Consider the following 56,179-nt stretch of genomic DNA (forward strand, 5'->3'; position numbering starts at 1 on the left):
CCTGCCGGATCGGCCAGCACAAATTCGGTATGTGGAGAATGTTCGGCAAACCACGTCTGTAAACCGCCGAGCGTGCCGCCGGAACCCACGCCGACCACGATGGCATCAATGCGCCCGTCGAGCTGCGCGTACAGCTCTGGCGCGGTGGTGGTACTGTGCGCCAACGGATTGGCGTGGTTATTGAACTGGTCAATATAAAACGCGCCGGGGATCTCCTTCGACAGTCGTTGCGCGTAGTCCTGATAATACGCCGGATGCCCTTTGCCCACGTCGGAGCGGGTAAGCACCACCTGAACGCCCAGCGCGCGGAGGTGGAAAATCTTCTCGCGGCTCATTTTGTCCGGCACCACGAGGATCAACCGGTAACCTTTTTGCGCGGCAATCAGCGCCAGCCCCAGCCCGGTATTGCCCGCCGTGGCTTCAATGATGGTTCCGCCAGGCTGCAGCAGCCCCTGTTTTTCCGCTTCCTGAATCATCGACAGCGCCACGCGATCTTTAATCGACCCGCCGGGGTTCTGATTTTCCAGCTTAAGGAACAGATCGCAGACGCCGGATCCCAGTTTGTGGAGCTGTAAAACCGGCGTATGACCGATAAGGTCAGTCACGGAATGATAAATCGCCATGCCATTTCACCCTGAGTGAAGAAAGATGGGCAGAGTGTAGAACTGCAAAAATGGGCTGCTAAAGAACGTTTCTCTGCTCTTTAGCATGAAAGGGAATATGACCTGCTGTTTCGGCGGTGTGGAAGGCAGGCCGTGTAGTGGTGCAGATGTATCGACGTCTGAATGAGGGCAGATTTGCGCTTTTTTTCGCCATAAATTGCCTGTATTGACGCAGACTTTGCCAGTTTACGGATAATCATTGCTGAACTTCATCTAAGGGGTTTTCCCCGCATCTCCTCTATTGTTATTGCTTCTGGTTATAAGAAAGACCGATTTGTTTGTTGAAACATCTTCATCATTCGCTATATCGTCTGGACGTCCATACTGCTAAACCGCCATTTGCGGAAAGCACAGTAAAATCGATAACACGAAGCAGCGGATAAGCAGCCATATGATTGTTCTCAGGAATATTTCGAAAATTTTTGACCACGGGAAGGCACCGATTACTGCCGTCGATAACGTGAATCTGTCGGTCGAACAGGGGCAGATTTACGGCATCATCGGTTACAGCGGTGCGGGGAAAAGCACCCTGATCCGTCTGCTCAATGGGCTGGAAAAACCCACTGCGGGCAGCGTGACCATCAACGGCCACGACATTTCCGCCGCGAAGGGCGAAGCGTTGCGCCAGGCGCGCCTCAAAATCAGCATGGTGTTCCAGCACTTCAATTTGCTGTGGTCACGCACCGTCAGCGAAAACATCGCTTTTTCGATGCAAATCGCCGGTACGCCGAAAGCGGAGATCCGCACCCGCGTGGCGGAACTGATTGAACTGGTGGGGCTGACCGGGCGCGAGAACGCCTATCCGTCACAGCTTTCCGGCGGGCAGAAACAGCGTGTGGGCATTGCCCGTGCGCTGGCGAACAGCCCTGACGTACTGCTGTGCGATGAAGCCACTTCGGCGCTCGACCCGCAGACCACTGATCAGATCCTCGACTTGCTGCTGGATATCAACCGCCGCTTTTCGCTGACCATCGTCCTCATCACCCATGAAATGCATGTGGTGCGCAAAATCTGCGACCGCGTGGCGGTGATGGAGAACGGGCGCGTGGTGGAAGAGGGCGATGTGCTGAGCGTGTTTACTCATCCACAGCAGCCGATCACCCGCCAGTTTGTGCGTCAGGTGAGCCAGTACGCCGAAGAAGAGGCGTTCAATCAGGAACTGGCGAGTGACCTGACCGGATACGTCATCAGGCTGACCTTTACCGGGCACAGCACGCATAAGCCGGTGGTGGGCGAACTGACGCTGCGCTACGGCCTGCCGTTCAACATTCTGCACGGCAAGATGAATCAGACGGCGCACGGCGTTTTCGGACAGCTGTGGGTCCATGTGAATGCAACCCAGGATCAACTCAGCAATATCCTTGCGGATCTGCAGCAAAGCGGCATTGAGAGCGAGGTGATCAAACATGGATGAGTCATTTTTCCCGCACCTGAAATGGGAACAACTGTGGGCAGCCACGCAGGAAACGCTATACATGACCGCACTCTCCGGCGTTGCCACTTTTGTATTAGGCATCGTGCTCGGGCTGGCGCTGTTTCTGACGGCGAAGGGCGGCCTGTTCCACAACCGCACCGTTTACAGCGTGATTTCGGTGATAGTGAACGTCTTCCGTTCCATTCCGTTCATCATCCTGATTGTACTGTTGATCCCGTTTACCAAGGCGCTCATCGGCACCATTCTCGGTGCTAATGCCGCCTTACCGGCACTGATTGTCGGCGCCGCGCCGTTCTACGCGCGACTGGTCGAAATCGCCCTGCGTGAAGTGGATAAGGGCGTTATCGAAGCCACGCGCTCGATGGGCGCGCGTCTCTCCACGCTGATCTTCCGCGTGCTGTTACCGGAGTCTTCCCCCGCGCTGGTGTCTGGCATCACCGTGACGCTGATTGCTTTAGTGAGCTACAGCGCCATGGCGGGCGTCATTGGCGCGGGTGGTCTTGGAAATCTGGCTTATCTGGAAGGATTCCAGCGCAACCACAACGACGTCACACTGGTGGCGACGGTGACCATTTTGATCATCGTGTTCATCATCCAGTTCTGCGGCGACGTGATTACCTCTCTGTTAGATAAACGCTAATTACACACAGGAACCATCATCATGAAAAAGACACTGACACTGATTGCCGCCGCGACCCTGAGCGCCCTGAGCTTTGCGTCCTGGGCCGATACGCTGACCGTGGGCGCGTCCAACACGCCGCATGCGGAAATCCTTGAGCAGGCGAAACCGATTCTGGCGAAGCAGGGGATCGATCTGGAAATCAGACCGTTCCAGGACTACATCCTGCCGAATACCGCACTGGCCAGCCGCGACATCGACGCGAACTACTTCCAGCACATTCCTTACCTGAACAGTGTGCTGAAAGATCATGCGGGCGAAAAAGATTACGATTTCGTCAGTGCCGGGGCGATCCACATCGAGCCGATCGGCATTTACTCGAAAAAATTCAAATCGCTGAAAGATCTGCCGCAAGGCGGCAAAATCATCATGCGTGATGCGGTTTCCGAAGAAGGCCGTATTCTCTCCATCTTTGAGAAAGAGGGGGTGATCAAGCTGAAACCGGGCGTGGATAAAGTGAACGCGCGCATTAGCGACATCGTCGATAACCCGAAAAAACTCCAGTTCCTGCCGAACGTCGAAGCGTCTCTGCTGCCGCAGATGTACAACAACGACGAAGGCGCGGCGGTGGTGATCAACGCCAACTACGCCATCGACGCCGGCCTCGACCCGGTTCACGATCCGATTGCGGTTGAAAGCGGCGAGAACAACCCGTACGCCAACATCATTACCGTTCACCGTGGCGATGAGAAGAAAAAAGACATCGTCGCGCTGGTGGATGTACTGCACTCAAAAGCGATTCAGGACTGGATCCGGACGAAATATAAAGGCGCAGTGATCCCGGTTAATAATTGATTCCGTCTGAGCTCGCTTTACACGGTTACATGCCAGTCTGGAAGCATGCTCGCAAAAGCAAACTATGCCGCCGAAATGCACTTTTCGGCGGCATATTGCTGATATAGAGTGTGCGCGTTGCGGCAAAATCCGTAACCGGGCGTAGGAACCTGAATAGCTCAACGAAGACACAGAGATAACTTTTTGTGTCTGGTCGGCGTACATCGTAAGATTAGGTGGCGCTGGCGGGGCAGCCGAAAGGCTGGCCGATGTCGTTGAGGTCGGTATTCCTACCCCCGCCAGTGTCACCACCTACAGAGCGTAGGAACTCTGGTGGTGACGGCATCACTCAACGGAGGTTTTCTTATGGCTTCACGTCCTGTTAATTATTGCACTCGCTATACCGATAACATCATTGAACGCCTGTTATCCACGCCGATTCCCGCCACGGCGGATCTGTTTGACGTCGCAGAAATCTGTTCCGCTTTCGTCAATGAGCTGATCGAATGCCATGACACCACGCAGTCTCAGGCGTTGTGTGGCCGCCTGTCTCACGCACTGGTTTTGCTGCATCGCTTATGCAATGCCGATCTGCCCCCGCACCGTGTCGAACAACTGATGGCGAGTGAAGCCTCTCCCTCAGTGTTTCCCGACTACTGGGGCGACACCGACACGCTGGTGTCTTATGCCCATGGCGTGACGCAGGTATTGTTGAGCGGCACGCTGGCGAAATCGCTGACCGTCACAATGACCGGGTTGTTGCACGATCTGGTGCATGCGATCGAGGGGTATATTAAGGAGCCGAGAGGGGTGATGGAGCAGGTGCGTTAGCAACTCAACCATCAATGATGACATTGTGAGTGGTCTGAATATGGTTTATATTAAGACCACGTTATCCACGATGGTGGGGGAGTTCAATGAAAGTCGAAACGATTAGTTATGTAAAAAAGAATGCAGCCTCTCTCGATTTGTCTGAACCGATACTGGTTACTCAGAATGGTGTCCCTGCTTATGTGATTGAATCTTATGATCAACAGCAGGAACGTGAGAACACCATTGCGCTGCTGAAACTCCTTACGTTGTCAGAAAAGGATAGCGCTGACGGCAAGATGTTTTCAAAAGAGCAATTACTGGACGACATTTGATGAGGGTGCTGGCAGAAGGATCCTGAAATGAAAAAAACCAGCATCACCATTGAATACACCCTGACGGTTAAAACCTGTATTGAGCTCATTGCCAGCTTTTTGCACAATGCGGATGTGGAGCCAAAGCCGATCATTAGGGACATCCTTCAGCATTTTGAAGCGAAGGTGGGAGAATATCCGCTTAGCTGTCAGATTTGCCCCGAATTGCTGAAGATTGGTGTCGCAAAGTATCGCGAATGTAATACGCCAGGAGGCTACCGGGTGCTGTATTCGTTTGATAAATCGAAAATAACCGTACATGCAATCCTTTCACATAGGCAGGACATCAAACAGTTGCTTTTCAAGCGTCTGGTTCAGATGTGATCTTGTAATATGGTTTTGGATGTTTGTAGAGTAATCTGAGAGGATTCTTTGGTACTTAAACGATAGGTATAGGGATATGAAAAAAATCGTTTTTTTGGCTTTAAGTTCTATAGTTTCATTCAATGTGTTTGCTTCTGGCGTTGTTTCAGTTCCAACTGACTCGAAAGCTAGCTACGTTGTTTTAGAAAAATCACGTAATGGCGATATGGTCACGATCACAACGAAGAGAGAAGGGCCCTCTGGTACGTCATATTCTAAGCGGTTATACAATTGTAAAGCATGGACCGTTAAGTATCTTGGAAATGGTGATACCCTTGAGCAAATGAACAGTTCTGCGCCAGATCCACATATGGCTCCCATCGTTGATAAGTCGATTGCTTATTACATTGGCCAGCAAGGTTGTCGATAATTACGCCTTCAATCTTACCAGTCATGCGAACTCAAACAACCCGTATAATGCGGGTTGTTTGCCTAAGTCAAATGCCACCCTGCACGATGATTTTAAGGACTGGATACCGGCATGCATATAATCGTTAACAAATTAGGAGCGGAATAATACTTAGTGACATATTTTAAAGTTTATAGTGCAACAATTTCTGGAGGTCGTTGTGGAGCGACTAATTGAGATCAAAAATAGACTTGAGGTGATCGAGAAGTCTTTTAACGAACAGTATCCACGATTCAGAAATGCCCCGGAATTAACAGAACAGATAACTGATCTTAAGGATCATGTTGAGGCCGAACGTAAGAAGATTCAAAAGCAAAAGAGAAAGAGAGTGCTTTCCGATTTTGAATGTTCTTGTATTGAGCCAGCGATCAATGATGTATACCTGTCTTCACTCGATAGAATCAGGTGTGGTTTGAGACCCGATAATAGCGTAAGTGGCTATATCTACGAGACTTCTTCGACGCTAACCTATTGGTTACATCAAATAGACAATCATATTAAATCTCATTTAATTTAATCCGAAATAGAATGGTAGGTATGTAACTACCCATCATATTTAACTTATATTCATGAAAAAATTCCAGCTAACGCTAGCATGCGCGTAGTTTCTTTCAAATTAACCTTGACGTCTTCATGCATTTTCTTCAAAACTTCAGCATAATTTATTAATGAGCTACGATAGGCTTCAGCCTGAATTTTGTGAACTTCCATTTGTGTTTCAGCAAAAACTAAACTCCAGTGTTCCCACTTGTGAATAATATCATTATTCATTTTATAAGAGTCTAATAGCCCTTTTGCTAAACTATAGGTTTTTATTATAGCTTTTCTGAGATCATGATCTTTAACGCGACCTATTAAAAAAGTATTGCCGTGATAAACAGAAAAGAAATCGCTTGCCAGAGGATAATAAAAAGCTAAAGGTTGATTTTTTTCTAAAGCTTCTATTCGATTACCCATAGTTTCTTGATATTGATCAAATACAGTTTCAAGCTCATCATGGATAGCTTGCAAAAGGCTTTTTACTATTCTAGCTTCAGTTTCATCTGCTATATTTTTCTGATTTTCATGTGCTTTTTGGGTTGCTTTAAGGGCATAACGTCCACCAATTGAGCCACCAATCCAGCCACCAATAATTGCGAAAATTCCAGAGAGACATACGGAAAACCAAGTTAGTAAATCGTCCATCCTAAGGCCCTCAATATATTCATGTTTTATAACATTTTGAATTTCTTGGTCACATCTAGGGAATGTAACGCTCAAAAAGGAAATTCATAAATCTGATTTTATGATAAAAAACAATTTGCTTACCACTTGACGGTATCGCTGTCTATAACCTTCTGAATAAACATCAGCAACACTTTCTGCGGACATTGAGGGTTTGGCCGCTTCTATGGCATCATTTATCTCAATGGCTGGTGCCGCATCGTTATGCAGGAGACCTTACTTATGATGATTCACAAGCCGTAGGGAATACCAGGGGGTAACGCCAACGACTTGCGCGATGAAATGGCCCTGGAGGTTGCAGGATCAGAAAGTGAAACGTGCTGGCAAAGATATTAGGAATAGGGGGCAGTTAGCTAGAAAAGGTCATCAGAACAACAAAATCAGGGGAGTTTCTTCCCCCGATTCTGGGGTAAAAACTACAGAGTGATCTCACAAGCTTTTATAAAGCCATTAACGGCTGAGGTTGAGCCAGAAACATTGGCAGAAAATGAGTTTTGACCTTCTCCATTTTTGAGTTGCACACCAACCAGAACTTTGGATTTTGCCCCCTGAAGTTGCTTAAGTAATACTTTCAGTTGGTCTGAGTCATCAGATTGAATCTGAAGGAATTGCACGTTTCTTCTTGAAAGGGCGGCATCAAGTTTTACGGGACTATTACCGTCAACCTTCATTATTAGATCCATCGGGATTTCTGAAATTGATTCGGTCGTTTTATCCATCTCAATGTATGCAGCTGTAAGTTCGCTTTTTGTGCAATCGAAAACAATTGCGCTATTTTCAGATGAAACTGAGCCAATCATCATGGCTTTCTTCCCACCAGAAAAAAGGTCATCTTCAACATTCGTAACCCATTGAGCATGAGCCAAGGGTGAGAACAGCGCCGCAATTATGGAAAGCTTAATAATATTGTTTTTAACCATGACATCCTCCTTGCATCAACTGTGACATAATAATTTGGATTTCAGAAATAGGCCATTGATAAACTATGGTTTTTATGACGCTTTGAAAAACGAGGAGACTTTCACGTGCAAAAGTCCGCTATTTACACGATTTCTTGAGGAAAAGCGGATTCATTCCGTTCTTGCGAACGTGAGGCATTAGTGCATTTTTTGTTGCATCGCTCAGTGTGCTGACAAGGAAATCCGCACACTCGCAGCGCTAATAACCGATACCGGAATTCTGGTAACGACCAAACGACTTAGTACTCTGTCTTGCTTGCTGATAGCACCGCCGATAAAAACAAAAGGGCCAGCGATTTCTCGCCAGCCCTTGCTGTGTCTGGTGGCCCCTGCTGGACTTGAACCAGCGACCAAGCGATTATGAGTCGCCTGCTCTAACCACTGAGCTAAGGGGCCGTGGCGGTGGATTATAAAGTAACTCCCGCAGGCGATCCAGCGTAAAACTTTTGCATGGTGCTTTTATAAACAACGCCTTTTCAATCCTTTATACTGAGATCTCATTCTTTCGGTTTGGGGTAAGTATGATTCACGACATTCTGGCGCCAGGATTGCGGGTGGTGTTCTGCGGTATCAACCCCGGCAAGTCGTCGGCGCACAAAGGGTTTCATTTTGCGCATCCGGGTAATCGCTTCTGGAAAGTGATCCACCTGGCCGGGTTTACGGACCGGTTGTTGAAGCCGGAAGAGGAGCAGCTACTGCTTGATATGCGTTGCGGGATCACCATGCTGGTGGAGCGCCCGACAGTGCAGGCGAGCGAAGTCGGGTTGCAGGAATTGCGCAGCGGTGGTCGTGAACTGGTGAGGAAGATTGAGGACTATCAGCCCGCGGCGCTGGCGATACTCGGCAAGCAGGCGTATGAAAAAACCTTCAGCGTGCGTGGTGTGCAGTGGGGGAAGCAGCAAAACAGTATCGGCGCGACGCAGATATGGGTGCTGCCGAACCCGAGTGGCCTGAACCGGGCGACGCTCGATAAGCTGGTCGAGGCCTATCGCGAGCTGGACGAGGCGCTGGCGTTGCGCGGGCTCTGAATTCAGTGCAAAAAAAAGCTCCCGGGCGGGAGCTTTTTGTTTTTCCGGAACCGATTAATCGTCCAGGAAGCTACGCAGCACTTCAGAACGGCTCGGGTGACGCAGTTTACGCAGCGCCTTCGCTTCGATCTGACGGATACGTTCGCGGGTAACGTCGAACTGTTTACCCACTTCTTCCAGCGTGTGGTCGGTATTCATATCGATACCGAAACGCATACGCAGGACTTTCGCTTCACGGGCGGTGAGGCCAGCCAGCACGTCGTGCGTGGCGGCACGCAGGCTCTCAGTGGTCGCAGAATCCAGCGGCAGCTCGAGGGTGGTATCCTCGATGAAATCACCCAGATGCGAATCTTCATCGTCGCCGATCGGCGTTTCCATGGAGATAGGCTCTTTGGCGATCTTCAGCACTTTACGGATCTTGTCTTCCGGCATCAGCATACGTTCGGCCAGCTCTTCCGGCGTCGGCTCGCGGCCCATTTCCTGCAACATCTGGCGGGAGATACGGTTGAGCTTGTTAATGGTCTCAATCATATGCACCGGAATACGGATGGTGCGCGCCTGATCGGCGATGGAACGGGTGATCGCCTGACGGATCCACCAGGTGGCGTAGGTGGAGAACTTGTAACCACGGCGGTATTCGAACTTATCAACCGCTTTCATCAGGCCGATGTTGCCTTCCTGAATCAGGTCGAGGAACTGCAGACCGCGGTTGGTGTATTTCTTGGCGATAGAAATAACCAGACGCAGGTTCGCTTCCACCATCTCTTTCTTCGCACGGCGGGCTTTCGCTTCACCGATGGACATACGACGGTTGATGTCTTTTACCTGCTCGATGGTCAGGCCGGTCTCTTCTTCAATCTGATGCAGTTTCTGTAAACCGCGCTGAACGTCTTCCGCGACGTCGTGCAGTTTTTCAGACCACGGTTTGTTCATCGCGATGGCGGCGTTGAACCAGGTTTCGCTGGTTTCATTGCCGGTGAACAGGGTGATGAAGTTTTTCTTCGGCATTTTGCACTGTTCAACGCACAGCTTCATGATGATGCGTTCCTGAGTGCGAACGCGGTCCATCATGACGCGCATGCTGTTGACCAGATAGTCGAACTGCTTCGGTACCAGACGGAACTGTTTGAACACTTCAGACAGCTTCAGTATCTCTTCCTGAGCCGCCGCGTGGCTGCGGCCTTTGGCTTTGATGGTGTCGCGCGTTACTTCGTACTGCGTGCGCAGTTCGGCGAATTTCTCACGCGCTAGTTCCGGGTCAATGCTGTTGTCGTCGTCGCTGGAATCGCTGTCGTCGTCTTCCTCTTCTTCGTCGTCATCGTCGTCCATCTCTTCCTGAGAGAGTTCGGAGCCGACGTGCGTCGCGGTAGGCGCCATGTCTTCTTCGGCGTTTGGATCGACAAAACCGGTGATCAGATCAGACAGGCGAGCTTCGGCAGCTTCAACGCGATCATACTGCTCAAGCAGATAGGTGATCGCTTCCGGGTATTCTGCAACGGAGCACTGAACCTGGTTAATGCCGTCTTCGATGCGTTTCGCGATGTCGATTTCGCCTTCGCGGGTCAGCAGTTCAACGGTACCCATTTCACGCATGTACATGCGCACCGGATCGGTCGTCCGGCCAATTTCAGATTCCACGCTGGAAAGCACCTGCGCGGCGGCTTCGGCTGCATCTTCGTCCGCGGTGTTTTCAGCCAGCATCAGATCATCGGCATCCGGTGCTTCTTCCATCACCTGGATGCCCATATCGTTGATCATTTGGATGATGTCTTCGATCTGATCGGAGTCGACGATATCTTCCGGCAGATGGTCATTGACCTCAGCATAGGTCAGATAGCCTTGCTCCTTACCACGGGTGACAAGCAGCTTCAGCTGTGACTGCGGGTTTTGCTCCATAAGACGGTATCCACACTTATTTCATTGGGTTGGTGTCGGTCGGCGAAAATCAAAAACCGCCAACTTTTAAAGCGAGGGCCACTTATATTATTGCCGCTGCGCCTCAGCGCGGCTGTCGGGGTCAACCCGATCGATAATCGGCACTTAAGCCGTGCAATTCATTTTTTCGCCAGTTCCTGGCTTATCGTCCAGAGTTCCCGGCGTTCTTCGCTGCTTAAACCGTGTGTGCGATCGCGAGCTATCAACTCTTCCTGTCGCAGCTCAAGCAACGAATCCAGCATGTGGTTGAGCGAGTCGGTGAACGTTTTTTCTGCAATGTCCTTATCAGCTATATCGTCCCACATCGACAATTTTTCAAGGGTAGCGGCCTCTTTTGTGCCGCGATACTGCTCCAGCAGCTGTCCGGTGGTCAGGCCAGGCTGCGACAGACAAGTGTTGACCAGTTCTGCAAATAAGCCAAGTCCGGGCAGTTTTTCCTGATTCAACCCCGCCAGTGGCGGAACCTGCGGCGCCAGATCCGGATTTTGCACCAGCAACCCTATTAGTATACGCATGGTCGTGCGTTTTAGCTGTGGTGCAGGGCGGGCGGTGCCATTTTCCGCCTGTTTCGGCATTAAACGTTCAAGCTGCGCGTCATCAAGAATGCCCAGTTTGTTACCCAACTCCTGACGCAAGTAGATGCGCAGCGTTTCACCAGGCACCTGGCTGATTAACGGTAGCGCCAGCGTACTCAACTGAGCGCGGCCGTCCGGTGTGCTCAAATCGACCTGCGGCAGCAGACTGTTAAACAAAAACGTAGAGAGCGGCTGGGCCTGCTCCATCCGCGCTTCGAACGCCGCTTTACCCTCTTTACGCACCAGCGTGTCCGGGTCTTCACCGTCAGGCAGAAACATAAAACGCAACTGACGGCCGTCTGACATATACGGCAGCGCGGTTTCCAGCGCACGCCAGGCGGCATCGCGGCCTGCGCGGTCGCCGTCATAACAGCAGATGACGTTATTGGTCACCCGGAACAGCAATTGAATGTGGTCGGCGGTGGTCGAGGTACCCAGCGACGCGACGGCATAGTTGATGCCATACTGCGCCAGCGCGACCACGTCCATATACCCTTCGACGACCAGAAGACGCTGAGGTTCCGCTTCCGTTTGCTGCGCTTCATAGAGGCCGTACAACTGGCGGCCCTTATGGAAAATATCGGTTTCCGGCGAGTTCAGGTATTTGGGCGTATCGTTGCCGAGCACGCGCCCGCCAAAGCCAATCACCCGCCCGCGCTTATCGCGGATCGGGAACATCACCCGGTCGCGGAAACGGTCATAACTGCGCCCCTGATCGTTAGTGACTAACATGCCCGCATCAATCAATGATTGACGGTTTTCGCCATGCGCACCGAAACGTTTTAAGACGTTATCCCAGCCGGGCGGCGCGTAACCGATAGCAAAACGGTTAATCACATCGCTGCTCAGACCGCGCTTTTCCAGATACTGGCGCGCCGTGACTGCGGCAGGGTTTGTCAGGGACTGTTGGTAAAACGTATTCAGACCGTCCATCAGTTGATAGAGATTTTGCCGTTGATGGCGCTCTATCTGGCTTGGCCCGTTTCCCGCTTCATAAGGCACTTCGAGGTTGTGCATGGCTGCCAGTTCTTCGACGGTTTCCACGAACTCGAGCTTGTCGTAGTTCATCAGAAAGTCGATAGCGTTGCCGTGCGCACCACAGCCAAAGCAGTGGTAAAACTGTTTCTCACCGTTGACGGTGAATGAGGGGGTTTTTTCATTATGGAACGGGCAACACGCGTGAAAATTCTTGCCCTGCTTTTTCAGCTTTACCCGCGCGTCGATGAGATCGACGATGTCGGTTCGCGCCAGCAGGTCATTGATAAAAACACGTGGGATGCGTCCGGCCATATGCCCCTTCAATTAATACCATTCAGGATCCGCAACAGACGCGAATTATAAAGGGTATAAACGAAAATAAGCCGCGCTTTCCTTCCGGAAGCACGGCCTTGCAACTACAACTCGTTCTGAATTGAGAGCGTTTGCCCTCAACAGATTAGTACAGACGAGTACGGCGTGCGTTTTCGCGAGCCAGTTTCTTCGCGTGACGTTTCACAGCAGAAGCTTTAGCGCGTTTGCGTTCTGTAGTCGGTTTTTCATAGAACTCACGACGACGGACTTCCGCCAGAACACCTGCTTTCTCGCAGGAACGCTTGAAGCGACGCAGTGCTACGTCGAACGGCTCGTTTTCACGTACTTTAATTACCGGCATGTAACTCTCACCTTTAATAAATTCGGTTTGCCGCTGGCATCAACGCCAGCTTATTTCAAAATGGTGCGGAATTTTACTGCAACTGCCGCTGCTTTGTAAAGCACCAATGCCGTTTTTGAACGGGACCTTTGTAAGGGGGGAGAGTATACACGAACTCACGCCCCAGGGTATACATTGACCCGCATTCGCCCTACACTGCGCGGTACAGAAATGAGGTAAAAACAAGTCATGCGTGTACTGGGAATTGAAACATCCTGCGATGAAACTGGCATCGCCATTTACGACGATGTTAACGGGCTGTTAGCCAACCAATTGTATAGTCAGGTGAAATTGCACGCCGATTACGGCGGCGTGGTGCCTGAACTGGCGTCGCGCGATCACGTGCGGAAAACCGTGCCGCTGATTCAGGCCGCGCTGAAAGAAGCGAATCTGACAGCGAAAGATATTGACGCGGTCGCTTATACCGCAGGTCCGGGTCTGGTCGGCGCGCTGCTGGTTGGCGCGACCGTCGGGCGTTCGCTGGCGTTTGCCTGGAACGTACCGGCCATTCCGGTACACCATATGGAAGGGCACCTGCTGGCGCCGATGCTGGAAGAAAATCCTCCGGCATACCCGTTTGTCGCACTGCTGGTGTCCGGTGGTCATACGCAACTGATTAGCGTTACCGGGATTGGCGAGTACACACTGCTTGGCGAATCCATTGACGATGCCGCTGGTGAAGCGTTTGATAAAACCGCCAAACTGCTGGGGCTCGATTACCCTGGCGGTCCGATGCTGTCAAAACTGGCATCGCAGGGCACGGAAGGGCGTTTTGTTTTCCCGCGTCCGATGACCGACCGCCCGGGGCTGGATTTCAGCTTCTCCGGCCTTAAAACCTTCGCCGCGAATACCATTCGTGACAACGATAACGACGATCAAACCCGCGCAGATATCGCCCGTGCTTTTGAGGATGCGGTTGTCGATACGCTGATGATTAAGTGCCGCCGCGCGCTGGATCAAACCGGCTTCAAACGGCTGGTGATGGCGGGGGGCGTCAGCGCCAACCGCACGCTGCGGGCGAAACTGGCGGAGATGATGCAAAAGCGTCACGGCGAGGTGTTTTACGCGCGTCCGGAATTTTGCACCGATAATGGCGCGATGATCGCCTACGCCGGCATGGTGCGTCTGAAAGCCGGCACGCGTGCCGATCTCGGTGTGACCGTGCGTCCGCGCTGGCCGCTGGCGGAGCTGCCCGCTGCGTAATATGTTGCCGGGGGCGCTACGCTTTCCCGGCCTACTGTTCTTTGTCTTCTTCTTTCTCTTTGCGCTTCAGCTTTGACCAGATTTTGGTTTCCTGACGTCGCCACAGACGCTGAATGTTGTCGTGATGACGCAGCAAAATCAGGCAGGAGAGCATCGAAACGGGAAAAGTGAACTGCGGCTTAAACCACCAGACGTAGAACGGCGCGATTAACGCGCTGACGATGGCGCCGAGTGACGAATAGCCGCTGAGCAACACGGTGAGCAGCCAGGTGCCCGCCATCACGCCGGTGAGATCCCAGCCGATCGGCGCAATGGCGCCGAAGGCGGTGGCAACACCTTTTCCGCCGCGGAAACCAAAGAACACCGGCCAGATATGGCCGAGGCAGGCGGCGATCGCAATCATGCCGAGCCAGAACGGCGTGACGCCCAGCATGTACGCGCCCCAGACCGGCAACATCCCTTTCAGGACATCGAAAATCAGAACTGCTACGGCTGCTCCTTTGCCGCCCATACGTAAAACGTTGGTTGCTCCGGGATTACCCGACCCACTCATGCGGGGATCCGGCAATCCAGCGATACGGCAAACCAGGATGGCGCTGGAGATTGAGCCGCAAAGGTAGGCGAGGATAACCATTCCAGGCGCGATTGCACTCATAACGCTGTTCCGTATAGAAAGTATCGTTTTAATCTCTGCATCTGTGGATAATACGCATAATTCGCCGGAAGTGGTATCCGGTTTGGGCAAAAAGCAGGCGGGTCGTGATGGATATTGTATTTATAGAGCAACTTTCGGTAATCACCACCATTGGCGTTTACGACTGGGAACAGACCATCGAACAGCAACTGGTGTTCGATATCGAAATGGCGTGGGACAACCGCAAAGCCGCCGCGAGCGATGACGTTCAGGACTGCCTCAGTTACGCGGACATCAGCGACGCGGTGGTCGGCCATGTGGAAGGCAACCGGTTCGCGCTGGTGGAACGCGTGGCGGAAGAAGTGGCGTCGCTGTTGCTGAGCCGCTTTAACTCGCCGTGGGTGCGCATCAAAGTCAGCAAACCCGGTGCAGTGGCGCGGGCGAAGAACGTGGGCGTGGTCATTGAGCGTAGCCAAAATCTGAAAGAAAACATATAAATTCAATATTGCTAAACCATAATCAATTTTGCAGGTCTTAAGACTGGGAATTTTTTGGCGGCTGCGGTGAGTCATGCGCCGTTTTTTTATGTCTTTTAAAAGGGTTTATTGAATGAGCGATATGCACTCGCTGCTGGTGGCGGCAATACTGGGTGTGGTCGAAGGATTGACAGAATTTTTGCCCGTTTCCAGTACCGGCCATATGATCATTGTGGGTCATCTGCTGGGGTTTGAGGGGGATACGGCAAAAACGTTTGAAGTGGTGATCCAGTTAGGCTCCATTCTTGCCGTGGTGGTGATGTTCTGGCGTCGTCTGTTTGGTCTGATCGGCATTCACTTCGGTCAACGCCCGCACGAAGGTTTCGGTAAAGGGCGTTTGTCGCTGATTCATATCCTGCTCGGGATGATCCCGGCGGTGGTGCTCGGTCTGGTGTTTCACGACACCATCAAGTCGTTGTTCAACCCGGTTAACGTGATGTACGCACTGGTGGTCGGGGGCTTACTGCTGATTGCCGCAGAGTGCCTGAAGCCAAAGGAGCCGCGTGCGCAGGGGCTGGATGACATGACCTATCGCCAGGCGTTTATGATTGGCTGCTTCCAGTGTCTGGCGCTGTGGCCGGGTTTCTCTCGCTCTGGCGCGACCATCTCCGGTGGTATGCTGATGGGCGTCAGCCGCTATGCCGCATCTGAATTCTCTTTCCTGCTGGCGGTGCCGATGATGATGGGGGCCACCGCGCTCGATCTTTACAAAAGCATTGGTTTTCTGACCACCGGCGATATTCCGATGTTTGCGGTCGGTTTCGTGACGGCGTTTATCGTGGCGCTGATCGCGATTAAAACCTTCCTGCAGTTGATCAAGCGGATCTCGTTTATCCCGTTCGCCATCTATCGTTTCATTGTGGCGGCAGCGGTGTACGCGGTCTTCATGTAAATCACGCTTTAGGTTGCGGACAACGCGCCTCTTTCCATAACGCGACGGCCTGAATGCGGCGTCGCGTTAACTCTTCCCGAATCTCCGGTCCTTTGAATCCCGCGTCAATCACCTCTTTGTTGGCGACGCTTTTCGCTACTTCCCAGGCTTCGCGCAGCAGTCGCCCTTGCGGGTAATCGCAGGCTTCAAACCCGGTGCGGCCACGGACGTCCGCTTCGCTGGTCAGAGCGAGCTGCTCCACGCGCTGCGGCTTGCGCCAGGCGTCGAGGGAGTCGAACAGCTTTACAATGGTCGCCGGTTTCAGAATCGGGAAGGTATGGATAAGATCGTGAAATTCAGCGACCACTTTTGCCAGATCGCGCATCTCATTCGGCACGCGCAGCCGGGCGCAAAGCTGTTCAACCAACTTAACGCCTGCCGGACCATGCCCGTGATGGCGCGGCCACAACGCTTTCGGCGTGAGTCCTTTGCCGAGATCGTGGCACAGCGTGGCAAAACGAATATCAATCTCAGGAGAAAGCATCGCCGCCATGGTGAGCGTCATCATGGTGTGGATGCCGGTGTCGATTTCCGGGTGCCATTTCGCCGGTGCTGGTACGCCGTACAGCGCATCCAGCTCCGGGAACAACACTTTCAGCGCGCCACAGTCGCGCAGCGTTTGGAAAAAGACCTGCGGATTACGGGTACCGAGCGCACCTTCGGTTTCTTTCCAGACGCGTTCCGGCGTCAGGTGCGCCAGTTCGCCTGCCTCGGTCATGTCGCGCATCAGCGCCATGGTTTCATCGGCAATACGAAAACTGAGGTGGGCATAACGGGCAGCAAAACGCGCCACGCGCAATACGCGCAGCGGATCTTCACTGAAGGCGGGGGAGACGTGACGCAGGAGACGCTGGCGTAAATCCGCCTGACCATGGTAAGGGTCAACGATGTTGCCTTCGGCGTCCTGGGCCAGCGCGTTGACGGTCAGATCGCGACGCAGCAGATCCTGCTCAAGCGTCACGTCGGGCGCGGCATAACAAGTAAAGCCGGTATAACCGGAACCAGACTTACGCTCGGTACGCGCCAGCGCATACTCTTCGTGCGTTTCAGGGTGCAGGAATACCGGAAAATCACGGCCAACCTGTTGATAGCCCGCGTCCAGCATTTGCTGCGGTGTCGTGCCGACAACAACCCAATCTTTGTCTTTGACCGGTAGCCCTAATAACGCATCACGAACCGCACCACCGACCAGATAACTCTTCACCCGTACTTCTCCCCAACGCTCTCGCAAGTTAACGATAATACGTAAGTGTAGGGGAGAAGACCAATCGGGCTTAGTTCATCCAGCGATCTTTTCGTCTGCGGCTGGGGATCAGGTGCGGCAAAATGAGACCCAATAGCAGACCAACGCCCAGCACGCCGCCACCATACATGAACCATTGCATGATGATGGTGCGCTGCTTGTCATCCAGTTGCAGATTGGCGGCATTCACTTTCTTCTGCGCGACAATCAGCTGGTTTTTCAGCGTCTGGTTTTCTTCTTTCAGGCCGTTGATCACGCTGTCGCTCTGAGAGACTTTTTTCTGCATTTCAGCGGTACGCTGATTCCAGGTCGCGTCAATGTTGCTCAGCTTGTCGGTCAGTGTTTTGACCTGGTTTTCGAGATCGGGTACGCGGGTGCGCAGGCTGGGGTTGTTGCTCAGCTCTTTCAGCGGGATCCACGCGGTGCGGCCGCTGCTGTCACGAACCTGTCCATAATTCGTGTCACTGTTGGTTTGCAGCAACGCCACTTCTTCGCCAGCGTTAATGGTGCCGACGAGGCGATAATTATCACCCGGGCCGCTGCGTACCCAGGTGTTCAGTTCATCAGAGACGTAACGTTTTTCCTCGGCATGAGCCATCACAGAAACGTTAAGCGCGAGTAAAGTTAATCCAATCAGGCGTAATTTTCGCATCAGGTCATCGTTTTTGTCATAAAAGTGGAACGATAGTAGTGGCAACAGTCTGACGACGCAAAGCATTCTGCATCAATCGGAATCATCCAGGTCGCGCCAGCCGCATCGCCAAACTTTTATCCCGGTCAAACTGCGCGTTGCATGGCATTTTGACGCAAAATACTATCTACTGACAAAAAAGAACGCGGGAAGTTCGCCGCAGTGGCACTTCGGACAACGCAACCATAAGAAGTTTAGTCATGGCTCAAGAAATCGAATTAAAGTTTATTGTTTGTAGTGAGGGCGTAGAGACGCTGCGCCAGCACCTTAGCACCCTGACCACGGAGCATCACCCCGCCGGGGAGTTGCTCAATATCTACTACGAAACCGCCGACAACTGGCTGCGCAGTCATGACATGGGCCTGCGTATTCGTGGCGTTCAGGGGCGTTATGAAATGACCATGAAGATCGCCGGCCGGGTGGTGGGCGGGCTGCATCAGCGTCCGGAATACAATATTGAACTCGATAAGCCCGAGCTGGCGCTCGACCGCTTCCCGGCGGAAGTCTGGCCTGACGGTGAACTGCCCGCCGATCTGGCAAGCCGCGTCCAGCCGCTGTTCAGTACCAACTTCGAACGCGAAAAATGGCTGATTAATGAAGGCGACAGCCGTATTGAAGTTGCGCTCGATCGCGGTGAAGTGAAAGCGGGCGAGCATCATGAACCAATTTGCGAGCTGGAGCTGGAACTGCTCTCCGGGCGGACGGAAGATGTCCTGAAACTGTCGCATCAACTGGTGGGGCTGGCGGTGCTGCGTCAGGGAAGCCTGAGCAAAGCGGCGCGCGGTTATCATCTGGCGCAGGGTAATGCAGAACGCGAAGTTAAACCGCTGAGCGTGCTGCCGCTGGTCGCCAAAGCAAATGTTGAGCAGGGGATGAGCGCCGCGCTGGAGAACGCACTGGCGCACTGGCAGTATCACGAAGAATTGTGGATCCGCGGCAACGACAGCGCGCGCCCGGAAATCATGAACGCCATAGCCCGCATTCGTCACGCGCTGATGCTGTTCGGCGGCCTGGTGCCACGCAAAGCCAGCGCGCGCCTGCGCGATCAGCTCACGCTGGCGGAAGCGACGCTGGCTTCTGCGGTGTCGGCGCAGACGGCGGCTTATGACGTGCAAACCGCGCAGGCGAAGCTGACGCTCACTGAATGGCTGGTGATGCGCGGCTGGCAGCCGTTCATCGACGAAAAAACGCAGCCTAAACTGGCCGACTCCTGCAAACGTTTTGCCGACGTACAACTTTCACGCGTGGCGGCAGAACTCAAAAAAGCTTTCGCGCACCCGCTGGGTGATCGTTATGCCGATCAACTGCCGCGTCTCGCCCGGGATCTCGACAGCGTGATGCTGCTGGCAGGCTATTACCCTGATGCCGCTGTACAGGCGTGGCTGGAGCCCTGGCAGGGACTGAGCCAGTCGATCGCCCATCGTCAGCGCAACGACATTGAACTCTTTCGCAATGAAGCGCTAAACGCAGAACCGTTCTGGCTGCACAGCGGAAAACGATAACCAGGCAGGATACCTTTTATGATGCCGCTCTCTTCGCAGTTACAGCAGCACTGGCAGACCGTCGTGGACAGGCTGCCGGAAGATTTCCCCGTCGCCACGCTCAGCCTGCAGGCGCAGGCCGTGCTGGTGTTCAGTGATTTTGTGCAGGACAGTCTGGCGGCGCATCCCGACTGGCTGATGAGCCTGGAAAGCACGCCGCCGCAGGCGGGGGAAGAGGCGCACTATGCCACCTGGCTGCGTGAGGCGCTGGCCGCCGTTCAGGATGAAACTGCGCTGATGCGTGAGCTGCGGCTGTTTCGTCGCCGCATCATGGTGCGTATCGCCTGGATGCAAACCCTGTCGCTGGTGAACGAAGAAAAGACGTTACAACAGCTGAGTACACTCGCCGAAACGCTGATCATCGCGTCGCGCGACTGGCTGTACGACGCCTGTTGTCGCGAATGGGGAACGCCCTGCAATGCTGATGGCGTGCCGCAGCCGTTGCTGATCCTCGGGATGGGCAAACTTGGGGGCGGCGAGCTGAATTTTTCCTCGGATATCGATCTGATTTTTGCCTGGCCCGAGCACGGCTCGACCCGTGGCGGACGGCGTGAACTGGATAACGCGCAGTTTTTCACTCGTCTCGGACAACGGCTGATCAAAGTGCTCGACCAGCCAACGCAGGACGGCTTTGTGTATCGCGTTGATATGCGGCTGCGTCCGTTCGGCGACAGCGGCCCGCTGGTGCTGAGCTTTGCCGCGTTTGAAGATTACTATCAGGAGCAGGGGCGCGACTGGGAGCGTTACGCGATGGTCAAAGCGCGTCCGATGGGTGATGCCGATGACGTGAATGCCAGCGAGTTACGGGCGATGCTGCGGCCGTTTGTCTTCCGCCGCTACATCGATTTCAGCGTGATCCAGTCGCTGCGTAATATGAAAGGGATGATTGCCCGCGAGGTGCGCCGTCGCGGCCTGAAAGACAACATCAAGCTGGGCGCGGGTGGGATCCGCGAAATCGAGTTTGTCGTGCAGGTATTCCAGTTAATCCGCGGCGGCCGCGAACCATCGTTACAGTCGCGTTCGTTACTGGCGACGCTGGAGGCCATCGACGCGCTGCACCTGTTGCCGGAAGGCGATGCGGACCAGTTGCGCGTGGCCTATCTGTTCCTGCGCCGCCTGGAAAACCTGCTGCAAAGCATTAATGACGAACAAACCCAGACCTTACCGGCCGATGATCTGAACCGGGCGCGACTGGCGTGGGGCATGCATTTCCCGGACTGGGCCACGCTGGAAGCGCAACTGACCGCCCATATGACCGCTGTTCGCCGTATCTTCAACGAGCTGATTGGCGATGACGAAACGCCGTCGCAGGAAGAGGCGATCTCGGAACTGTGGCGCGAGTTGTGGCAGGACGCGTTGCAGGAAGAGGATACCACGCCAGTGCTGGCGCATCTGTCTGACAGCGATCGCCATCAGGTGGTGGCATTGATCGCGGATTTCCGTAAAGAACTCGACCGGCGTTCAATTGGCCCGCGTGGACGGCAGGTGCTGGATCAACTGATGCCGCATCTGCTGAGTGAAATATGCAGCCGTGACGACGCGCCGGTACCGCTGGCGCGTATTACGCCGTTGCTGACTGGCATTGTCACGCGTACCACGTATCTTGAGCTACTGAGCGAGTTCCCCGGCGCGCTCAAGCATTTGATTTCGCTCTGCGCTGCCTCGCCGATGGTCGCCAGCCAGCTGGCGCGTTATCCGTTGCTGCTGGATGAACTGCTCGACCCCGGCACGCTGTATCAACCGACTGCCACTGACGCTTATCGCGACGATCTGCGCCAGTATCTGCTGCGGGTGCCGGAAGAGGATGAAGAGCAACAGCTGGAGGCGTTGCGCCAGTTCAAACAGGCGCAATTGCTGCGTGTGGCGGCGGCCGACATCGCCGGGACGCTGCCGGTGATGAAAGTGAGTGATCACTTAACCTGGCTGGCGGAAGCGATGATCGACGCTGTTGTGCATCAGGCCTGGATACAAATGGTGGCGCGTTACGGGCAACCGACGCACCTGCATGACCGCGAAGGCCGCGGTTTTGCCGTGGTGGGTTACGGCAAGCTCGGCGGCTGGGAACTGGGCTACAGCTCAGATCTCGATCTGGTATTTCTGCATGATTGCCCGGCGGACGTAATGACCGATGGCGAGCGGGAAATCGATGGCCGTCAGTTCTATCTGCGACTGGCACAACGCATCATGCATCTTTTCAGCACCCGCACGTCGTCAGGCATTCTGTACGAAGTGGACGCTCGCTTACGTCCGTCCGGCGAGGCAGGCATGCTGGTGACGACCACCGACGCCTTTGCTGATTATCAGAAAAATGAAGCCTGGACCTGGGAACATCAGGCGCTGGTTCGCGCCCGCGTGGTGTACGGCGATCCAGGGTTACACGCGCAGTTTGATGCGATTCGTAAGGCAGTGCTCACGACCGAACGTGACGGCGAAAAGCTGCAAACTGATGTTCGCGAGATGCGCGAGAAAATGCGTGCTCATCTCGGTAATAAACACCGCGATCGCTTTGATATTAAAGCCGATGCCGGTGGCATTACCGACATTGAGTTTATTACACAGTACCTGGTGCTGCGCTATGCTCATCTGAAGCCGAAACTGACGCGCTGGTCCGATAATGTACGCATCCTTGAGCTGCTGGCGCAGAACGACATCATGGATGAAGACGAAGCGATGGCGCTCACGCGGGCCTACACCACGCTGCGCGATGAACTGCATCATCTGGCGCTACAGGAATCCGCAGGTCACGTGGCACAGGATGCCTTTGGCGAGGAACGCGCGCGCGTCAGCGCCAGCTGGCAGAAGTGGCTGGTGGAGTCGTGCGGTTCAAAGTAAGTGGTGGTATCATCGCGCGCAAATTGTGAATCTTTCAGGAGTCAGGAATGAAAGTAACGCTGCCAGAGTTCGAACGTGCAGGCGTCATGGTCGTCGGGGATGTGATGCTGGATCGCTACTGGTATGGGCCGACCAGCCGTATTTCACCAGAAGCGCCGGTCCCGGTCGTGAAAGTCGACACTATCGAAGAGCGCCCGGGTGGTGCTGCGAACGTGGCGATGAACATCGCTTCGCTCGGTGCTGGCGCGCGTCTGGTCGGGCTGACCGGGATTGACGATGCGGCTCGCGCCCTTAGTAAGGCGCTGGCGGACGTCAACGTGAAGTGCGATTTCGTTACTGTTCCGACACATCCTACTATTACCAAACTGCGCGTGCTGTCGCGCAACCAGCAGTTGATCCGTCTCGATTTCGAAGAAGGGTTTGCGGATGTTGACCCGCAGCCGATGCATGAGCGTATCCAGCAGGCGCTGGGCAGTATTGGCGCGCTGGTGCTCTCTGACTATGCCAAAGGGGCGCTGAGCAGCGTCCAGTCGATGATTCAGCTGGCGCGTAAAGCGGGCGTTCCGGTGTTGATCGACCCGAAAGGCGCTGAATTTGAACGTTATCGCGGCGCGACGTTGCTGACGCCGAACCTGTCTGAGTTCGAAGCGGTGGTCGGCAAGTGCAAAGACGAAGCGCAAATCGTTGAGCGCGGCATGAAGCTGATTGCCGATTTTGAACTGTCTGCGTTGCTGGTGACCCGTTCTGAGCAGGGCATGACACTGCTGCAGCCGGGCAAAGAAGCACTGCATATGCCAACGCAGGCGCAGGAAGTGTATGACGTCACCGGCGCAGGCGACACGGTGATTGGCGTGCTGGCGGCGACGCTGGCGGCAGGAAAAACCCTTGAAGAAGCGTGCTACTTTGCCAATGCGGCGGCGGGCGTCGTGGTGGGTAAACTCGGTACCTCGACGGTTTCGCCGATCGAACTGGAAAACGCGGTGCGGGGTCGCGCTGATACCGGTTTTGGCGTAATGACCGAAGACGAACTGAAGCAGGCGGTTATCGCGGCGCGCAAACGCGGCGAGAAAGTGGTGATGACCAACGGCGTCTTTGACATTCTGCATGCCGGTCACGTCTCTTATCTGACGAATGCCCGTAAGCTCGGTGATCGTCTGATTGTGGCGGTGAACAGCGATGCTTCCACTAAACGCCTGAAAGGCGAAAGCCGCCCGGTTAACCCGCTGGAACAGCGGATGATCGTGTTGGGCGCGCTGGAATCGGTCGATTGGGTGGTCTCTTTCGAAGAAGATACGCCGCAGCGCCTGATTGCCGGGATCCTGCCGGATTTGTTGGTAAAAGGCGGCGACTACAAGCCGGAACAGATCGCCGGCAGCGAAGAAGTCTGGGCCAACGGCGGTGAAGTGATGGTACTGAACTTCGAAGACGGCTGCTCCACCACCAATATCATCAAGAAAATTCAGAAAGACAGCGGTAAGTAACGCCGCTGGCAAGGCGGTAAATCGCTAAACACAAGCGCTGGTCATCAACAAACCGTGGTGAATGTGTGGGTTTATGACACAGCGCATAAATTAGCGAATGAATGAGCACGTTTTGCGTACATTTAGCCTAAAGTAAAGATAAATACTGGAAGCAGGAAAAAGCATATAGCCGACTCAGAAACGCATTGACTGAAGGAGTATGCCGATGAACCAAAACGAACTCTACATTTTGAACAATTTCGATTTTATCGCACGTAGCTTTGCCAGAATGCACTCGCTAGGCCAGTCGGTTGATCTCGAAGCAGTCACCGGGAATATGGATGAAGCGCAGCGGGAGTGGTTTTACATTCGCTACGAATTTTACTGCCAGCAGGCGATGAGAGTGAGATCGCCTGAGGTAGAGCATTAAAATAACAACGGGCCGAAAGGCCCGTTATTGTTTTTAGTCCTGTTGTTCCACCGGTGGTGTGACGGCTGCTGGCGCGCTGGTGCGATTTTCCAGCTCGCTGAGGCGTTGTTCCAGCAGCGCCAGTTTTTCACGCGTACGCAGCAGTACCTGCGTTTGCACGTCAAATTCTTCGCGACTCACCAAATCCAGCCGGGTCAACTGCGACTGCAGCACCTGACGGATTTTCTTTTCCACGTCGTCACCAAAGTCACGCAGTCCTTTCGGCATCGATTCGTGTACCTGGCGGGCGATTTGCTCAATTTTCTTCGGGTCAATCATCGTAGTTTCCCTGATCGTCTCTGTTCTGATGTTCATTGTAGTGCCTGAACGGAAGTCGATAAACCAGAAATACAAATGTTTGGTCTCAATGCATTGCCCGGGATAGTCAATCGCGTTATAGTTATCTCGCTTATTCTCAGGGCGGGGCGAAATTCCCCACCGGCGGTAAATCAGCTTACGCTGAAAGCCCGCGAGCGCTCCTGAACCTTCAGGAGGTCAGCAGATCCGGTGTAATTCCGGGGCCGACGGTTAGAGTCCGGATGGGAGAGAGTAACGATCCAGTCGGGTTTGCGCCCGCTCACGTTATTTTTTTGCCGCTTGTACGGTACTCCTAAGACTGCCCTGATTCTGGTAACCACAAATTTAATGAGGTTTTTATTACCATGAATCAGACGCTACTTTCCTCTTTTGGCACGCCATTCGAACGTGTGGAAAACGCACTGGCCGCACTGCGCGAAGGCCGCGGTGTAATGGTGCTGGATGATGAAGATCGTGAAAACGAAGGTGACATGATTTTCGCCGCAGAAACCATGACCGTTGAACAAATGGCGCTGACCATTCGTCACGGCAGTGGCATCGTTTGTCTGTGCCTGACCGAAGATCGTCGCAAACAGCTCGATCTGCCGATGATGGTTGAGAACAACACCAGTGCTTACGGCACCGGTTTTACCGTTACCATCGAAGCTGCTGAAGGCGTTACCACCGGGGTTTCGGCCGCTGATCGCGTGACTACTGTCCGCGCGGCGATTGCTGATGGCGCGAAGCCATCCGACCTCAACCGTCCTGGTCACGTGTTCCCGCTGCGCGCGCAACCGGGTGGCGTGCTGACCCGTGGCGGTCACACCGAAGCCACTATTGATCTGGTGACGCTGGCAGGTTTCAAGCCAGCAGGCGTGCTGTGTGAACTGACCAACGATGACGGCTCAATGGCGCGCGCGCCGGAGTGCATCAAGTTTGCTGGCGAGCACGATATGGCTGTTGTGACTATCGAAGACTTGGTGGCTTACCGCCAAAAGCACGAACGTAAAGCCAGCTGAAATTAACGCTGCTGCATATGCGAGAAGCCGGGAGATGTCCCGGCTTTTTTGCGTCTAGTGTCTAGTGATAGTTGACCTTGATGGTGACCGTTTTACTGAATGGCCCGACGGCAATCTCCTGCGACGGGTTTTTCGTCAGCTCGGCGGTATAGTCATGGGTAAAACGCTCTTCCATTCCCGCCACAAACGTTTCAAACGCCTGGTACTCATTAAAACGGGTATCGATGTGAGTGGTATCGTCCGCGATGCGTAGCAGAAGACCATTTCCCATATCCAGATGCGTGGCGTCATACAGCGCGCCATCGTTGTCGTAAAAGCTGGTTTCGACGTCAAAGGATTGCGTACAGCCTGCGGCCAGATCTTTGGTGGCGGATAAGTGGAATGATTGCGTTGCCGGTGTGGTTTGTAATGATCTTCGCGAAAGGACGCCGAAATCGACAACCTGATTCTGCGGCTCAAGGCTGATGTCCACACTGCAATCGAGAAAAGTGATGTTGTCGAGGCCATCAATGTTAAAACGCAGGTTTTTCGCGCCGTCCATCAGGTTTGCTCCCCCTTCACCGTCAAACTGCACAACGTTTATTTTCCCGAAATCAAACTGTTGATCCTGATCCGCAGGTACCGTTTTAAGCTGAATGAAAAGGCGAAAGCGCGCGTTGAATGTGACATTTTTCTGTGGTGTCACCCCGTTACAATTTGGGGAATAAACGCCACCGTTACTCTTGTCGAGGCAGGCTCCGGTTGGAATGCCGATATCGGATCCCGTGTAATCAACGCCATTGTAGGTGACGCCAAAGGTAAAGTAAGGGTTATCAAGGACATCAACATTGTTCGTCGCACTTAGCATGAGCCAGGCAAAGAGTGATTCAGAGGGTTTTGTGGGAGACCAGCTCTGGGCGTTATCGCAATATACCGTGATGTTGATATCCCGGCTTTCCCAGATCTTACTTCCCAGCGGGGCATCAACGGGCACCATGAAGGGCGGCAACGTGACGGTATAATCAGTAGGGCCGCCGAGTACGCGCTGATAGCAGTCAACAGCCCAGGTGGGGGCGGCGAATAACGTCACCAGCAGCGTGAACAAAAGAGCAAGCGTACGCATGGTTAATCCTTTTGTGCAGGCTGGCTGCTGCATTCGCGCTGAACGGCGTTGCAGCTGATTTTAAATAAATTCAACCCGCCGAAATCACCGATGTAACCGACCTGAAACTGCGACGGTAGATCCTTCACCGGCAAAGTTTGCTCGCTGAAGGGAACGAGCATGAGGCTGGTGGTGCCTTTCAGCAGCGTTTTTCCGTCAATACCGACGTAGCCGATGGTCATATGGTAGGGCGTGCTGTTCATAAAATGCAGCCCGTTTTCGGTCCGTGAGAGTTTGATAGATTTCCAGGGCAGTGGTTGCCCGGAATTGAGGCGAATGGCCTTTGGCCGCCAGAACAGTTTCAGGCGGCTTTGCATCGCAATCTGCACGACGTTCTGCCCTTCGCTGCGCGGTGGGATCTCTCTGACGTTGTAATAAAATAAGGATTCCCGGTCAGATGGCAGCCTGGCAAGCGCGGGCAATCCCATCAGCCTGACCTGTGTCTGTTCGCCCGGCTCAAGCCGCACCAGCGGCGGGACGGTGGAGATATAATCACGATTTTTCACCCCGGTCTGGTCTTCAATCCAGGATTGCGCGAGATAGGGGAGCGTCGGACTTTTATTGCTCAGACGCAGGGAGATACTTTTGTCGCCCTGATTGAGAATCAGCCGGGTGCGATCGGGCAAAATGGCCGCGTGCGTCAGGCTGGTGGCTGACAATAAAAGGACCATCCCTTTCGAGATATCAGTCGGTTTCATGCTTTTCTCTGGTCTGGTGAGTGTATCGACACGGCAGAATGAGTGCGCTGTCGAGATTGCTGTGGTTGGGCGGAATAATCTCGCAGGTGTGTTCGCCCCAGTTCACGCTGAGCACACTGTTTTCCTGGAGTCCGCTGAGGTACACAAAACCGTCGTCCGCAATCAGGCCGACGTCTTTGCGGGTTTTGCTGTCGATGACGGAAACGCCAAGTGGCGGAAACGTACCATTTTCCAGCCTGACCACGCCCATGATCTGATACCCCTGACTGGCGTTAAGCGCTTTATAACCGATGGCGCCTTCTGTCAGCGTGGTACGGAACACCGGGCTGTTGATATCCACGCCTTCCGGTAGTGTATTGCTGTTAACCTGAACGGTGGCGGTCTGGTAATTGCTGAGCGACGGGATCACCGCGATGCCAAAGGCATTAGTGACGCTGCGTCCGCGGCTCAACTCAACGCCAGAAACGCCATTAGCGTCGACCATCATGCGGGCGTTATTCCCGCTGGGGCGATCATGCATTGCCACGCCATAACGAGTGGCGGTGATCGCGCTGTTCCAGCCCAGATTCATTGAAGAATAGTGATTCGGTTGCACGCTGGCGGCGAGGCTCAGACGACCGGGTGTCGCGTAGTGCTGATAGCTTCCCCGTAATGCCGGTTCGCCGTCGCTGAGTTGATCGTTATCGGCAGAAACGGAGAGGTTCCAGGTATTATCGCGGTCGGAGGAATCAAAATACGACAGCGACTGCGTGGTGTTATCACCGTAGCGCTGCTGGTTGTAAGCCAGATTACGTCCCGCACTCAACGGCACGGAGAGAGAGAAATAGTACTGATTTTCGTCAGTATCATCCCAGCGGGTGCGAGTAACAGCCAGTGAGGCGGAGAGCCCTTTCAGCTCGCCAATGGCAAAGCTGTGGTTGAGAGAAAGTGAGTAGCTGGTGTTGCTGGTGGCATTCCAGTAGGTATTGCGGCTGATATTCAGCCAGGCGCTCATGTCCCACGGTGCGATGGCCTGGCTGAACGACAGCACGTAGCTCTCTTTTTCGTTATCGCTGCCGTCATCGCCTTCGCGATAGTCGAGGTACTCATTCATCGACACATAATTTTTGTCAGAGAAACGGTAACCAGCGAAGGTGATCTGGCTGTCGGTAGCGTCAAAACGGCGGGCGTAGTTCATACGGTAGCTATAACCATGCTGGCTGTTATTGCCGGTTTCTTGCGTCAGATTGGCCTGTGACCGCGTGACGTCAAAAGAGACTGCGCCCAGCACGTTGAGGTTAAAGCCAATACCCGAGGTAAAGGCCTGATAGTCATCTGCCGTCAGAATGGCGCCGCCGTACAGTGAGGTGGTGCTCAGCCAGCCCCATGAAAATTCCCCGGTCCAGAACAGCGGGTTATGTACATCGTTATGGCTGTTTGAGGTGGGTTTCCCGGCAGAGGTTTTGTACCGTAACTGACCCTGGCGGGTAAGAAATGGCACGGACGCCGAGCCGACCTGAAAGGTGCTGGTTCGGCCATCTTCTTCTTCGATGGTGACATCCATTTGCCCCTGCAACGTGTCGACCATATCCGAAATAGTAAACGGCCCTGGCGTGACGGTGGTCTGGTAGAGCACGCGGCCATTCTGCGAAACGGTGACTTTGGCGTTGGTCTGCGCGATGCCGGAGATTTGCGGCGCATAGCCTTGTAGGTCCGGCGGCAGCATGCTCTCATCGCTTTCGAGCGTTGTCCCAGTGAAGTGAAAGGTATCGAAAATATCGGAGCTAAGATCGTACTGGCCGAGGGTAAATTTTGACGCCAGCGACGGTAACGGGCGAAAGAGATAGGTGCGTGCCAGGCGACTCTCGGTGTCAGTGCTGTTTCCGCTGATAAAATTCTGGTTGTACTGATAGTCAGAACGCAGACGCCATGCCCCCAGGTTGATGCCTGCCGTGCCATAAGCGCTAAAGCTTTGCGTGCTGTCGCCGTCGTGAGGCGAGTACTGACTGGCATAAATGTTGTAATCGAGAAGCGCGCCATTAACCCCATCGTCCCAGTATTCCGGCGGGGTCCAGTTTTTCGCGTGATATTTCATCCAGGATTGCGGCACGGTTAGCGTCAGGCGCATTGTGGATTTATCGAGTTTTGCGCTGAACTCCGGTTTATCGATGATATCCAGGCATTGTGTCTGACCGCGGTTGTTGAGCTGACGGACAAAAGCGTCGTCAAAACCCCACTGCAACAGCTCGTCAGTGGTGAGGCAAAGTCGCGAGCCGTTTTCCGCAGTGGTTGCCTGCCATTCGACGTTCCAGTCGCCGGGTAAGGTGTTTTTATTCAGCGTGATTTGCACCAGATAGCGTCCGGGCGAGATGTAGTCTTTCTTTTCGAACTGGCTGAGATCGACGTTCTGGCGATCATCGGCATCAAGGGCGTCAGTATTAAACTCCACGGCAAGGGAAACGGCAGGAGTACCCGAAAAAATAAACAGGATAAATAAACTGTTTTTGACAAAAGTCGTTAATCCAGTGATCAACGAAAAAAGGAATCTGCGCATGAGTCCATTCTTTTGAGAGGGTATCCTGAAAGCCGGCAAACAAGTCGCCGGCCATTCCGGTAACGTCAAAATGTATTATTCGTAATTAAGAATATAATTGGCGATGGCATTCACATTGCCCGGCGTTGCATCCCCGGTGGCATCCGGCGTTTTTTCCATGCGGGCTTTGAAGTTTAATTCCTGATAGGAATTAAGATTAGGGAAAGTCACCGCAACGGCTTCGCCAAGCGTGATCTTTTCATTACCTTCATCAAGAATACGAACACCCACGTTTGTTGCGCCGCCTTCGTTATCTTCTGCGCTGTTTTTCATCAGGCTGGAGTCGGTGGCGTTCACATTAGCGGAGGAAAACGTAACGTCAACTTTATTGGTCGTGACAGTTTGCCCGTCGACCTCTTTTGACAGGATGCAGTCCTGAAGATGAATAGTAAAGTCAGTGGCTAACGACATTTTATCGCTGTTGAGCACGCTGGTGGCGACTTCACCGAGATCCACTTGCAGATCTTCATCGCCTGGCTGAATGGAACACGGAGATTCGATAACCCATCCAGAAAACGTCACCTGGCCTGAACCTTGCTCCGGGACATCGGGTGCAGCGAAAGCGGTACCGGAGAGGAGTGCCGACGTTAATGCTACGGCTAATATTTTCCTGAACATTCAGAGTAATCCTTTGTATGTTAATAAGAAAAACAGTAATAACGACGTCGCAAGAAGCGATGCGACAACATTATTCAGGCGAAGAATAGCACTGTTGAAAAGGTTGTCTTTTTAGTTTTTCTAAGCAAGGGATGTAGTAATATTAATATTATATTTGATGTGAATGAGCGAGGTTAACGTCGCGGTAGGAAAATGTGAGTAAGTTATTATTCACTTCTTCTGCTGTGAGCGTTAAATAAAAATGTCAGCAGATATATATGGCAGTATATCGTTAAGGTAATAGGTTGAAGGTATTTATAACGTTAATATTCCTGGTTTGCTATGCTCTCATAATGATAAATAAAGGGCAGTGGTGAAATTAAATTAAACACTTTAATATTAAATGACATGCAAAAGGCGCTGCGGAAAGGCTCGCAGCGCCATGACGTTTAGCCAATACCCATTGCCTGGAGCGCCACAAGGCTCATTCCCATCACCGACATACCGCATAACACACCGTAGCTCGGGTTGTTGTGAGGATCGATCTCTTTCGCCAGCGGCATCAGTTCATCAACAGACAGCGCTACCATAATACCTGCCACAGCGGCCATGATGGCGGCCATCACCACCGGCGAAACCAGACTTCCGAGGATGAGCCACGCCAGCACGCCGCCGAGAATTTCAGCCATTCCCGAAACACCTGCCCAGAACACGGCTTTGCGACGGGAACCGGTCGCGGCATACACCGGTCCAGCGACGGCAAGACCTTCAGGAATATTGTGCAATGCCACTGCGAAGGCGATGCCGATACCCAGTTCGAGGTTATTACTGGCGGTAACGAAGGTGGCAATCCCTTCCGGGAAGTTATGCAGACTGATACCCAGCGTCAGCAACACAGCAGTACGGCGCAGGTTGCGCGGCATCACGGCTTTATCGCCGTGCATGAGATCCTGTGGATGCGCGTGCGGCAGAATGCGATCGAGCCCGAAATAACCGAGCAGACCTATAATGAACATGCTGTAGCCCAGCATTGGCGACATGTTTTCCGTCGCCAGCGCTGCCGGAAGCATCTCCATCAGCGAAATAAGCAGCATGATCCCGGCGGCAAAGCCCAGGGAAAATGCCAGCAGGCGATTGGACGGCTTCTGGCCGAGTACACCAAGCAGGGCGCCAATAAAAGTCGCGGCGCCGGCTAAAAGGGTCAGGATGAGTGGTACTGACATTTCATTCTCCTGCGACAACATCCGTTCGTTCAAACTATTTGATGAAGATCATCACGCTTATCTGAGTTTATCCTTCCCGGAAAAGGGGTAATGTGGCGTCATTACATTGAACTCCCTGCAAAGGATAACATCATGTCTCGTACCCGAATGCCAGCGCTGTTTCTTGGTCACGGCAGCCCGATGAACGTGCTGGAAGATAACCGCTATACCCGCGCCTGGCAACGTCTGGGTGAGGAATTGCCGCGCCCGAAAGCGATCGTCGTGGTCTCTGCGCACTGGTTCACGCGCGGTACTGGCGTTACCGCGATGGAAACCCCGAAAACGATCCACGATTTCGGTGGCTTCCCGCAGGCGTTGTACGACACGCATTATCCGGCACCTGGCTCGCCTGAACTGGCTGAACGACTGGTTTCGTTGCTGGCACCGGTTCCCGTCGCGCTCGATAAAGAAGCCTGGGGTTTTGACCATGGCTCCTGGGGGGTGCTGATCAAGATGTACCCGAACGCCGACATTCCGATGGTGCAGCTTAGTATTGACAGCACGAAACCGGCCGCCTGGCATATGGAGATGGGACGCAAACTGGCGACGCTGCGTGATGAGGGCATCATGCTGGTGGCGAGCGGCAATGTGGTGCATAACCTGCGCACGGCACGCTGGCATGGCGACAGCTCGCCGTATCCGTGGGCCACGTCGTTTAACGACTACGTGAAGGCCAACCTCGACTGGCAAGGGCCGGTGGAACAGCATCCATTGGTCAATTACATGGCGCATGAAAGCGGTTCTCTCTCTAACCCGACGCCAGATCACTTCCTGCCGCTGCTGTATGTGCTTGGCGCGTGGGATGGTGAAGAACCCATCACGATCCCGGTGGACGGTCTCGAGATGGGCGCATTAAGCATGTTGTCTGTGCAAATTGGCTGATGGTTATTCGACAAAAATGTGGGGATAGAAGCGTGAAAGATCCTGGGTGATCAGCGCTCTGTCCTCACGAATGCCGATCCCGGCTGGCTGATCGTTGATAAGCCAGCTGCCGATCAACGTATAGCTGTCGCCAAATTTCGGTAACTGCCAGAACTGCTGGACGATCATTCCCTCTTCACCGTACGGACCTTCTACTGCTTCAAGCACATTGCCGTTTTCGACGATCGACACATTGGCCCCTTCGCGAGAGAAGATGGGCTTGACGACGTATTTGTCCATCGGCGGATGGTCATCTTCGGCAAAATACGCGGGCAGCAGATTCGGGTGGTCGGGGAACATTTCCCACAACAACGGCAGTAGCGCTTTGTTGGAGATGATGCTTTTCCATGCGGGTTCCAGCCAGCGTACACCAGCGTCTTCCAGTTTGGTGGAGAACATCTCGCGCAGCATAAACTCCCACGGGTAGAGCTTGAACAGGTTACCAATCACCTGATCCTGAAGGTCAGTAAACTGGCCTTTTTCACCCAGTCCGATGTCATCAACGTAAAGGAATTCTGTCGCGACGCCCGCTTCGTTAGCGCAATCCTGCAGATATTGCACGGTACCACGATCTTCCACGGTATCGCGGCAGCAGGTCATGTGCAGCAACTGGAAACCAAATTGTTCACGCAACTCGGCAAAGCGCTCAATGAGCTTTTCCTGCAGGCTGTTGAACTGATCGCTCCCGGTGGGCAGATTCCCGGCATTGATTTGATCTTCCAGCCAGATCCACTGGAAAAATGCCGCTTCATACAGCGAGGTGGGGGTGTCAGCGTTGTTCTCAAGCAGCTTCGGTTCACCTACGCCATCCCACGCCAGATCCAGGCGGGAATAGAGCGAGGGCTGCTGGGTTTGCCATGACTGGCGGACAAACCCCCAGGTATGTTTGGGAATGCGGAACTTCGTCATCAGCGCATCGCTGGCGATCACTTTCCCGACCACCTGCAGACACATCTGATGCAGCTCAGCAGTCACGTCTTCCAGCTTTTCCACCTGCGCCAGCGTGAGTTTGTAATAGGCTTCTTCACACCAGTACGGCTCGCCGTACATGGTATGAAAATTGAAACCGAACTCAGTGGCTTTCTCACGCCAGTCCGGACGCTCGATGATACTGACTCTTTCCATGTCGCTTAGCCGCCCATTGAACGTGAGGACGTGCCGGACGCGCTGCGCTGCATGGTCGCCTGTTTCGCGACGGATTCGCCAAAGCCGCCACGGGTGACCGTGGAGGTGGTGGCCGGTTTCGGCGCCATGGCGGTTTTCGGCACGGTCATCGTACGGCCTGGTTGTGCAGCACCATAGTTTTTGCCACCGGCATCGGTGTATTTACCGTACGCCGGGCTGGCCGGGTTTCGCGAACTGAACAGCGGTTGCTGCTGGAAACCTGCGCCGCCGCTCATCAGGCGGCCCATCATGTAACCCGCCATCAGCGGCATCCAGAAGCTGCCGCTGCTTTGTGCCTGCGCCTGGTTTTCCGGCGCCATGCCTGCCTGTGCAGGCGTTTGCTGGCACTGGCCTTCGCCGAATTCAGCGACGCAGTCTTCGCGAGTGGCGTATTTCGGCGCTGTACGCTCCGCTTCTTTCAGGGCGTTAGTGTACGCCGTGGTACATTCCGCGCTCTTGCCCGGGTTTGCTGCTGAGCAGTCGTCCGCGTTTTGATACAGTGAAACCGTCTCGTCGGTTTTTTCGCAGCCTGCCAGCAGAAAAACAGCCGTAACAGCCAGCGCGACGGGCGTCAGATGACGTGCGCCCCAGCTTTTGCGGAATGACGCATGATTGATAATTTTTGTCCGTTTCATTTTTGTCTTCCAGGACCCAGTGGTAGTGGTCAAGGATAGAGGATGAGTGGTTGAAATTGAAGCGACAGGTATGGCAGAGAGGAGATCTTTACGTTGCCTTACATACACCCGGCGCACAAGCGGCGCCGGGTACAGGCAAGATTAATTGCGGAACGGGTTTGCCGTCTTGCTGCTGGACGTCGTGCGCGTAGCGGCAGGCTGTGCCGCTGGCGCTGCGTTGTCGGCACTATAGCCGTCAGCGCTGGCGTCCTGCTGCGGGTTTTCCGGCGCCACCGATTCCGGGGTGGTGGAGATCGGTTTACCCAACGCACTGTTCAGTGAAACCAGATCCTGCTCATTCAGCGTACCGAGCGCGGATTTGATATTCAGCTGGTTAATCAGGTAGTTATAACGCGCACTGGAGAGCTGCTGCTTCGCGTTATACAGCGTGGTGGTGGCGTCCAGCACATCAACGATCGTACGGGTACCCACCGAGTAACCGGCTTCCATCGCATCTAACGAGCTCTGGGCAGAAACCACAGCCTGTTTGTAGGCGTTGATGCTGCTGATAGAGGCGTTAATGTTATTGAAGGAAGAACGCACAGTCTGCACAACGCTGCGGTGCGCGCTTTCCAGTTGCTCGCTGGCGCCGACAAAGTTGTACTGCGCCTGTTTCACCTGAGAGTTAACCATTCCACCCTGATACAGCGGCAGAGAGAAATTCAGGCCGATTTTATTCTGACCGATGTTGCTGTCGTCATAACGGGAGGCGTTAGCGCCACCGGTGCTGGAACCGCTGTAGGAGGTGTCAGACACCGCAGTAGAGGCGCTTAAGCTCAGGGTTGGCAAATGGCCGTCCTGGGCGAGGCGAATCTGCTCACGCGCCAGATCCTGGCTTAAACGAGCCTGCAGCAGCGACAGGTTGCGGTTTTCCGCTTCCTTCAGCAGCGCGTTGACAGCGTTCGGCTTGTCGGTTTTGAAGCTATCGACGTTCAGGGATGCCAGTTCCGGGTAGTAATTACCGGTTACCTGACGCAGCTGTTCAACGGCATTGTCGAGGTTGTTACGGGCAGTGACTTCGTTGGCCAGCACGTTATCGTACTGTGAACGGGCGTTCTGCACGTCGGTGATGGCAACCAGGCCCACATTAAAGCGCTGAGTGGTTTGATCCAACTGGCGGTAAATCGCCTGTTTCTGCGCTTCAGTGTAGGAGAGTGAATCAATGGCGCTCAGGACGTTGAAATAGGCCGTCGCGGTGTTCAGGATAAGCGTCTGCTGGTCAGTCTGATAAGTGACATCCTGAATGCCGGCTGATTTTTCCTGCAGCGAGAGCTGACGCCATTTCGACATATCAAACAGCGTCTGGGTCAGTGACAGAGATGCACTGGTCGCGTTAGAGTTAACGCCATTTTGATCACGGTAACCGTTGCTGTACTCATAGTCCGCACCAAGGCCCAGTTGAGGAAGCAGTGGGCTGCGCGCTTCGTTAATCTTCTCGAATGCAGCATCGCGATCGGCTGCTGATTTACGCAGGTCAGGGTTGCTGACACGTGCCTGCTGATACACTTGAAGCAAGTTATCCGCCTGGCTCATTGCGCTGAAACCAGACAGGCTCAGGCCGATAAGGATAGGGAGCAATTTCTTCATTTGCATTCCTTGTTGTGAAGCATTTAGCGCTGATCTAATTCAAAAAAAATGTTCGCCGATTGTACCAGAGTCTGCCATTCGAAAAAGTTGGCGTAATGTGCCATCTGGCGTTAATTTGCACCAATCTATCATATGGTCAGTAAAACAGTAGCCAAACTGACTTTAAATCCACAATTTCACCACAATCACTGGCAGGACCGAATAATGACTCAGCCTCATGAACAGGCCGTTACCTTCTCCAAAAAAGATGTAGAAATTATTGCACGTGAATCGCTTTACCGCGGTTTTTTTTCGCTTGATCTTTACCGCTTTCGCCATCGTTTGTTTAATGGCGAAATGAGCGGCGAAGTGACGCGAGAAATTTTTGAGCGCGGTCATGCGGCAGTCTTGCTACCCTTTGACCCAGTACGTGATGAAGTGGTGCTCGTCGAGCAAATCCGAATTGCGGCGTATGACTCCAGTGAGACGCCGTGGCTGCTGGAGATGGTTGCCGGTATGATAGAAGAGGGCGAAACGGTGGAAGATGTCGCCCGCCGCGAAGCGGTCGAAGAGGCCGGACTGATTGTTGGCCGTACCCGCCCGGTACTGAGTTATCTGGCAAGTCCGGGGGGAACCAGCGAGCGCCTGTCTATTTTAGTGGGCGAAGTGGACGCCTCAACCGCGAGTGGAATTCACGGTCTGGCTGATGAAAACGAAGACATTCGGGTTCATGTGGTAAGCCGGGAACAGGCTTACCAGTGGGTAGAAGAGGGGAAAATCGACAACGCAGCGTCTGTCATCGCTCTGCAATGGCTGCAACTGCATTATCAGGCTTTACGAAACGAGTGGAAATAATGAAGCGTTATACACCTGACTTTCCAGAAATGATGCGCTTGTGCGAGACTAATTTTGCACATTTGCGCCGCCTGCTGCCTCGTACAGACGCACCCGGCGAAACGGTGAGCTATCAGGTGGCGAATGCGCAATATCGGTTAACGATAACCGAGACCACCCGCTACACTACATTGGTGGAAATTGAACAGACGGCGCCCGCGATAAGCTACTGGAGCCTGCCGTCAATGACCGTGCGGCTTTATCATGATGCGATGGTGGCTGAAGTGTGTTCAAGCCAGCAGATCTTTCGCTTCAAAGCACGGTATGATTACCCGAATAAGAAGTTGCATCAACGCGACGAAAAGCATCAAATCAATCAGTTTCTCGCTGATTGGCTGCGATATTGTTTAGCACATGGAGCGATGGCGATTCCGGTTTACTAAGCGTCGTGAAACCTAAGGACACCATTTGGAAAGCCTGTTAAACCTTCCTCTGGCTGGTGGGGCCAGGGTCAGGATATTACAAATTACAGATACTCACCTGTTTGCTGAGAAACATGAAACGCTGTTGGGAGTGAATACCTGGGAAAGTTACCAGGCGGTACTGGAGGCTATCCGCGCCTCACAGCGTGAATGTGACCTGATTGTAGCAACAGGGGATTTGGCGCAGGATCACTCTTCCGCGGCCTACCAGCTTTTTGCTGAAGGCATCGCGGGCTTTGCCGCACCTTGTGTCTGGTTGCCGGGGAATCATGATTTCCAGCCGGCGATGTACAGCACCTTACAGGATGCCGGAATCTCTCCCGCAAAGCGCGTACTGGTGGGCGACCACTGGCAGATCCTCATGCTCGACAGCCAGGTATTTGGTGTCCCGCATGGCGAACTGAGCGACTTCCAGCTCGAATGGCTGGAGCACAAACTTGCGGAATCCGTCGATCGCTACACGTTGCTGTTGCTGCATCATCATCCGCTGGCGTCAGGTTGCAGCTGGCTTGATCAACACAGTCTACGCAATGCCGGGGCGCTGGATCAGGTGCTTAGCGCGTATCCGCGCGTCAAAAATCTGCTCTGCGGGCATATTCATCAGGAAATGGACGTTGACTGGAACGGGCGGCGAATGATGGCAACACCATCGACCTGCGTGCAGTTTAAACCGCACTGCGCCAATTTTACGCTCGACACTATCGCGCCGGGCTGGCGCTGGATCGAGCTGTATCCTGACGGCTCGTTGACCACGGAAGTTTGTCGACTCGAAGCGGCGCAGTTCCGTCCTGATACCGCTTCGGAAGGGTATTAAGGTTTCGCATGTCTACGCTTCTTTACTTGCACGGTTTCAACAGCTCGCCTCGCTCAGAGAAAGCGGCGGCCATGAAAAACTGGCTGGCGCAGGCGCATCCGGAAATAAATATGGTGGTCCCGCAACTGCCAGCGTTTCCGGCGGAAGCGGCTGAACTGCTGGAAGGATTAGTGCTGGAGCTCGGCGGCGAACCGCTGGGGGTGGTTGGTTCATCGCTCGGCGGCTATTACGCCACCTGGCTGTCGCAATGCTTTATGCTGCCCGCTGTAGTGGTTAATCCGGCGATTAAACCCTTTGAACTCTTGCTAAACTATCTCGGTCAGAATGAGAATCCCTACACCGGTGAACAATATGTGCTAGAGTCACGCCATATTTACGATCTCAAAGTGATGCAGATCGACCCGCTGGAAGCGCCGGATCTTATCTGGTTGCTGCAACAGACGGGTGACGAAGTGCTTGATTACCGCCAGGCTGTTGAGTATTACGCCTCCTGCCGTCAGACGGTGGAGGAGGGCGGTAACCACGCATTTATTGGCTTCGAAGATCACTTCACACAGATTATCGATTTCCTGGGTTTGCACTGAGCAAACTGAACTATCTACGAACAGATCATGACGCAATCTTCATATAACGCTGATGCCATTGAGGTACTCACCGGGCTAGAGCCGGTCCGCCGCCGCCCGGGGATGTATACCGACACCACTCGCCCTAACCATTTAGGGCAGGAAGTCATTGATAACAGCGTGGACGAAGCGCTGGCGGGCCACGCGAAACGCGTGGAAGTTATTCTGCATGCCGATCAGTCGCTGGAAGTCATCGACGACGGTCGCGGCATGCCGGTGGATATCCACCCGGAAGAAGGTGTTCCGGCGGTGGAGCTGATCCTCTGTCGGCTGCATGCGGGGGGCAAGTTCTCCAACAAAAACTACCAGTTTTCCGGCGGCCTTCACGGCGTGGGGATCTCCGTGGTGAACGCCCTGTCAAAACGCGTTGAAGTGAACGTGCGCCGTGACGCGCAGGTCTACAGCATCGCCTTTGAAAACGGTGAGAAGGTGGAGGATCTCCACATCACCGGTACCTGCGGCAAGCGCAACACCGGCACCAGTGTGCATTTCTGGCCGGACGAAAGCTTCTTCGACATCCCTCGCTTTTCCGTTTCCCGCCTCACACATCTGCTGAAAGCCAAAGCGGTGCTGTGCCCGGGCGTCGAAATCGTTTTCAAAGATAACGTCAACAACACCGAGCAAACCTGGCGCTATGAAGACGGTCTGAACGACTATCTGAGCGAAGCGGTTAACGGTCTGCCGCTGCTGCCTGAAAAGCCGTTTGTCGGTAATTTTGAAGGCGACACCGAAGCCGTGGACTGGGCGTTGCTATGGCTGCCGGAAGGCGGCGAGCTGCTGACCGAAAGCTACGTCAACCTGATCCCAACCCTGCAGGGCGGTACGCACGTCAACGGTCTGCGTCAGGGGCTGCTGGATGCGATGCGCGAATTCTGCGAATACCGCAATATTCTGCCACGCGGCGTGAAGCTGTCGGCGGAAGATATCTGGGATCGCTGCGCTTATGTGCTGTCAGTGAAAATGCAGGATCCGCAGTTCGCCGGGCAGACGAAAGAGCGTCTCTCTTCGCGTCAGTGCGCGGCGTTTGTTTCCGGCGTGGTGAAAGATGCCTTCAGCCTGTGGCTGAACCAGAACGTGCAGTCCGCAGAGCTGCTGGCCGAAATGGCGATCTCCAGCGCCCAGCGCCGTCTGCGTGCGGCGAAGAAAGTGGTGCGTAAAAAACTGACCAGCGGCCCGGCGCTGCCTGGTAAACTGGCGGATTGCACCGCACAGGATCTCAATCGCACCGAACTGTTCCTGGTGGAAGGGGACTCCGCAGGCGGTTCCGCCAAGCAGGCGCGCGATCGTGAATATCAGGCGATCATGCCGCTGAAGGGTAAGATCCTGAATACGTGGGAAGTCTCTTCTGATGAAGTGCTGGCCTCGCAGGAGGTTCACGACATTTCTGTGGCAATCGGCATTGATCCGGACAGCGATGATCTCAGCCAACTGCGCTACGGTAAAATTTGTATCCTCGCGGATGCGGACTCCGACGGCCTGCACATCGCCACGCTGCTGTGCGCGCTGTTTGTGCGGCACTTCCGCACGCTGGTGAAAGAGGGGCACGTTTACGTCGCACTGCCGCCGCTCTACCGAATCGATCTCGGCAAAGAGGTTTATTACGCGCTGACGGAAGAAGAGAAAGCGGGTGTACTCGAACAGCTCAAACGCAAAAAGGGCAAACCGAACGTGCAGCGCTTTAAAGGGCTGGGCGAGATGAACCCGATGCAGTTGCGTGAAACCACGCTCGATCCGAACACCCGCCGTCTGGTGCAGTTAATCATTACCGATGAAGATGAACAGCAGACCACCGCCATGATGGATATGCTGCTGGCCAAAAAACGGTCGGAAGATCGTCGTAACTGGCTGCAGGAAAAAGGCGATATGGCGGATATCGAAGCGTAATAAAAGGCCCGGTGGCGCTGACGCTTACCGGGCCTGTAAAACCGTAAGCCGGGCAAACGCAGTGCCGCCCGGCAATACACAAGGGTTAAACCCCGTTCTCCAGAATGCGAATATGGCTTTCGAGCACACTCGCTTTTACTGCTTCGCTCCACGCTTTCATGTGCGGGGTCTGCAGATGCGCTTCGAGATGCGCCACGGTTTCCCACAACTCCACCATCACGATAGAATCCGGCGCGGTCGCCTGAAAGCTGACACCCGCCGCGTGATCGACCATCGGCGCATAGCCGTGACAGCCTTCTTCTTTTAACACGGTCGGAATAATTTTCGCGAACTCATCCAGCACTGCCTGACGATGGTGTTGCCCGGGACGGGTGCGGATTTCTGCAATCACTGTCAACATGGTTAACTCAACTCCTTTGTTTTACCTGCGTCTAGTTAACCAAAAATCTCCGCCAGATGCTTGCGATATTCTGCGATATACGTGGGGACATCCGGCATTTTGATCACGTCGTGAACGATAAACGTCGGCAATGCTTCCATTCCCAGGAATTGATTGGCTTTGTGGAACGGCAGGTAAACACCGTCAACACCAACACCGTGGAAGAACTGCGCTTCATCAGAGAACGCTTCTGCAGGCGCGTTCCAGGTGAGCGACAGCATGTATTTTTTGCCCTGAATCAGACCGCCGGAACCGTATTTTTTGCTGGCATCGGAACGGGTACGGCCATCGCTGGCATACAGAGAACCATGACCTTCGGTAAAGACATCATCGATGTACTTTTTGACCGTCCACGGTGCGCCCATCCACCATCCCGGCATCTGCCAGATAATGACGTCAGCCCAGAGGAACTTCTGTACTTCTTCTTTGATGTCGTAGTCGCTGTCAGCACGAACGACTTTAACATCATGTCCGGCATCGCGGAGCGCGCCATCCGCGACCTCGGTCAGGGTGTCATTTAACTGGCCGTTGGAATGGGCGAATTTTTTCGCACCGTTGATAATCAAAATGTTGCTCATGTCTTGTCCCCAATGTAACGAGTTTGGCAGTGATAATACGCGAACTAACGAAAGGGAAAAATGAGCAAAATGTGCAAAGTCTTTTGCTCAAAGCGCAATAATTAAACGTTTTACCACCACACGCGCGCGATGAACCCCCCTTCCGGCGCGTTGCCAAAGGTGACCGACATCTGATGCAGGGCGGCAATGCGGCGAACGATAGACAACCCAAGCCCGCTGCCGGTTTGATCTTGTCCCGGCGGGCGGTAAAAGCGTTCGCCAATGCGCGCCAGCGCTTCTTCACTGACACCGGGGCCGTTATCCCGAACGGTAAACTGACGAGCGCTCAACGTCACATCAACCTGGCTACCGCGGGGGCTGTAACGAATGGCGTTATCAAGCAGATTTCGTACCAGCAGGCTGAGCAACAGCGGCTGCCCGGCATGCACCACGCCCTGCGCTTCCATGTGCAGACGCACGTCGATACCGGCGGACTGTGCGGAAGGGTAAATATCAATCACTGCCGATTGCAGCAGATCTTCCATCGGGATCGGTGCGATGTCATCGGGCTGTGACAGTGAGTCCAGGCGCGACAGCGTCAGCAGTTGTTCGACCAGCCTTGACGCGCGATCAATGCCGGTGTGCAACTGAGCGAGCGCCTTTTCCCGTGTTTCGGGATCGTCCACCGAGAGTTGCGCCACTTCGGTCTGGACTTTCAGCGCTGTCAGCGGGCTGCGCAGTTCATGCGCTGCATCAGAGGTGAAACGGCGTTCGCGCACCACCATGTTATGTGTACGCTGAAACAGCTGATTCAGCGCATCCACCAGTGGTCGCACCTCGCTGGGCACGCCGTCTGTGCCGATGGGCTCAGCGGATTCCGGCGAACGCACCTGCAACGAACGGGTGATCCTTTTTAGCGGCGACAGTTCACGGCTCAGCAATACAAACAGCAGAATGAGCATCAGCGGCAACGCTATCAGCCAGGGCGTCAGCTGCGAGGTGATGATATCCAGCGCCATTTCCTGGCGGTAATCCCATTCCTGACCGACGGCGATGCGGTATTGCCCGTCGCGCGTCGTCAGCCAGAGAAAGCGCCACGCGTCGTCATCGTCCTTCAGTTGACTATCATCGAAGCCATCGCGGCGATAGTTATAAGAAATGTCGCGCCCGTTTTCGCCATCATCGAGCAGGCGTTTACCGTCGGCGGTGAAAATGGCAAACGCCAGCGCGTCATCATCCAGATGACCGTGTTTGATCTTTTTACGCTCCGCCACCGTCGGGGTAAGTGAATGCACACTCGCAAAATCCATCGCGCTGAGGCGTTTGGCGAACAGCATTTGCTGGGTGTCGAACAGCTTGTCGAGTTTTTCCGAGGTTTGCTGCCAGGCGAAAAAGCTGGCGCAACCCCAGGCTATGAGCGTCAGCAGGAAAAACAGCAGAGTCAGCCGCAGACGGAGGCTGAGCTGGCGAATGAGCGTCATACATCACCTAAGGTGTAGCCGATGCCGTGCACCGTGCGAATAAAATCAGAACCGAGCTTGCGGCGAAGATGGTGGACATGGACTTCCACGGCATTGCTGGAGACGTCGTCGTCCCAGTTATACAGCTTCTCTTCAATCAGCTTACGCGGCAGCACGCGCCCGGTGTTACGCAGCAGCAACTCCAGCAGGGCAAACTCTTTCGGTTTGAGCGCCAGCGGCTCGCCGGATAACGTCGCCGTCAGTTTGCCAGGGTCAAGCGTTACCGCGCCGTGGCGCAATTCATTACTCGACTGGCCGTGCGAACGGCGAATCAGCGCTTCGAGGCGTGCTGCCACCTCAATCAGTGCAAAGGGTTTGCACAAATAGTCATCAGCGCCGAGGCGTAACCCTTCCACGCGCTGCGACAGCGCATCGCGGGCGGTGAGGATCAGTACCGGCTCGCTGTGGCCTTTGTTGCGCCATTCGCGCAGGATATCCAGCCCGTCAATGCCGGGCAGGGAGAGATCAAGGATCACCGCATCGTAAGGCGCGGCATAAAGTGCGGCTTTTCCTTCGTCGCCGCGGGTGAACCAGTCGAGGCTAAAGCCCATTTTGCTCAGGCCCGCTTTCAGGCCATCGCCGATAAGCTTGTCGTCTTCTACCAGTAAAATGCGCATAAGATCGTCCTTGTGAAGCGTTACTACCTTCAGTAAACCCGCCATAACCGTCGCTGTACAGCAGAAAAATTTCTTTTTTTCTCTTAAGAAGTTGTTAAGTTTTACCTTGTGTAATGGACACCACAGAGATGAGAAAGGAGAGTAGAAATGAAAAAATTAGCGGCTATGACAGCCATTCTGGCTCTGATGTCTGCCCCGGTATTTGCGGCGACTCAGGGAGGCTTTAGCGGTCCGGGCGCGACACAAACCCAGGGCGGCGGATTCCAGGGGCCAGACGGCTCCGTCACCACCGTTGAAAACGCCAAATCCCTGCGTGATGACACCTGGGTGACGCTGCGCGGCAACATCGTTGAGCGTATTTCTGATGATCTGTATGTCTTCAAAGACGCCAGCGGGACGATTAACGTCGATATCGATCACAAGCGCTGGAACGGCGTGACCGTCACCCCGCAGGATAAGGTTGAGATCCGCGGCGAAGTCGATAAAGACTGGAACTCGGTGGAAATCGACGTCAAACAGATCAGCAAAACGAACTAAGTTATTTCGTTAACGCAGCACCCTTTTCCATCCGGGCGAGAGATCGCCCGGATGTCTGTTATTTTCACGCCAGACGCCCCTGTGACTCGGCGCGCCAGATAGGGTATTATCGCGGGTAGTTTTGCCGCCTGCACCAGACCGGCGCATATATTAAGGAATCACAGTTAATGAGCGATATGGCAGAGCGCCTTGCGCTGCATGAATTTACGGAAAACGCCTACCTCAATTACTCCATGTACGTCATCATGGATCGCGCGTTGCCGTTCATTGGTGATGGCCTGAAGCCGGTTCAACGTCGCATCGTGTATGCGATGTCTGAGCTGGGTTTGAGCGCCAGCGCCAAGTTTAAAAAATCCGCCCGTACCGTCGGTGACGTGCTCGGTAAATACCATCCGCATGGCGACAGCGCCTGTTATGAAGCGATGGTGCTGATGGCGCAGCCGTTCTCCTACCGCTACCCGCTGGTTGACGGGCAGGGAAACTGGGGGGCGCCGGATGATCCGAAGTCCTTCGCCGCCATGCGTTATACCGAATCCCGTTTGTCGAAATACGCCGAAGTGCTGCTGGGCGAGCTGGGGCAGGGAACCGTTGACTGGGTGCCGAACTTTGACGGCACGCTGCAGGAGCCGAAAATGCTGCCTGCGCGTCTGCCGAACATCCTGCTGAACGGTACCACCGGCATCGCTGTCGGGATGGCGACAGACATTCCGCCGCACAACCTGCGCGAAGTCGCCAGTGCGGCGATTACCCTTATCGAGAAACCGAAAACCTCGCTGGACGAACTGCTGGATATCGTGCACGGGCCGGACTACCCGACGGAAGCGGAAATCATTACCCCGCGTGCCGAAATCCGCAAAATCTACCAGAACGGTCGTGGTTCCGTGCGCATGCGCGCAGTGTGGAAAAAAGAGGACGGCGCGGTGGTGATTACCGCACTGCCGCACCAGGTTTCCGGCGCCCGCGTGCTGGAGCAAATCGCCAGCCAGATGCGCAATAAAAAATTGCCAATGGTTGACGATCTGCGCGACGAGTCAGACCACGAAAACCCGACGCGTCTGGTGATTGTGCCACGCTCCAACCGTGTCGACATGGAGCAGGTGATGAACCATCTGTTCGCCACGACGGATCTGGAAAAAAGCTACCGCATCAACCTCAACATGATCGGTCTGGATGGTCGCCCGGCGGTGAAAAACCTGCTGGAGATCCTCACTGAATGGCTGGCGTTCCGTCGCGATACCGTGACCCGCCGCCTCAACTATCGTCTGGAACGTGTGCTGCGCCGCCTGCATATCCTTGAAGGTTTGCTGATCGCGTTCCTCAACATCGACGAAGTGATCCATATCATTCGCAGTGAAGACGAGCCGAAGCCGGTGCTGATGTCGCGGTTCGGCATCAGCGAAACCCAGGCTGAAGCGATCCTCGAACTGAAACTGCGCCATCTCGCCAAACTGGAAGAGATGAAGATTCGCGGTGAGCAGAGCGATCTGGAAAAAGAGCGCGATCAGATTCAGGCGATTCTCGCCTCCGAACGCAAAATGAATACCCTGCTGAAGAAAGAGTTGCAGGCAGATGCTGAAGCCTACGGCGATGATCGTCGTTCTCCGCTGCACGAGCGTGAAGAAGCGAAGGCGATGAACGAGCACGACATGCTGCCGTCAGAGCCGGTGACCATCGTCCTGTCGCAGATGGGCTGGGTACGCAGCGCGAAAGGTCATGACATTGACGCGCAGGGGCTGAGTTATAAATCCGGCGACAACTGGAAAGCTTCAGTGAAAGGCAAGAGCAGCCAGCCAGTGGTGTTTATTGATACCACCGGTCGCAGCTACGCTATTGACCCGATTACGCTGCCGTCGGCGCGTGGTCAGGGCGAGCCGCTGACCGGCAAGCTGACGCTGCCGCCGGGCGCGACCGTCGAGCATATGCTGATGGAAGGGGATGACCAAAAACTGCTGATGGCGTCTGACGCCGGTTACGGTTTTGTCTGTACCTTTAACGATCTGGTGGCGCGTAACCGTGCCGGTAAAGCGGTGATTTCTCTGCCGGAAAACGCGCAGGTGATGCCGCCGGTGGTCATTGAAAATGACGCCGACATGCTGCTGGCGATCACTACCGCCGGTCGTATGCTGATGTTCCCGGTCAGCGACCTTCCTGAGCTGTCGAAAGGCAAGGGCAATAAAATCATTAACATCGCTTCGGCAGATGCCGCCAAAGGTCTCGACAGCCTGGCGCACCTCTATTTAGTGCCGCCGCAAAGCACACTGACCATTCATGTCGGCAAACGTAAGATCAAGCTGCGTCCGGAAGAGTTGCAGAAAGTCACTGGCGAACGCGGGCGCCGCGGCACGCTGATGCGCGGTCTGCAAAAAATCGATCGCATTGACATCGACTCACCGAAGCGCCCTGACGCTGGCGATAGCGAAGAGTAAAAACAAACGCCCCGACTTTTGAGGGGCGTGTTAGAATTTGCGGTAAGACCCGAGGGCCTGGGTTTCAGAGGATGTTATGTTATTAATTTTTCGATTAATCATCGTCGTGATCTACTGCATTCTGGTATGCATTTTTGGCTGCATTTACTGTCTGTTCAGCCCACGCAATCCCAAACACGTTGCGACGTTTGGTCATATGTTTGGCCGACTTGCGCCGCTTTTTGGTCTGAAGGTGGAACTGCGTAAACCCGCCGATGCGGAAAGTTACGGTAATGCGATTTACATTGCCAACCACCAGAACAACTACGACATGGTGACGGCATCAAGCATTGTTCAGCCGCCAACGGTCACCGTCGGGAAAAAAAGCCTGTTGTGGATCCCGTTTTTTGGTCAGTTGTACTGGCTGACGGGCAACCTGCTGATTGACCGCAACAACCGGGCGAAAGCGCACGGCACCATTGCTGAAGTGGTCAAAAACTTCAAAAAACGCAGGATTTCATTCTGGATGTTTCCGGAAGGAACGCGCAGCCGTGGCCGCGGTTTGCTGCCGTTTAAAACCGGCGCTTTCCACGCCGCACTGGCGGCGGGCGTTCCCATTATTCCTGTGTGCGTTTCCAATACTTCTAATAAAATTAACCTCAACCGCCTGAATAACGGTCTGGTGATTGTTGAGATGCTCCCGCCCATCGATACCAGCAAATGGGGCAAAGATCAGGTTCGCGCTCTGTCCACCCATTGCCGTGAGGTGATGGCGGCGAAGATTGCCGAGCTTGATCAGGAAGTTGCGCAGCGGGAAGCGAGCGGTAAACGCTAATCGGCGGGAAACGAATTCCCTCCTTCTGTTTTGTCAGTATTTCATGGAGTCTCTATGTCACTCAGTCGGCGTCAGTTTATTCAGGCCTCGGGGCTGGCACTGTGTGCCGGTGCCGTGCCGCTGAGGGCAAACGCCGCGGGCCAGCAGCAGGCATTGCCGGTCCCGCCGTTGGTGGAGTCCCGTCATGGTCAGCCGATCTTCTTAACCCTGCAACGCGCCCACTGGTCGTTTACCCAGGGTACGCGCGCGCCGGTCTGGGGCATCAATGGCCGTTATCTCGGGCCGACGATTCGCGTCTGGAACGGGGATGACGCCAAGCTGATTTACAGCAACCGCCTGTCGGAAAACGTGGCGATGACGATCAGCGGGCTACAGGTACCGGGACCGCTCATCGGCGGCGCGGCGCGCATGATGTCGCCGAATGCTGACTGGGCGCCAGTGCTGCCGATTCGCCAGAGCGCGGCGACGTTGTGGTATCACGCCAACACGCCAAACCATATGGCGCAGCAGGTTTACAACGGTCTTGCGGGCATGTGGCTGGTGGAAGACGAAGTGAGTAAGTCCTTACCCATTCCGAACCATTACGGCGTCGATGACTTCCCGGTGATTATTCAGGACAAGCGTCTCGACAACTTCGGCACACCGGAATACAGCGAACCCGGTAACGGCGGTTTTGTCGGCGATACGCTGCTGGTGAACGGCGTGCAAAGTCCGTACGTCGAGGTTTCCCGCGGCTGGGTGCGTTTACGCCTGCTGAATGCCTCGAACGCGCGCCGCTATCAGTTGCAAATGAGTGACGGTCGCCCGTTGCATGTGATTTCCGGCGATCAGGGCTTTTTACCGGCGCTGGTGTCCGTGAAACAGCTGTCGCTGGCACCCGGCGAGCGCCGTGAAGTGCTGGTGGATATGACCAATGGCGATGAAGTGTCGATTACCTGCGGTGAAGCCGCAGGCATCGTTGATCGTATTCGCGGCTTCTTTGAGCCGTCGAGCATTCTGATTTCAACCTTAGTACTGACGCTGCGCCCGACCGGGCTGTTGCCGCTGGTGACCGATAGCCTGCCGATGCGGCTACTGCCAACGGAAATCATGTCCGGCACGCCGATTCGCAGCCGCGATATTACGCTGGGCGAAGATCCGGGCATTAACGGCCAGTTGTGGGATCCGAAGCGCATCGATATTACCGCACAGCAGGGAACCTGGGAGCGCTGGACGGTACGCGCCGACCTGCCGCAGTCATTCCACATTGAAGGCGTGATGTTCCAGATCCGCAACGTGAACGGTGCGATGCCGTTTCCGGAAGACCGCGGCTGGAAAGATACCGTGTGGGTCGACGGTCAGGTTGAGTTGCTGGTCTATTATGGCCAGCCGTCATGGCCGCATTTCCCGTTCCAGTTCGCGAGCCAGACGCTGGAAATGGCCGATCGCGGTTCGATTGGGCAGATGCTGGTGAATCCGGCACCGTAAATCGCCCGCCAGTCACGTAGGCCCGGTAAGCGCAGCGCCACCGGGCATTACCTGGCCCCGCACAATACCCCTTCATTTCCCACAATGATCCAGCGTATAATCCCCGCCCTTTTGTTTGTTTTTTCTTCGGAAGCATTATGAGCGCAATTTCCCTGATCCAGCCGGATCGCGACCTCTTTTCCTGGCCCCAGTACTGGGCGGCCTGTTTTGGCCCCGCGCCCTTTATGCCGATGTCCCGGGAGGAGATGGATCTGCTTGGCTGGGACAGTTGCGACATCGTACTGGTGACGGGCGACGCCTACGTTGATCATCCGAGCTTCGGCATGGCGATCTGCGGTCGGATGCTGGAAGCGCAGGGTTTTCGCGTGGGGATCATTGCGCAGCCGGACTGGAACAGCAAAGAAGACTTCATGCGTCTCGGCAAACCGAACCTGTTTTTCGGCGTGACCGCCGGCAACATGGATTCCATGATCAACCGCTACACCGCCGACCGCAAATTGCGCCATGACGACGCCTATACGCCGGACAACGTGGCGGGCAAACGTCCTGACCGCGCGACGCTGGTTTATACCCAGCGCTGTAAAGAGGCGTGGAAAGATGTACCGGTGATCCTCGGCGGCATCGAAGCCAGCCTGCGCCGTACCGCGCATTATGATTACTGGTCTGATACCGTGCGCCGTTCCGTGCTGGTGGATTCCAAAGCCGACATGCTGATTTTTGGCAACGGTGAGCGTCCGTTGGTGGAGGTCGCGCACCGTCTGTCACAGGGCGAGCCGGTGGAGCAGATCCGCGACGTGCGCAACACCGCGATTATGGTGAAAGAGGCGCTGCCGGGCTGGAGCGGCGTGGATTCGCGGATCATTGATATGCCGGGCAAAATCGACCCGATTCCGCATCCGTACGGTGAAGATCTGCCGTGTGCGGATAACAAACCGGTCGAACCGAAGAAAACCGAAGCGAAAGCCATTGTCGTTCAGCCGCCGCGTCCGAAGCCGTGGGAGAAAACCTACGTGTTGCTGCCGTCGTTTGAGAAGGTCAAAAGCGACAAAGTGCTTTACGCTCACGCCTCCCGTATTCTGCACCATGAAACCAACCCGGGCTGCGCCCGCGCGCTGATGCAGAAGCACGGCGACCGCTATATCTGGATCAACCCGCCGGCCATTCCGCTGTCGACCGAAGAGATGGACAGTGTGTTTGCCCTGCCGTACAAGCGTGTACCGCATCCGGCGTATGGCAACAGCCGCATCCCGGCGTACGAGATGATCCGTTTCTCGATCAACATCATGCGCGGTTGCTTTGGCGGCTGTTCGTTCTGCTCGATCACCGAACATGAAGGGCGCATCATCCAGAGCCGCTCTGAAGATTCGATCATCAATGAGATCGAAGCCATTCGCGACACAGTTCCGGGCTTTACCGGCGTGATTTCCGACCTTGGCGGCCCGACTGCGAACATGTATATGCTGCGCTGTAAGTCGCCGCGTGCCGAACAGACCTGTCGTCGCCTGTCATGCGTCTATCCGGACATCTGTCAGCATATGGACACCAACCATGAGCCGACGATCAATCTCTATCGCCGCGCCCGAGATCTGAAAGGCATTAAAAAAATCCTCATCGCCTCTGGCGTGCGTTATGACATCGCCGTGGAAGATCCGCGTTATATCAAAGAGCTGGCGACACACCATGTGGGCGGTTATCTGAAGATTGCCCCGGAGCACACCGAAGAAGGGCCGTTGTCGAAGATGATGAAGCCGGGAATGGGAAGCTATCAGCGCTTTAAAGAGCTGTTTGATACTTATTCGAAGCAAGCAGGCAAAGAGCAGTATCTGATCCCGTACTTTATTTCCGCACACCCTGGAACGCGTGATGAAGACATGGTGAATCTGGCGCTGTGGCTGAAGAAACACCGTTTCCGCCTCGACCAGGTGCAGAACTTCTATCCGTCGCCGCTGGCGAACTCAACTACCATGTATCACACCGGCAAAAACCCGCTGGCGAAGATTGGCTACAAGAGTGAAGAGGTGGTGGTGCCAAAAGGCGATAAACAACGTCGTCTGCATAAAGCGCTGCTGCGCTATCATGATCCAGCCAACTGGCCGCTGATCCGTCAGGCGCTGGAAGCGATGGGCAAAAAACATCTGATTGGCGGTCGCCGTGATTGCCTGGTGCCGGCACCGACGATTGAAGAGATGCGCGAGGCGCGTCGTCAGAATCGCAACACGCGCCCGGCGCTGACCAAACACACGCCGATGAAACACCAGCGACGCTAACCCTCCAGGCCGGATAAGCGCAAGCGCCATCCGGCTTTTTTTACGCGCTTAGCCGCCAAACTGGTCCGGATCCGGCCCCAGCCGTTTCCCTTGATCCAGCTTCGCAATTTCGCCGAGTTCGTCTTTATCAAGACGGAAATCCCAGACATCAAAGTTTTCCGCGATGCGCGACGGAGTAACCGATTTCGGGATCACAACAAGACCGCTGTCGAGATGCCAGCGAATGACGATCTGCGCCGGGGTTTTGCCGTATTTATCGGCCAGGTCGCGAATGATCTTCTGATCAAACACGCCTTTACCCCCCTGCGCCAGCGGGCTCCAGGATTCGGTCTGGATCTTGTGCGTGGCGTTCCATGAATGCAACTGACGCTGCTGCATCAGTGGATGCAATTCGATCTGGTTGATCACCGGCGTCACGCCGGTTTCGTCGATCAGCCGTTGCAGATGGTTGATCTGGAAATTGCAGACACCGATACTTTTCGCCAGCCCTGATTTTTGTAGCTCAATCATGCCTTCCCAGGCCTCAACGTAATGGTCGATAGCCGGTACCGGCCAGTGCATCAGGTATAAGTCGACATGTTCAAGCTGCAGTTTTTTCAGGCTTTCCTGCAGCGCTTCACGGGGGCGTTTCTGATCGTCATTCCACAGTTTGGTGGTGATGAACAACTCGTCGCGCGGCACGCTGGCGGTCTTTAGCGCTTTGCCTACGCCATCCTCGTTTTGATATGCCGCGGCGGTATCGATAGAACGATAGCCCACTTCCAGCGCTTTATGAATGGCGCTGACGACCTCCTCGTTACCTGCTTTCCACACGCCGAGACCCAGCTGCGGCATTACGTTGCCGTCCTGTAGTTTGATTACGGTTGGATGTGTCATGCATTCCTCCTTTTAGGTGTCTCCCCGGAACAATGCCCCGGGGAGGTGTAGGATTAAGTCTGGACGAAATATGCAAAAACGAAAGGAAAAGCGGTAAACCTTAGCGTGCGGCCTCGTAAATACGGCGGCTGACGTCGAGGGTAATATCTTGTTTTTCGCCAAGTCTGGTCATGTGGTGTGCTTCCAGTTTTGCCAGCAGCGCCGGGATGGAGCTGCCATCCAGACCATAGTCGGACAAGTGCGTCGGTACGCCGAGCTGCTCGAAGAAATTACGCGTCGCGGCGATAGCGGCGTCGATGCGTTCTTCTTCAGAACCGTCGGTGATATTCCATACGCGCTCACCATACTGCAGCAGTTTGGCGCGCTTAGCGTCACGTTTTTCGTTCCACAGCGCAGGCAGAACAATCGCCAGCGTCTGGGCGTGATCCAGCCCGTGCATTGCAGTCAGTTCATGGCCGAGCATGTGTGTCGCCCAGTCCTGCGGCACGCCAGCACCGATTAACCCGTTCAACGCCTGAGTGGCCGCCCACATCACGTTAGCGCGCACATCGTAGTTTTCCGGTTCTGCCAGCGCTTTCGGACCTTCTTCGACCAGGGTCTGCAGAATGCCTTCAGCAAAGCGATCCTGAATTTTGGCGTTCACCGGATAGGTCACATACTGTTCAACGGTATGGACGAAGGCATCAACCACGCCGTTAGCGACCTGACGCGGCGGCAGGGTGTAGGTATAAACCGGATCGAGGATCGCAAACACCGGCTGTACGTGCGGGTTTTTAAACGCCTGCTTATCACCGGTGGTTTTACGCGAGATCACCGCGCCGTTGTTTGATTCAGAGCCGGTGGCGGGCAGCGTCAGTACCGAACCCATCGGGATAGCACTGTGGATCTCGCTACCGCGGGTTTCGAGGATCTGCCACGGATCAACGCCGTCAGCGTAATGCGCTGCCGCCGCGATAAATTTAGTACCATCAAGCACGGAACCGCCGCCGACAGCCAGCAGGAAAGTGACTTTCTCGTCGCGGGCGATGTTCACGGCTTTCATCAGCGTTTCGTAAGACGGGTTAGGTTCGATACCGCCGAACTCCAGCACATCCAGACCTTTCAGCGCGCTCAGCACCTGATCCAGCACGCCGGTTTTTTTCACACTGCCGCCGCCGTAGGTGATCAGCACGCGAGCGTCAGCCGGGATTTGAGCGCGAAGATCAGTAATCACGCCTTTACCAAACAGAATGCGGGTGGGGGTATGAAGGTTAAAATTATTCATTGCTCGTTCCCTTAACAGAGAGTGAAAAATGGCAGCGCAGAGCCTCTGCCTGATGAGGATTATTGTGGTCTTGTGCCTCCGGACCCTCAATGCACATTTCTGCCGATGTCTTGCCCATTTCTCCAGAGCGCTGGAGAAACCGCACAAGAGTGCGCACAATGTAACGGTCGATAAATCTGCCCGGAGTGACCTGCAATGAATCGTGAAGCCATCTGTCTGCAACTGACGGAACAGATTAAACAACTGATATCTCATCAGGAAAAGCTGAACGACCTGCTGCCTGACGTCCGCCTGCTATACGGTACGCAGCCCGGTACGCGTACGCCGGTGATGTATCAGCCCGGCATCGTATTTCTCTTTTCGGGTCATAAGATTGGCTATATCAATGAGCGAACGTTCCGCTACGACACCAATGAATATCTGTTGTTGACCGTTCCACTGCCTTTTGAGTGCGAAACCTTCGCGACGCCCGATGTACCGCTGGCGGGTATTCGCCTCAATGTTGATATTTTGCAACTCCAGGAATTGCTGATGGACATCGGCGAAGACGATCTTTTCCGCCCGGCGATGGCCGCCAGCGGGATCAACTCTGCCACGCTCTCCGACGATATTCTCTGCGCGGCGGAACGGCTGCTGGATGTGATGGAAAGACCGCTGGATGCGCGCATTCTCGGTAAGCAGATTATCCGCGAGATCCTTTACCATGTGTTGACAGGCCCTTGCGGCGGCGCGTTGCTGGCGGTGGTCAGTCGTCAGACGCATTTCAGCCTGATTAGCCGGGTGCTGAAGCGCATTGAAAGCCAGTACACCGAAAACCTAAGCGTCGATCAACTGGCGGCGGAAGCCAACATGAGCGTCTCGGCGTTTCACCATAATTTCAAATCGGTCACCAGTACCTCGCCCTTGCAGTACCTGAAAACCTATCGTCTGCATCGGGCGCGGATGTTGATCATCCACGATGGCATGAAGGCCAGTGCGGCGGCGATGCGCGTAGGCTATGAAAGCGCGTCGCAGTTCAGTCGGGAATTTAAGCGTTACTTTGGCATGACGCCAGGCGAGGATGCGGCGCGGATTCGCCGGGCGTAAGGCGTTGCCCGGCGGCGTCAGCGATCAGGCGCTGTAGTATTTCTTCTTAATAACCACAATCAGTGTACCGAGCAGCCCGGCCACTAACAGGAAAATTGGCAGGATCATCAGGAAGGTCATCACCTGATCTTCATGGCGTTTCACGAACGGGATCATGCTGAGCGCGTAGCCCAGGCTGGTTACCACGCCTACCCACAGCAGGGCGCTCAGCCAGTTGAAGAACTGGAAGCGGCGGCTCGACAGCCCGGAAATGCCTGCCATGGTCGGTAGCAGGGTGCGTACAAACGCCAGAAAACGCCCGGCAAGCAGCGCCAGCAGGCCATGACGGTCAAACATGCAGGTCGCGCGCTGATGGTATTTCGCGGGGAGTTGCGCCAGCCAGCTTTTTACAATTTGCGTATTGCTGAGCCAGCGTCCCTGGAAATAGCTCAGCCAGCAACCCAGACTGGCCGCGGTGGTCAGAATTACGAGGGTAGGTACAAAGTCCATGACGCCTTTTGCGACAAGCGCCCCTGCCAGTAACAGCAAACTGTCGCCCGGTAAGAAAGAGGCAGGAAGCAAACCGTTTTCCAGAAACAACGTCGCAAACATAACCAGATAAACAACACCCACAACGTGAGGATTCGCCAGTGCAGCAAAGTCGTGCTGCCAGAGAGCGGCGACTATATCTTGAATGACTACCATGAACTTTCCTAAAGAACCGCGCTTATTTTGCTATTGTACTCCTGATGTTCCCCAAACACCTTGATCGCGGGCGCAACAAATACAGACAATTCTGAAGAAATTATCTGTAAATCTGTTCATTCAGGTGCACAGCCTGCGCCACTTTACACGATGCGACTGAACCCCGCCGCTAAATCCGCGATAAGATCGTCAACATTCTCTAAGCCGATGTGCACTCGCACCAGGGTACCGCTGAAATCGACCTCACCGCCGGGGCGCATGTGCGCGATTTGCTCAGGCTGATTGGCGAGGATCAGCGACTCGTAGCCGCCCCAGGAAAAGGCCATGCTGAACAGCTCGAATGGATCGAGATAGGCGGAAAGTTCTGCGTCAGTGAGGCGTTTTTTCAGAACGAATGAGAACAAACCGCTGCTACCTGTAAAATCCCGTTTCCAGTATTCGTGGCCTTTACTGCCTGCAAGTGCAGGATGGTTTACTCGTTCAACCTGCGGGTGGTTTGAGAGCCATTCGGCAATTTTAAGACTGCTTTCGTGATGCTGACGCAAACGCAGCCCGAGGGTACGTAAACCGCGGCTGGTCATGTAGGCGGTATCGGCATCCACCATCTGCCCCATCAGGTA

54 protein-coding genes, 1 tRNA gene and 1 riboswitch (2 of these 56 running past the window's edge) are annotated in these 56,179 nt (G+C 54.5%); of the genes, 28 read left to right on the forward strand and 27 right to left on the reverse strand.

Translation table 11 applies throughout. The annotated features are described in order from the left end of the window. Positions 1-623, reverse strand: partial view of a cystathionine beta-synthase gene (locus QMG90_RS03035; RefSeq protein ID WP_283282662.1) — the beginning only. It extends 748 nt beyond the left edge of the window; the window shows 623 of its 1,371 coding nt (coding positions 1-623); its start codon is at positions 621-623; its stop codon lies off the left edge, out of view. A gap of 430 nt (positions 624-1,053) precedes the next feature. On the opposite strand from QMG90_RS03035, the gene QMG90_RS03040 reads away from it, so the two are divergent. The 7 genes from QMG90_RS03040 to QMG90_RS03070 all read left to right on the forward strand — a co-directional run bounded on the left by QMG90_RS03040 (position 1,054) and on the right by QMG90_RS03070 (position 5,467). Beyond that, the gene (locus tag QMG90_RS03040; RefSeq protein ID WP_283282663.1) at positions 1,054-2,076 is read left to right on the forward strand and encodes a methionine ABC transporter ATP-binding protein; all 1,023 of its coding nucleotides are present in this window, start codon (positions 1,054-1,056) and stop codon (positions 2,074-2,076) included. Further along, entirely contained in the window at positions 2,069-2,737 is a 669-nt protein-coding gene (locus QMG90_RS03045) for a methionine ABC transporter permease (RefSeq protein ID WP_283282664.1), read from the forward strand. Before QMG90_RS03040 ends, QMG90_RS03045 begins: the two co-directional genes overlap by 8 nt. Before the next feature lie 21 nt (positions 2,738-2,758). Then, complete coding sequence (locus QMG90_RS03050) at positions 2,759-3,571, forward strand: MetQ/NlpA family ABC transporter substrate-binding protein (protein WP_283282665.1); 813 nt, start codon at positions 2,759-2,761, stop codon at positions 3,569-3,571. Between the two features lie 345 nt (positions 3,572-3,916). Then, entirely contained in the window at positions 3,917-4,381 is a 465-nt protein-coding gene (locus QMG90_RS03055) for a hypothetical protein (RefSeq protein WP_283282666.1), read from the forward strand. A gap of 86 nt (positions 4,382-4,467) precedes the next feature. Beyond that, entirely contained in the window at positions 4,468-4,695 is a 228-nt protein-coding gene (locus tag QMG90_RS03060) for a type II toxin-antitoxin system Phd/YefM family antitoxin (RefSeq protein WP_283282667.1), read from the forward strand. A 27-nt stretch (positions 4,696-4,722) separates the two neighbouring features. Further along, positions 4,723-5,058 (forward strand): type II toxin-antitoxin system RelE/ParE family toxin, encoded by a 336-nt coding sequence (locus QMG90_RS03065; RefSeq protein ID WP_283282668.1) that lies wholly within the window; start codon positions 4,723-4,725, stop codon positions 5,056-5,058. A gap of 76 nt (positions 5,059-5,134) precedes the next feature. Then, the gene (locus QMG90_RS03070; protein WP_283282669.1) at positions 5,135-5,467 is read left to right on the forward strand and encodes a hypothetical protein; all 333 of its coding nucleotides are present in this window, start codon (positions 5,135-5,137) and stop codon (positions 5,465-5,467) included. Positions 5,468-6,073: 606 nt separating this feature from the next. Here QMG90_RS03070 and QMG90_RS03075 read toward each other — a convergent pair. From QMG90_RS03075 to QMG90_RS03085, 3 genes are all read right to left on the reverse strand, one after another. Beyond that, positions 6,074-6,691, reverse strand: a complete 618-nt coding sequence (locus QMG90_RS03075) for a hypothetical protein (protein WP_283282670.1) — start codon at positions 6,689-6,691, stop codon at positions 6,074-6,076. Positions 6,692-7,146: 455 nt separating this feature from the next. Next, a complete protein-coding gene (locus QMG90_RS03080) occupies positions 7,147-7,650 on the reverse strand; it encodes a hypothetical protein (RefSeq protein WP_283282671.1) in 504 nt (167 codons plus the stop codon). A gap of 359 nt (positions 7,651-8,009) precedes the next feature. Next, positions 8,010-8,085 (reverse strand) — tRNA-Ile (locus tag QMG90_RS03085). A 125-nt stretch (positions 8,086-8,210) separates the two neighbouring features. Here QMG90_RS03085 and mug point away from each other — a divergent pair. Then, a complete protein-coding gene (mug, locus tag QMG90_RS03090; protein WP_283282672.1) occupies positions 8,211-8,717 on the forward strand; it encodes a G/U mismatch-specific DNA glycosylase in 507 nt (168 codons plus the stop codon). Positions 8,718-8,771: 54 nt separating this feature from the next. Here mug and rpoD read toward each other — a convergent pair whose 3' ends face one another. The 3 genes from rpoD to rpsU form a co-directional block, all read right to left on the reverse strand. Continuing rightward, positions 8,772-10,613, reverse strand: a complete 1,842-nt coding sequence (rpoD, locus tag QMG90_RS03095) for an RNA polymerase sigma factor RpoD (protein WP_054178886.1) — start codon at positions 10,611-10,613, stop codon at positions 8,772-8,774. 158 nt (positions 10,614-10,771) lie between these two features. Then, a complete protein-coding gene (gene dnaG / locus QMG90_RS03100; RefSeq protein WP_283282673.1) occupies positions 10,772-12,517 on the reverse strand; it encodes a DNA primase in 1,746 nt (581 codons plus the stop codon). A 145-nt stretch (positions 12,518-12,662) separates the two neighbouring features. Beyond that, positions 12,663-12,878 carry a 30S ribosomal protein S21 gene (gene rpsU, locus QMG90_RS03105; RefSeq protein WP_001144069.1) on the reverse strand — a complete coding sequence of 72 codons (216 nt, stop codon included), beginning with the start codon at positions 12,876-12,878 and terminating at the stop codon, positions 12,663-12,665. 228 nt (positions 12,879-13,106) lie between these two features. On the opposite strand from rpsU, the gene tsaD reads away from it, so the two are divergent. Continuing rightward, positions 13,107-14,120 (forward strand): tRNA (adenosine(37)-N6)-threonylcarbamoyltransferase complex transferase subunit TsaD, encoded by a 1,014-nt coding sequence (gene tsaD / locus QMG90_RS03110; protein ID WP_283282674.1) that lies wholly within the window; start codon positions 13,107-13,109, stop codon positions 14,118-14,120. A 31-nt stretch (positions 14,121-14,151) separates the two neighbouring features. On the opposite strand, the gene plsY is transcribed toward tsaD, so the two are convergent. Continuing rightward, positions 14,152-14,775, reverse strand: coding sequence for a glycerol-3-phosphate 1-O-acyltransferase PlsY (gene plsY / locus QMG90_RS03115; RefSeq protein ID WP_283282675.1), 624 nt, complete (start codon positions 14,773-14,775; stop codon positions 14,152-14,154). Positions 14,776-14,882: 107 nt separating this feature from the next. On the opposite strand from plsY, the gene folB reads away from it, so the two are divergent. Both folB and bacA read left to right on the forward strand, forming a co-directional pair. Continuing rightward, positions 14,883-15,251, forward strand: coding sequence for a bifunctional dihydroneopterin aldolase/7,8-dihydroneopterin epimerase (gene folB, locus QMG90_RS03120; protein WP_283282676.1), 369 nt, complete (start codon positions 14,883-14,885; stop codon positions 15,249-15,251). Positions 15,252-15,363: 112 nt separating this feature from the next. Next, complete coding sequence (bacA, locus tag QMG90_RS03125) at positions 15,364-16,182, forward strand: undecaprenyl-diphosphate phosphatase (RefSeq protein ID WP_038161777.1); 819 nt, start codon at positions 15,364-15,366, stop codon at positions 16,180-16,182. A gap of 1 nt (position 16,183) precedes the next feature. On the opposite strand, the gene QMG90_RS03130 is transcribed toward bacA, so the two are convergent. Together QMG90_RS03130 and QMG90_RS03135 are read right to left on the reverse strand one after the other, a co-directional pair. After that, positions 16,184-17,425: a multifunctional CCA addition/repair protein gene (locus QMG90_RS03130; protein ID WP_283282677.1), complete on the reverse strand. Its 1,242-nt coding sequence runs from the start codon at positions 17,423-17,425 to the stop codon at positions 16,184-16,186. Positions 17,426-17,495: 70 nt separating this feature from the next. Further along, entirely contained in the window at positions 17,496-18,116 is a 621-nt protein-coding gene (locus QMG90_RS03135; protein ID WP_283282678.1) for a TIGR04211 family SH3 domain-containing protein, read from the reverse strand. Between the two features lie 239 nt (positions 18,117-18,355). Here QMG90_RS03135 and QMG90_RS03140 point away from each other — a divergent pair, with 239 nt between their 5' ends. The 4 genes from QMG90_RS03140 to glgS all read left to right on the forward strand — a co-directional run bounded on the left by QMG90_RS03140 (position 18,356) and on the right by glgS (position 24,418). Then, on the forward strand, positions 18,356-19,657 hold the full coding sequence (locus QMG90_RS03140) for a CYTH domain-containing protein (RefSeq protein ID WP_283282679.1): 1,302 nt from the start codon (positions 18,356-18,358) through the stop codon (positions 19,655-19,657). 18 nt (positions 19,658-19,675) lie between these two features. Continuing rightward, complete coding sequence (gene glnE, locus QMG90_RS03145) at positions 19,676-22,528, forward strand: bifunctional [glutamate--ammonia ligase]-adenylyl-L-tyrosine phosphorylase/[glutamate--ammonia-ligase] adenylyltransferase (RefSeq protein ID WP_283282680.1); 2,853 nt, start codon at positions 19,676-19,678, stop codon at positions 22,526-22,528. Between the two features lie 47 nt (positions 22,529-22,575). Beyond that, positions 22,576-24,009: a bifunctional D-glycero-beta-D-manno-heptose-7-phosphate kinase/D-glycero-beta-D-manno-heptose 1-phosphate adenylyltransferase HldE gene (gene hldE / locus QMG90_RS03150; protein ID WP_283282681.1), complete on the forward strand. Its 1,434-nt coding sequence runs from the start codon at positions 22,576-22,578 to the stop codon at positions 24,007-24,009. 199 nt (positions 24,010-24,208) lie between these two features. Beyond that, on the forward strand, positions 24,209-24,418 hold the full coding sequence (gene glgS / locus QMG90_RS03155; protein WP_245609629.1) for a cell surface composition regulator GlgS: 210 nt from the start codon (positions 24,209-24,211) through the stop codon (positions 24,416-24,418). A gap of 33 nt (positions 24,419-24,451) precedes the next feature. Here glgS and ubiK read toward each other — a convergent pair whose 3' ends face one another. Then, entirely contained in the window at positions 24,452-24,736 is a 285-nt protein-coding gene (ubiK, locus tag QMG90_RS03160; protein ID WP_283283873.1) for a ubiquinone biosynthesis accessory factor UbiK, read from the reverse strand. A gap of 128 nt (positions 24,737-24,864) precedes the next feature. Then, positions 24,865-25,012: riboswitch (FMN riboswitch) on the forward strand. A gap of 107 nt (positions 25,013-25,119) precedes the next feature. On the opposite strand from ubiK, the gene ribB reads away from it, so the two are divergent. After that, the gene (gene ribB, locus QMG90_RS03165) at positions 25,120-25,773 is read left to right on the forward strand and encodes a 3,4-dihydroxy-2-butanone-4-phosphate synthase (protein ID WP_283282682.1); all 654 of its coding nucleotides are present in this window, start codon (positions 25,120-25,122) and stop codon (positions 25,771-25,773) included. A gap of 61 nt (positions 25,774-25,834) precedes the next feature. On the opposite strand, the gene QMG90_RS03170 is transcribed toward ribB, so the two are convergent. The 5 genes from QMG90_RS03170 to zupT all read right to left on the reverse strand — a co-directional run bounded on the left by QMG90_RS03170 (position 25,835) and on the right by zupT (position 32,004). Further along, positions 25,835-26,875, reverse strand: a complete 1,041-nt coding sequence (locus tag QMG90_RS03170; RefSeq protein ID WP_283282683.1) for a pilus assembly protein — start codon at positions 26,873-26,875, stop codon at positions 25,835-25,837. Between the two features lie 2 nt (positions 26,876-26,877). Further along, positions 26,878-27,612, reverse strand: coding sequence for a fimbrial biogenesis chaperone (locus QMG90_RS03175; RefSeq protein ID WP_283282684.1), 735 nt, complete (start codon positions 27,610-27,612; stop codon positions 26,878-26,880). Further along, positions 27,599-30,145, reverse strand: coding sequence for a fimbria/pilus outer membrane usher protein (locus tag QMG90_RS03180; protein ID WP_283282685.1), 2,547 nt, complete (start codon positions 30,143-30,145; stop codon positions 27,599-27,601). Before QMG90_RS03180 ends, QMG90_RS03175 begins: the two co-directional genes overlap by 14 nt. 75 nt (positions 30,146-30,220) lie before the next feature. Next, positions 30,221-30,802 carry a fimbrial-like protein gene (locus QMG90_RS03185; protein ID WP_283282686.1) on the reverse strand — a complete coding sequence of 194 codons (582 nt, stop codon included), beginning with the start codon at positions 30,800-30,802 and terminating at the stop codon, positions 30,221-30,223. Between the two features lie 428 nt (positions 30,803-31,230). Further along, on the reverse strand, positions 31,231-32,004 hold the full coding sequence (gene zupT, locus QMG90_RS03190) for a zinc transporter ZupT (RefSeq protein ID WP_283282687.1): 774 nt from the start codon (positions 32,002-32,004) through the stop codon (positions 31,231-31,233). A 132-nt stretch (positions 32,005-32,136) separates the two neighbouring features. Between zupT and ygiD the strand changes: the two genes are divergently transcribed. Further along, a complete protein-coding gene (ygiD, locus tag QMG90_RS03195) occupies positions 32,137-32,925 on the forward strand; it encodes a 4,5-DOPA-extradiol-dioxygenase (protein ID WP_283282688.1) in 789 nt (262 codons plus the stop codon). Positions 32,926-32,928: 3 nt separating this feature from the next. On the opposite strand, the gene QMG90_RS03200 is transcribed toward ygiD, so the two are convergent. The 3 genes from QMG90_RS03200 to tolC all read right to left on the reverse strand — a co-directional run bounded on the left by QMG90_RS03200 (position 32,929) and on the right by tolC (position 36,389). Then, positions 32,929-34,089, reverse strand: coding sequence for a glutathionylspermidine synthase family protein (locus tag QMG90_RS03200; RefSeq protein ID WP_283282689.1), 1,161 nt, complete (start codon positions 34,087-34,089; stop codon positions 32,929-32,931). Between the two features lie 5 nt (positions 34,090-34,094). After that, positions 34,095-34,763, reverse strand: coding sequence for a DUF1190 family protein (locus QMG90_RS03205; protein WP_283282690.1), 669 nt, complete (start codon positions 34,761-34,763; stop codon positions 34,095-34,097). Between the two features lie 141 nt (positions 34,764-34,904). Next, positions 34,905-36,389 (reverse strand): outer membrane channel protein TolC, encoded by a 1,485-nt coding sequence (tolC, locus tag QMG90_RS03210; protein ID WP_283282691.1) that lies wholly within the window; start codon positions 36,387-36,389, stop codon positions 34,905-34,907. Between the two features lie 204 nt (positions 36,390-36,593). On the opposite strand from tolC, the gene nudF reads away from it, so the two are divergent. The 5 genes from nudF to parE are packed head-to-tail and all read left to right on the forward strand — an operon-like array spanning position 36,594 to position 41,005. Then, complete coding sequence (gene nudF, locus QMG90_RS03215) at positions 36,594-37,223, forward strand: ADP-ribose diphosphatase (protein ID WP_283282692.1); 630 nt, start codon at positions 36,594-36,596, stop codon at positions 37,221-37,223. Further along, positions 37,223-37,645, forward strand: coding sequence for a DUF1249 family protein (locus tag QMG90_RS03220; protein WP_038161834.1), 423 nt, complete (start codon positions 37,223-37,225; stop codon positions 37,643-37,645). Before nudF ends, QMG90_RS03220 begins: the two co-directional genes overlap by 1 nt. Positions 37,646-37,670: 25 nt before the next feature. Next, positions 37,671-38,498, forward strand: a complete 828-nt coding sequence (cpdA, locus tag QMG90_RS03225; protein ID WP_283282693.1) for a 3',5'-cyclic-AMP phosphodiesterase — start codon at positions 37,671-37,673, stop codon at positions 38,496-38,498. Between the two features lie 8 nt (positions 38,499-38,506). After that, on the forward strand, positions 38,507-39,082 hold the full coding sequence (gene yqiA / locus QMG90_RS03230) for an esterase YqiA (RefSeq protein ID WP_283282694.1): 576 nt from the start codon (positions 38,507-38,509) through the stop codon (positions 39,080-39,082). 27 nt (positions 39,083-39,109) lie between these two features. Beyond that, positions 39,110-41,005 carry a DNA topoisomerase IV subunit B gene (parE, locus tag QMG90_RS03235; protein WP_283282695.1) on the forward strand — a complete coding sequence of 632 codons (1,896 nt, stop codon included), beginning with the start codon at positions 39,110-39,112 and terminating at the stop codon, positions 41,003-41,005. A gap of 85 nt (positions 41,006-41,090) precedes the next feature. Here the strand turns inward: parE and QMG90_RS03240 are convergent, their stop codons facing one another. The 4 genes from QMG90_RS03240 to qseB all read right to left on the reverse strand — a co-directional run bounded on the left by QMG90_RS03240 (position 41,091) and on the right by qseB (position 44,138). Further along, positions 41,091-41,405, reverse strand: a complete 315-nt coding sequence (locus tag QMG90_RS03240; RefSeq protein ID WP_283282696.1) for a putative quinol monooxygenase — start codon at positions 41,403-41,405, stop codon at positions 41,091-41,093. A gap of 35 nt (positions 41,406-41,440) precedes the next feature. Further along, entirely contained in the window at positions 41,441-42,022 is a 582-nt protein-coding gene (locus QMG90_RS03245) for an NAD(P)H-dependent oxidoreductase (protein ID WP_054178861.1), read from the reverse strand. A 110-nt stretch (positions 42,023-42,132) separates the two neighbouring features. After that, positions 42,133-43,482, reverse strand: a complete 1,350-nt coding sequence (qseC, locus tag QMG90_RS03250) for a quorum sensing histidine kinase QseC (RefSeq protein ID WP_283282697.1) — start codon at positions 43,480-43,482, stop codon at positions 42,133-42,135. Then, entirely contained in the window at positions 43,479-44,138 is a 660-nt protein-coding gene (gene qseB, locus QMG90_RS03255) for a quorum sensing response regulator transcription factor QseB (protein WP_283282698.1), read from the reverse strand. The genes qseC and qseB overlap by 4 nt, the downstream gene beginning before the upstream one ends. Before the next feature lie 147 nt (positions 44,139-44,285). Here qseB and QMG90_RS03260 point away from each other — a divergent pair, with 147 nt between their 5' ends. The 5 genes from QMG90_RS03260 (at position 44,286) to QMG90_RS03280 (ending at position 51,649) form a co-directional block, all read left to right on the forward strand. After that, on the forward strand, positions 44,286-44,675 hold the full coding sequence (locus QMG90_RS03260; RefSeq protein ID WP_283282699.1) for a YgiW/YdeI family stress tolerance OB fold protein: 390 nt from the start codon (positions 44,286-44,288) through the stop codon (positions 44,673-44,675). A 167-nt stretch (positions 44,676-44,842) separates the two neighbouring features. Further along, on the forward strand, positions 44,843-47,101 hold the full coding sequence (gene parC, locus QMG90_RS03265; protein WP_283282700.1) for a DNA topoisomerase IV subunit A: 2,259 nt from the start codon (positions 44,843-44,845) through the stop codon (positions 47,099-47,101). A 76-nt stretch (positions 47,102-47,177) separates the two neighbouring features. Beyond that, positions 47,178-47,915 carry a 1-acylglycerol-3-phosphate O-acyltransferase gene (gene plsC, locus QMG90_RS03270; RefSeq protein WP_054178856.1) on the forward strand — a complete coding sequence of 246 codons (738 nt, stop codon included), beginning with the start codon at positions 47,178-47,180 and terminating at the stop codon, positions 47,913-47,915. A gap of 54 nt (positions 47,916-47,969) precedes the next feature. After that, positions 47,970-49,382 carry a cell division protein FtsP gene (ftsP, locus tag QMG90_RS03275; RefSeq protein ID WP_283282701.1) on the forward strand — a complete coding sequence of 471 codons (1,413 nt, stop codon included), beginning with the start codon at positions 47,970-47,972 and terminating at the stop codon, positions 49,380-49,382. Between the two features lie 137 nt (positions 49,383-49,519). Further along, positions 49,520-51,649 (forward strand): YgiQ family radical SAM protein, encoded by a 2,130-nt coding sequence (locus QMG90_RS03280; protein ID WP_283282702.1) that lies wholly within the window; start codon positions 49,520-49,522, stop codon positions 51,647-51,649. Between the two features lie 48 nt (positions 51,650-51,697). Here QMG90_RS03280 and dkgA read toward each other — a convergent pair whose 3' ends face one another. Both dkgA and yqhD read right to left on the reverse strand, forming a co-directional pair. Beyond that, the gene (gene dkgA, locus QMG90_RS03285; RefSeq protein ID WP_283282703.1) at positions 51,698-52,525 is read right to left on the reverse strand and encodes a 2,5-didehydrogluconate reductase DkgA; all 828 of its coding nucleotides are present in this window, start codon (positions 52,523-52,525) and stop codon (positions 51,698-51,700) included. A 100-nt stretch (positions 52,526-52,625) separates the two neighbouring features. Continuing rightward, positions 52,626-53,789 carry an alcohol dehydrogenase gene (gene yqhD / locus QMG90_RS03290; protein ID WP_283282704.1) on the reverse strand — a complete coding sequence of 388 codons (1,164 nt, stop codon included), beginning with the start codon at positions 53,787-53,789 and terminating at the stop codon, positions 52,626-52,628. Between the two features lie 195 nt (positions 53,790-53,984). Here yqhD and QMG90_RS03295 point away from each other — a divergent pair, with 195 nt between their 5' ends. Then, on the forward strand, positions 53,985-54,875 hold the full coding sequence (locus QMG90_RS03295) for an AraC family transcriptional regulator (protein ID WP_283282705.1): 891 nt from the start codon (positions 53,985-53,987) through the stop codon (positions 54,873-54,875). Positions 54,876-54,899: 24 nt separating this feature from the next. Here the strand turns inward: QMG90_RS03295 and yghB are convergent, their stop codons facing one another. Continuing rightward, entirely contained in the window at positions 54,900-55,559 is a 660-nt protein-coding gene (gene yghB / locus QMG90_RS03300; protein ID WP_283282706.1) for a DedA family general envelope maintenance protein YghB, read from the reverse strand. A 143-nt stretch (positions 55,560-55,702) separates the two neighbouring features. Next, a protein-coding gene (gene metC / locus QMG90_RS03305) for a cystathionine beta-lyase (RefSeq protein WP_283282707.1) crosses the window boundary here: on the reverse strand, positions 55,703-56,179 show its 3' end. The gene runs 711 nt beyond the window's last position; only the last 477 of its 1,188 coding nucleotides appear in the window; the start codon falls outside the window, past its right edge — the gene reads right to left on this strand; it ends in the stop codon at positions 55,703-55,705.

The organism is Trabulsiella odontotermitis, assembly GCF_030053895.1.
In the GTDB taxonomy this organism is placed as follows: domain Bacteria; phylum Pseudomonadota; class Gammaproteobacteria; order Enterobacterales; family Enterobacteriaceae; genus Trabulsiella; species Trabulsiella odontotermitis_C.

What these genes read in the sequence shown, in the direction of transcription:
- QMG90_RS03040 (WP_283282663.1), top strand. Translation starts at nt 1,054, where the DNA reads ATGATTGTTCTCAGGAATATTTCGAAAATTTTTGACCACGGGAAGGCA.
- QMG90_RS03045 (WP_283282664.1), top strand. Translation starts at nt 2,069, where the DNA reads ATGGATGAGTCATTTTTCCCGCACCTGAAATGGGAACAACTGTGGGCA.
- QMG90_RS03050 (WP_283282665.1), top strand. Translation starts at nt 2,759, where the DNA reads ATGAAAAAGACACTGACACTGATTGCCGCCGCGACCCTGAGCGCCCTG.
- QMG90_RS03055 (WP_283282666.1), top strand. Translation starts at nt 3,917, where the DNA reads ATGGCTTCACGTCCTGTTAATTATTGCACTCGCTATACCGATAACATC.
- QMG90_RS03060 (WP_283282667.1), top strand. Translation starts at nt 4,468, where the DNA reads ATGAAAGTCGAAACGATTAGTTATGTAAAAAAGAATGCAGCCTCTCTC.
- QMG90_RS03065 (WP_283282668.1), top strand. Translation starts at nt 4,723, where the DNA reads ATGAAAAAAACCAGCATCACCATTGAATACACCCTGACGGTTAAAACC.
- QMG90_RS03070 (WP_283282669.1), top strand. Translation starts at nt 5,135, where the DNA reads ATGAAAAAAATCGTTTTTTTGGCTTTAAGTTCTATAGTTTCATTCAAT.
- QMG90_RS03075 (WP_283282670.1), bottom strand. Translation starts at nt 6,691, where the DNA reads ATGGACGATTTACTAACTTGGTTTTCCGTATGTCTCTCTGGAATTTTC.
- QMG90_RS03080 (WP_283282671.1), bottom strand. Translation starts at nt 7,650, where the DNA reads ATGGTTAAAAACAATATTATTAAGCTTTCCATAATTGCGGCGCTGTTC.
- mug (WP_283282672.1), top strand. Translation starts at nt 8,211, where the DNA reads ATGATTCACGACATTCTGGCGCCAGGATTGCGGGTGGTGTTCTGCGGT.
- rpoD (WP_054178886.1), bottom strand. Translation starts at nt 10,613, where the DNA reads ATGGAGCAAAACCCGCAGTCACAGCTGAAGCTGCTTGTCACCCGTGGT.
- dnaG (WP_283282673.1), bottom strand. Translation starts at nt 12,517, where the DNA reads ATGGCCGGACGCATCCCACGTGTTTTTATCAATGACCTGCTGGCGCGA.
- rpsU (WP_001144069.1), bottom strand. Translation starts at nt 12,878, where the DNA reads ATGCCGGTAATTAAAGTACGTGAAAACGAGCCGTTCGACGTAGCACTG.
- tsaD (WP_283282674.1), top strand. Translation starts at nt 13,107, where the DNA reads ATGCGTGTACTGGGAATTGAAACATCCTGCGATGAAACTGGCATCGCC.
- plsY (WP_283282675.1), bottom strand. Translation starts at nt 14,775, where the DNA reads ATGAGTGCAATCGCGCCTGGAATGGTTATCCTCGCCTACCTTTGCGGC.
- folB (WP_283282676.1), top strand. Translation starts at nt 14,883, where the DNA reads ATGGATATTGTATTTATAGAGCAACTTTCGGTAATCACCACCATTGGC.
- bacA (WP_038161777.1), top strand. Translation starts at nt 15,364, where the DNA reads ATGAGCGATATGCACTCGCTGCTGGTGGCGGCAATACTGGGTGTGGTC.
- QMG90_RS03135 (WP_283282678.1), bottom strand. Translation starts at nt 18,116, where the DNA reads ATGCGAAAATTACGCCTGATTGGATTAACTTTACTCGCGCTTAACGTT.
- QMG90_RS03140 (WP_283282679.1), top strand. Translation starts at nt 18,356, where the DNA reads ATGGCTCAAGAAATCGAATTAAAGTTTATTGTTTGTAGTGAGGGCGTA.
- glnE (WP_283282680.1), top strand. Translation starts at nt 19,676, where the DNA reads ATGATGCCGCTCTCTTCGCAGTTACAGCAGCACTGGCAGACCGTCGTG.
- hldE (WP_283282681.1), top strand. Translation starts at nt 22,576, where the DNA reads ATGAAAGTAACGCTGCCAGAGTTCGAACGTGCAGGCGTCATGGTCGTC.
- glgS (WP_245609629.1), top strand. Translation starts at nt 24,209, where the DNA reads ATGCCGATGAACCAAAACGAACTCTACATTTTGAACAATTTCGATTTT.
- ubiK (WP_283283873.1), bottom strand. Translation starts at nt 24,736, where the DNA reads ATGATTGACCCGAAGAAAATTGAGCAAATCGCCCGCCAGGTACACGAA.
- ribB (WP_283282682.1), top strand. Translation starts at nt 25,120, where the DNA reads ATGAATCAGACGCTACTTTCCTCTTTTGGCACGCCATTCGAACGTGTG.
- QMG90_RS03170 (WP_283282683.1), bottom strand. Translation starts at nt 26,875, where the DNA reads ATGCGTACGCTTGCTCTTTTGTTCACGCTGCTGGTGACGTTATTCGCC.
- QMG90_RS03175 (WP_283282684.1), bottom strand. Translation starts at nt 27,612, where the DNA reads ATGAAACCGACTGATATCTCGAAAGGGATGGTCCTTTTATTGTCAGCC.
- QMG90_RS03180 (WP_283282685.1), bottom strand. Translation starts at nt 30,145, where the DNA reads ATGCGCAGATTCCTTTTTTCGTTGATCACTGGATTAACGACTTTTGTC.
- QMG90_RS03185 (WP_283282686.1), bottom strand. Translation starts at nt 30,802, where the DNA reads ATGTTCAGGAAAATATTAGCCGTAGCATTAACGTCGGCACTCCTCTCC.
- zupT (WP_283282687.1), bottom strand. Translation starts at nt 32,004, where the DNA reads ATGTCAGTACCACTCATCCTGACCCTTTTAGCCGGCGCCGCGACTTTT.
- ygiD (WP_283282688.1), top strand. Translation starts at nt 32,137, where the DNA reads ATGTCTCGTACCCGAATGCCAGCGCTGTTTCTTGGTCACGGCAGCCCG.
- QMG90_RS03200 (WP_283282689.1), bottom strand. Translation starts at nt 34,089, where the DNA reads ATGGAAAGAGTCAGTATCATCGAGCGTCCGGACTGGCGTGAGAAAGCC.
- QMG90_RS03205 (WP_283282690.1), bottom strand. Translation starts at nt 34,763, where the DNA reads ATGAAACGGACAAAAATTATCAATCATGCGTCATTCCGCAAAAGCTGG.
- tolC (WP_283282691.1), bottom strand. Translation starts at nt 36,389, where the DNA reads ATGAAGAAATTGCTCCCTATCCTTATCGGCCTGAGCCTGTCTGGTTTC.
- nudF (WP_283282692.1), top strand. Translation starts at nt 36,594, where the DNA reads ATGACTCAGCCTCATGAACAGGCCGTTACCTTCTCCAAAAAAGATGTA.
- QMG90_RS03220 (WP_038161834.1), top strand. Translation starts at nt 37,223, where the DNA reads ATGAAGCGTTATACACCTGACTTTCCAGAAATGATGCGCTTGTGCGAG.
- yqiA (WP_283282694.1), top strand. Translation starts at nt 38,507, where the DNA reads ATGTCTACGCTTCTTTACTTGCACGGTTTCAACAGCTCGCCTCGCTCA.
- parE (WP_283282695.1), top strand. Translation starts at nt 39,110, where the DNA reads ATGACGCAATCTTCATATAACGCTGATGCCATTGAGGTACTCACCGGG.
- QMG90_RS03240 (WP_283282696.1), bottom strand. Translation starts at nt 41,405, where the DNA reads ATGTTGACAGTGATTGCAGAAATCCGCACCCGTCCCGGGCAACACCAT.
- QMG90_RS03245 (WP_054178861.1), bottom strand. Translation starts at nt 42,022, where the DNA reads ATGAGCAACATTTTGATTATCAACGGTGCGAAAAAATTCGCCCATTCC.
- qseC (WP_283282697.1), bottom strand. Translation starts at nt 43,482, where the DNA reads ATGACGCTCATTCGCCAGCTCAGCCTCCGTCTGCGGCTGACTCTGCTG.
- qseB (WP_283282698.1), bottom strand. Translation starts at nt 44,138, where the DNA reads ATGCGCATTTTACTGGTAGAAGACGACAAGCTTATCGGCGATGGCCTG.
- QMG90_RS03260 (WP_283282699.1), top strand. Translation starts at nt 44,286, where the DNA reads ATGAAAAAATTAGCGGCTATGACAGCCATTCTGGCTCTGATGTCTGCC.
- parC (WP_283282700.1), top strand. Translation starts at nt 44,843, where the DNA reads ATGAGCGATATGGCAGAGCGCCTTGCGCTGCATGAATTTACGGAAAAC.
- plsC (WP_054178856.1), top strand. Translation starts at nt 47,178, where the DNA reads ATGTTATTAATTTTTCGATTAATCATCGTCGTGATCTACTGCATTCTG.
- ftsP (WP_283282701.1), top strand. Translation starts at nt 47,970, where the DNA reads ATGTCACTCAGTCGGCGTCAGTTTATTCAGGCCTCGGGGCTGGCACTG.
- QMG90_RS03280 (WP_283282702.1), top strand. Translation starts at nt 49,520, where the DNA reads ATGAGCGCAATTTCCCTGATCCAGCCGGATCGCGACCTCTTTTCCTGG.
- dkgA (WP_283282703.1), bottom strand. Translation starts at nt 52,525, where the DNA reads ATGACACATCCAACCGTAATCAAACTACAGGACGGCAACGTAATGCCG.
- yqhD (WP_283282704.1), bottom strand. Translation starts at nt 53,789, where the DNA reads ATGAATAATTTTAACCTTCATACCCCCACCCGCATTCTGTTTGGTAAA.
- QMG90_RS03295 (WP_283282705.1), top strand. Translation starts at nt 53,985, where the DNA reads ATGAATCGTGAAGCCATCTGTCTGCAACTGACGGAACAGATTAAACAA.
- yghB (WP_283282706.1), bottom strand. Translation starts at nt 55,559, where the DNA reads ATGGTAGTCATTCAAGATATAGTCGCCGCTCTCTGGCAGCACGACTTT.